Origin of the sequence: Xanthomonas vasicola, from assembly GCF_000772705.2 — a bacterium.
Taxonomy (GTDB): domain Bacteria; phylum Pseudomonadota; class Gammaproteobacteria; order Xanthomonadales; family Xanthomonadaceae; genus Xanthomonas; species Xanthomonas vasicola.
Map to the genome: position 1 here is coordinate 1 of NZ_JSBW02000032.1, position 57,671 is coordinate 57,671.

Genomic DNA, 57,671 nt, shown 5'->3' on the forward strand with positions numbered 1-57,671 from the left:
ACACCTCACGCCGCGTCCGCTTGCGCTTGCCGTTGTACTCCGCATCGCCGAAGGTCAGTTGCATCGTCGTTGTCCGTTGCGTCTGTGTGATTGTCGCAGGATCAAGGGGAGTTGTTCAGAGTTTCCCAAGCTCGACAAGGAAGATATCAACAAGTCTTGCCTCGCCCGCGGGGAAGACCAGATTGAGGTCAGCGTTGAGTTTGCCGAACTCCCGGCCGAGATCGTGATCGACTCCACAAACCGGACGACCTTGGCGAGCGAGTACCTAACTACCGCGCAAGGCACTTTGCATGTCATCAAGCGATTCGCTCCATCAGGAAAAGAGCGTGTCTTTATCCGCGCCAGTCATCCCACTACTGACGGCTGCTGCGATCTACACCAGAAGAAGATCACCGAACTGCGCAAGGCTGTGGATGAGAAGGGCTTCTCTTGCTCAGACAAGACCCGGAGCGCAGAGCTTCGAAAGGCGATCTGGGCTGGTCACTCCGACCTCGCACTTAGCGAACGCGAAATTGAAATCGCCAAGGAGGATACGAAGACCATCTGGGATCAGCTGAAAGCGAATATGCCACTGTTTACGTTGTTCCAGTCCGACCGAAAGAATGCTGAGTCGGACGATGAAGTGCAGGATCCAATGCGCGTAGCAGTTCGCGAAATACTCGGCGATCCGGCAATTCGCGAGAGCCTCCGGGAAGTTGCAGATAAGGTTCGTGCGCGGTTAGAGGATGTTGCGGGTCGAACTCTAGAGAAGCTACGTGAATTGAACCCCCACCTAGCTGCTTCACTGGAACCGCAAATACCGGACTCGGACGCGCTCAAGTGGCCGGACGTCTTCAAAAGCGTTGGAATATCAGGGGATCAAGGCATACCCATCAACAAGCGGGGCAGCGGGGTCAAGCGACTTGTACTGATCAGTTTCTTCCGCGCTGAAGCTGAGCGACGACTGGCTGAATCAGGAAACCGGCACGTAGTTTACGCGATCGAAGAGCCGGAAACCTCGCAGCATCCCGAACATCAGCGCGGCCTAACGGCCGCTCTCAAGGCGCTCTCGACTGCACAAGCTACCCAGGTTCTCATGACAACGCACAGCCCAGAGATCGTCAAACACCTGAGCTTCGAGTGTCTCAGGCTTGTTTCCAGCGGGACGCAGGAGCGCGTATCCCGCGTTCTGCCCAACGAATTGCCATACCCGAGTCTCAATGAGGTCAGCTTCTCGGCATTCGGCGAACCGACCTCCGAGTACCACGACGAGCTTTACGCACATATTGAATCATCTGGCGACCTCGACGCATTCCGGGCTACTAGACCTCACGTCAACTATGTTCGCCTGTTGAAAAGTGGTTCAACACGAACGGAGCAAATCAGTAACACCGATTTCATTCGTCACCAAATTCATCACCCCGAGAATCCGCACAACCAGCGTTTCTCCCCCGCCGACCTCTATGACTCCATTGCAGCCATGCGCGCCTTCATCAAGGCGCAGCGGAGTGAGGTCATCACCTAACAATTCGTCTAAAGCCGACACCGCTTCGCAGCGTGGCTTAACTCAAGTGTTAGACCGCGCCGCGAAGCGGCGTCGGCTTGGACGAGTTGTTAGCCTCACGTCTTGGCCCGCCAATAGATGCCTTTTAAATCGGACACTTCAAGGCAACCCCACATCGCATGCTTTTCGATCGTTCCTTCGGCGAGCCATTGGTCAATGCGTAGCCGTTGTCCGTCATGCGAGCGCTCAAATCGCGAAAAATTTCTGGGACAGCCGGCTTTATGAGGCTGGACATCACACTCAGGCAGCCTATTCGCCGCGCTTGCCGACGCGATACAGCAGCCAGCCGACCAGGGCCAGAATCGCCAGGCCGAACCACTGGTTGAGCTGCAGCGCGGCCGGCAACGCCAGTACATCAGCGCGGCTGGACAGCACGATCGGCACCGCAATGGCGATGCCCATTAATGCCTCGCCGGTGATCAGGCCAGCGGCAAACAGCACGCCGGGACGATGCACGCGGTCGCGGCCGTCTTCGTCGTCGGCACGGATGTTGTGGAAGCGCTCCACCAGATGCGCGATCAGGCCACCAATGAAGATCGGCACCATCAGTTCCAGCGGCAGATAGATGCCGATGGCCGCGGCCAGCACCGGCACGCGGAAGCGCTTGCCGGTGGCCTTCAACCATTCGTCCAGTGCGATGATCGCCGCGCCCACGCCGGCACCGATCGCGATCATGCTCCACGGCAGCTGCCCGCCGAACAGACCCTTGGCCACCGAAGCCATCAACGTCGCCTGCGGCGCACCCAGCGCGTTGGGATGCTGTGGCGTTGCCGGGCCAATGCCGTAGGCCTGGGCCAGCAGATTCAGCACCGGCGCCATGATCAAGGCGCACGAGAACGCACCAATGCCCAGCATCAGCTGCTGCTTCCACGGTGTGGCACCGACCAGATAACCGGCCTTGAGATCCTGCAGATTGTCGCCACCCACCGCCGCCGCGCAGCACACCACCGCGCCGATCATGATGGCTGCCACTGCGCCCAACGGCGCCGCACCGATGCCCACCGGCACCAGGCCGCTCTTGCCGAGCAGCAACACCAGCACCGCCGAGGCGAACAGGATGGTGGAGATGGTGATGCCTGAGACAGGATTGTTGGACGAACCGATCAAGCCGGCCAGATAGCCCGACACCGACACGAACAGAAAGCCGGCCACGATCATGATGATGGTCATCGGGATCGACACGTGCCACTGTTGCACGATGGCTTGATACAGGCCCAGCAGCGGGAGCGTGCACAGCACCAGCGCCACCAGCATCCACTTCATCGGCAGATCGCGCTCGGTCTCGGCGACCACGCCGCCGCCACTCTTGCGCGCGGCGGCAAAGCCGCTCTTGACGCCGGAAAACAGCGATTTCCGCAGCGAGAACAAGGTCCACACGCCCCCGATCAACATCGCACCGACACCGAGGTAGCGAATTTTCGCGCCCCAGATGCCGAACGCCGCGTCGGCAGCCGGCGCGCCGACCAGGCTCTGCGCCAGGGCCGGGTCACTGCCCATGAAGAACTGCTGGTACAGCGGGATGGCGATGTGCCAGGACAGGATCGAACCGGACAGCACCACGATGCCCACGTTCAAACCGACGATGTAGCCCACGCCCAGCAGCGCCGGCGACAGGTTGGTGCCGATGTAACCCACCAGACGGCTGCTGCCCACGTAGGTGGCCTGCGCCCAGGTGTCCGGAATCACGCGCAAACCGCTGGCCGCAGCCAGCTTGACCAGTGCACCGATAGCGCCGGAGGCGGCCAGGATCTTCAGACCCGGGCCGGGATTTTCGCCGGCCTTGAGCACTTCGGCCGCCGCCTTGCCTTCGGGGAACGGCAGCGGGTCTTCAACGATCATCGAGCGCCGCAACGGCACCGAAAACAGCACGCCCAACAGGCCGCCCATGCCGGCGATGCCGAGCACCCACCAGTACCTGAAGTCCGGCCAGTAGCCCATGATCACCAGCGCGGGGATGGTAAAGATCACCCCGGCCGCGATCGACGAGCCGGCCGAAGCACCGGTCTGGACGATGTTGTTTTCCAGAATGGTGCCGCCGCCGAGCAGGCGCAGCACGCCCATCGACACCACCGCCGCCGGAATGGCGGTGGCAATGGTCAGGCCCGCGAACAGGCCGAGGTAGGCGTTGGCGGCTGAAAGCACCACCGCCAGCACGATGGCCAGCACAACGGCGCGAAAAGTGAGCTGGCGCGGCTGCGCGTCGTGGCGCATTGGGCATTCCCCTGTAGGCAAAAAATCCCTACAACGCTAGCGCCTGTGCCGATACGAGTCCAGCTGCGGCGCGGCGTAACAGTGTGCTGGGTCTGGCGTGTGGCACCAAGGACGTCGGCAGCCATGTCCACCGCGACGCGGTGCAGACACTGGCAGGCGGTGTCAGCTGCGGATCGATACGCCCGTGGCGCTACCGATTCGCATTGGGCACCGGCCAGACCGCAGCGGTCATCATTCTGCAGGGCAGCACATTGATGAGCCCCCCTGCCCTGCCACGGCAGATGCGGACTGCGCTGATCGACGAGCGTCCGCATCGCCTTCCATAACGCACTACGGCCGCGTGCAAAGAGATTCGATACATGATTCGTCCGCTGACAACCTTATTGCTGGCCGGCATGCTGCTGTCGCAACCCGCAGCCGGTGCACCCGGCAGAGAGCCCGCTGAAGACACCGCACAATGCCCTGCGCTGGAAGCGGTGCACTACGAAGACGGGCGTTATCGCGCACATGTCCGGCTCGACATGGCCTCCGGAAGCGGCGTGTGGTCCAGCACGCTGCAACCTGACGCTGGCGATCCACGGCATCTGTCATCGGTGCTCTACTACGGCACCCTTGCCGCGACGGCGCCCGCCCGGGGGGTGCTGGTCAATTGCAGCTACACACTGCGTCGCGGGCGGGAAGTGGATCTGGCCTATTTCGATCATGAAACGCCCGGGACGCAACGCAACTTGATCGTCATCCCGAAGGACCCATCCCGCTGGCAACCCGATCAACCGCCAATCCCGGGACAGGATCAGTTCTATGCCTGTACCCGCAGCGAGAACGCACGAAGCGTTGACGACTGCGCGTTCAAACCGCTACGCCTGGAGTGACGCAGCGGCAGTGACTGCCTAGTGCAGCAGCTCGGCAAACGCGCGGTCGGCCTCGATCACTTCCGGTAGCGCGGCGAACAAAGCGTCCAGATCCACGCTATCCATCAGCGGGGCGCGTACCGCTTCCAACGCCGCCGGGTGGCGCCGCCATGCGCATGCAGCGCATCGGAGACTTCTACCGCCTGGGCGACCAGCAACGGCATGCGCGCACCGTCCGGGGCCGCTGCGGGCCGGACCTGATAGGCGATGGCTTCGTGGATGACCGCCGGCAACTGCCAGCGACGCACCAGGGTACCCACCCACCAGCGAAATCATCAACGGCACAGCGAAGCAAGGGCGCGGCCGCAATGTCGCTCCCTGCAGAGGCAGGCAAGCTGCCCATGAGCTTGTTCGTACCGACCAAGCGGTGAAGATTCACCATTCTCATTCGGCCCGGATGAAACGGCATGCTCATGCAGCCACCTGCCGCTCCCGACCAAAGGACCTGCCATGTATCGCCGCACCGCCTTCTGCCTTGCCTTGCTCTCTGCCCTTTCCATCCCTGCGCTCGCCGCGCCACCCGCTGAGATGGATGCAGCGCCGGTAACCGCCGCACCGCAACCGGCGCAACTCGGTGCTGCGAGCCTGCAGTCAGCAGATCTGCGTGGTGGCCTCATGTCCACACAGGTGGCACACCTGGCTGCACCCACCGACAAGGAATTGAACCTGCTGCATGAGCGCCGCATTGCACAGCTCAAACATGGGCAACCTTTGCAGATCGGCTTTTCGCGTGCGGTCCCGCAGCCGCGGGTGAACCTGGCCGCGCTGGACTGGCAGCACGCAGGCAATGGCACACGTGTGGCCACCTTGACGCTCAGCTCTGCAAAGGCAGCCTCGCTGCGTGCGGCATTGGTGTTGCGTGGCGCCGGTGCAACACCCGGCACGCCCTCCCAGGTGGTGTTGCGCTTTGCCGGCAACGACGGGCATGTCTTCGAGCGCTCCGGCGCCGATTTCGTCACCGCCGCCAATGCCATCGGTTGGTCGCCGGTTGTCGAAGGAGAAGACCTGCTGATCGAGATCACGCTGCCGGCAGGCCAGTATCCGGAGAACTTCAGCCTCAGCATCCCGCAGTTATCGCATCTGGATATCAGCCCCGCTGCCAACACGCAGGACTTCATGGCCAGCGCCAGCGACAACACCAGCTCCTGCGAAAGCGATATCGTCTGCCGCGCCCACCCCACCCGCGCCTTTCTCCATGCATCGAGCGCAGTCGCGCGCATGGTGATCACCGACAGCAATGGGTCGTTCTCGTGCACCGGCACCTTGCTCAATAACGCCAACTCGCCCAAACGTCACCTGTTCTGGACTGCCTCGCATTGCGTCAGCACACAGAGCGTTGCCAACACCCTGCAGACCTATTGGTTCTATGACGCAGCACGTTGCAACAGCACCACCGTCAGCACACAGGCAACCACGCTCAGCGGCGGCGCGGTGTTGCGCTATACCAACTCGACCCGCGACATCTCGCTGCTGGAGCTGAGGAGCCCGCCACCACCGGGGGCGTTCTATGCAGGCTGGAGTAGCGCCACCATTAGAGCTACCGGCACCCCGATCATCGGCATCCACCATCCGAACAATGCGCTCAAAAAATACTCGCTTGGCACCGTGACCGCGCTCAAGACCTCCTACGAGGACAAGAGCCCGCTGTATCAGGTGCACTGGCACGAAGGCGTTACCGAAGACGGCTCCTCCGGTTCGGGATTGTTCACCGTGGCAAGGAACGGCGGATACCAGCTGCGTGGCGGTTTGTTCGATGGCACCTCGTCCTGCTCGGCGCGGCGCGATCCCGATTACTACTCGCGCTTCTCAGACGTGTATCCCAGAATTTCCAGATACTTCGGCAAGTAGCTCGTCGATTGGCGTCGCAGGCGACGCATCGCCTGCCACGTGGTGCCGGCAGCCGCTCGCGTGACTGCGCGCGAGCAACAGACTTTCAGCCACCGGCCAGGTGCCGAACAGGCCTAGTGCAGCAACTCGGCAAACGCGCGGTCAGCCTCGATCACCTCCGGTAGCGCAGCGAACAAAGCGTCCAGATCCACGCCATCCATCAGCGGGCAGCGTACCGCTTCCAACGCCTCCGGGGTGGCGCCGCCATGCGCATGCAGCGCATCGGAAACCTCTACCGCCTGGGCGACCAGCAACGGCATGCGCGCACCGTCCGGGGCCGCTGCGGGCCGGACCTGATAGGCGATGGCTTCGTGGATGACCGCCGGCAACTGCCAGCGACGCACCAGCTCTGCACCGACTTCCGGGTAGCCGAAGCCCAGTTGCAGGGTTTCTTCGGCCGCATGAGCGGCGGACGAGGTGTCGTGATTGATGCGGCTGGCGTATTCGGGCGCGCCGGACTGGATCAAGAGCTCACCGATGTTGTGCATCATCCCGCAGGTAAAGGCGGTCTCCGGGTCCAGCCCGTGCTGGCGCGCCAACAGGCGGCAGATGCCGGCGACCTCGAAACTGTGCCGCCAGAACGCCTTGAGGTCGAAGCCCGGGCCAGCACGAAACGCGCCGGTCATCGCCGAGGCCAGCACCAGCGTGCGCAGGGTATTGAAGCCCAACCGCATGGCCGCGTCTTCCACGCTGGTGGAATCGCGCAGGCCATGGAAGCGCGCCGAATTGGCCAGCCGCAGCACTTTGGCGGCAATCACCGGATCGCGCTCGATGCTGTGGGCCAGCGTATCGATATCGGTCTGCGGATCGTCGAATTGACGGATCAGGTCCTGCGCCACCTTGGGCACGGTGGGCAAGGTGTGCAACTGGTCGAACAACGCCTCCAACTTCATGATCGCCTCGTGGGGTGAAAGACAAGCCAGCGCGGCCGCGCGGACCTGCATGGTGTAGCACAGAGCGGTTTGCTGCCAGTGACTGGTAGCTGGATGTATTCACTCACGCTTGTGGCTGCGTTGCACAGGAAGTTGCTTCGCCAATCGGCCTGAAATGATCGGCGCGGCAAGCGAGCTCGACAATTTACGGGCACACGACCGCATCGATTGCGTCAGTCGGCCTTGGCACCACGCAGCGATTTGGACAGATTGGCGGCCCCCGCCTATTGGCGATCGGGATCGAACGTCCTGAGCCCGGGTGCCAGATCGCGGCAGTCGTCAACGCGGCTGTGAGCGACGCGCTACTGGAAGTCGAACGTCTGGCATCGATCAGCCTAGCCGTACTCGTCCAAACATTGGAGGAACGGCGCGACCCCGTCAGCGTCTGACCAAATCGGCATCCTTCCCAATGGCAATGGTGAAGCGGGAAAACTTCCGCAGGCCCATTAATGGGCTTGCGGCTGCATAAGCTCTATCGTGATATGGTCGGGGCCTGAAACGTAGGCCACCAGCGTTCCCTTCCTTGGCCCACCCGCGATCGGCAGTGGACTCCCTTTCGCCTTCCATCCTGCTGCCTCGACGCGGGCAATAGCGGCATGAATATCGTTTACGGTCAGAGCTAGGTGGGCCGCACCAATCGCCCCCGCGCTGTTCGGCACCGCCCCGTTCTGGCGCCCTTTTGAATATTGTAATAGTTCGATCACATAACCGTCTGGTGCCCTGACGATTGCCGTTTTTACAGTGGGATCATCGACACCAGTCACCTGATACAGGAAATCGCCCCCCATCTCCGACTGCCGCTCAAGCGTAAAGCCGAGTGCTCCTGTCCAGAACCGAACAGCTTCGTCCAATGACGATACCGCGAAGCCTGTGTGGTCCACGGCGATTATTCTTGCGTCGTTGTTCATTGCTTGACTCTCACTAGACCCTGCTTGAGGTGTCGGAGCTTGCGCCCTAGCTGCAACCGACGCCAGCAACATGACGAATATGATCTTCATGGTGACGCTCTACCGCGAAGGCCTCTTCCCGAAAAAACGGTTGTCAGGAAGGTCGGAGCGTTTCCAAAAAGCCAGCAGTTGGGTATAGAACGCAGATAGAACCTGCCGCAATCGAAGGCCCGAAAAGCATCAATGGAAATCGCGCGAAGGCAGCTGCATTTCGCCGAGCAGGTCGCTGAGGTCGTGCAGGTCGCCGGCGATGAGGTGCTCCACGCCGTCCACGCGTTCCCAGCGGCCGCGCACGGCGAGCAGGCGCGATTCCAGCAGTGCGCGGCGGCGGCGTAGCGCAAGATGCGACCAGACGATGACGTTGATCATGCCATGCTCGTCTTCCAGGGTGACGAAGATGGTGCCCTTGGCGGTGGCTGGGCGTTGGCGCTGGGTGACCAGGCCGGCGACATGCACACCACTGCCGTGGCTGCGGCCCTGCAATTCGCGCAGACCCAGGATGCGCCGCTGGCGCATCTGCGGACGCAGCAGCGCCATGGGATGTTGGCGCAAGCTCAGACCGACCGAGCGGTAATCGGCAAGGATTTCTTCGCCAGCGCGCGGCGCTTCAAACGCCACCGGGCGTTCTTCCGGGCTGCCGGGCAACAACGGGCGACGTGCCTCCACGCCGGCCATTGCCCAGCGCGCGGCGTTGCGGTTACCCACCATGCCTTGCAAGGCACCGGCTTCGGCCAGTGCCAGGCGCGCTCTTTCGTCGAGTGCGGCGCGCAGGCAGAGATCGCCGATATCGGCGAAGGCGCGTTGCCGGCGTGCAGCGACGATGCGCTGCGCCACCACTTCCGACAATCCGGCAACCTGCCGTATTCCCAACCGGATCGCCGGTTGTTCGCCGGGGTCGTCGTCGCTGCGCCACGGCCGGCCGCCGACCAGGGTGTTGTCCCAGTCGCTGTGCAACACATCGACCGGCAGCACTTCCACACGTTCGCGCTCGGGGCTGCCGCGGCGTGCGTCCTGCACAATCTGGCTGGCCGAATAAAAACCCATCGGCTGCGCGTTGAGCAGCCCACAGGCGAATGCGGCGGGCTCGTGGCGTTTGAGCCAGCAACTGGCATAAACGAGTTTGGCGAACGAGGCGGCGTGGCTTTGCGGAAACCCGTAGGAGCCGAAACCCTTGATCTGCTCGAAGATCTGGTCGATGAAGGTGGAGGCGTAGCCTTTGCCCTGCATGCGTTCGCGCACGCGTGCACGGTGCTGCTCCATGTCGCCGCCGCGCCGCCAGGCAGCCATCGAGCGACGCAAATTGTCAGCCTCGCTTTCGGTGTAATCGGCGGCATGCATCAGCAGCTCCATCACCTGCTCCTGAAACAACGGCACACCCAACGTTGGTTTGAGGATGTCTTCCACTTCCGGCGACGGGTAGTTCACGTCTTCGCGACCCTGCCGCCTGCGCAGATACGGGTGCACCATGTCGCCCTGGATGGGGCCTGGCCGCACGATCGCCACTTCGATGACCAAGTCGTAGAACTCTGCAGGTTTGAGCCGCGGCAGCATCGCCATCTGCGCACGCGATTCGATCTGGAAGACACCGACGGTGTCTGCGCGCTGGATCATCTTGTAGGTTGGGAGATCGTCACCCGGCAACGTGGCGATGCTGTAGTCGCGCCCGCGGTGGCCGCGCACCAGGTCCAGTGTTTTGCGGATGCAGGTGAGCATGCCCAGCGCCAGGCAATCGACCTTGAGCAGCTTCATGGTTTCCAGATCGTCCTTGTCCCACTGGATGATGGTGCGGTCCGCCATCGCGGCGTTTTCCACCGGCACCAGCAGCGACAACGGCTCGTCGGAGATGACAAAGCCGCCGACATGCTGCGACAGATGCCGCGGGTGATCGCGCAAATGCTCTGTCACGGCCAAAATCTTGTTGATCAACGGGTTGGCCAGATCGAACCCGGCTTCTTCGATACGCTGTTCCATCGGCGTTTCGCCATTGCCCCAGCCGTAGCAATTGGCCAGCAACGCAATCTGGTCCGGCGGCAAACCGAAGGCCTTGGCCACGTCGCGCACCGCACTCTTGCCGCGATAGCAGATCACCGTCGCCGCCAGCGCCGCACGTTCGCGCCCGTACTTGTTGTAGACGTATTGCAGCACTTCCTCGCGGCGTTCGTGCTCGAAATCTACGTCGATGTCCGGCGGCTCGTCGCGTTTTTCGGACAAAAACCGCGCCATCAATAGACGCGTCTCGTCGGGATTGACTGCGGTGATATCCAGCGCATAACACACCGCAGAATTGGCCGATGAGCCACGGCCCTGGCAGAGGATGTTCTGCTCGCGCGCGAAGCGCACCACATCCTGGACTGTAAGAAAAAACGCCTCGTACTTCTTGAGCGCGATCAGCGCCAGCTCTTTTTCGATATCCTCGCGGACCTTTGCCGAGATGCCGCAAGGCCAGCGCTTGCGAATGCCGGCTTCGGTGAGCTGACGTAGATAACTGGTTGGTGTATGTCCTTCCGGCACCAGCTCTTTGGGATAGGTGTAGCTGATCTTGAAAAGATCGAAGGTGCAGCGCTGTGCCAACTCCACCGCGGCCTGCAACAACGCATCCGGATAGATATTGCCCAATGCACGCCGGGTACGCAGATGGCGCTCACCATTGCGAAACAGATGCGCGCCGCAGTCGGCCAGCGGCAGGGTGTGGCGGATAGCAGTCAAGGTGTCTTGCACGATGCGTTCGCGGCGCTGTGCCATATGCACATCGCCGCTGGCCAATGCGGTCATGCCCAGTTGCTGCGCCAGCACTTGCAGCACCTGCAGGCGCGCGGCATCGTCCTGTTCGCGATGCAGTTCCACTGCCAGAAACGCGCGCTCGCCCAATACCTGGTGCAACCAGGCGCCCTGCTCTGCCTGCGGCTGCGCGCCGGGCAACCACAGCGCAAATACGCCCGGCGCCACATCGCGAAACTGCGCTTCCACTTCGGCACGCCCTAACCGGTAGGCGCCCTTGCTTGCCGCGCGACGTGCGGTGGTGATCAGCGCGCACAACTGCGGGTAACCGTGCGCGTTTTCCACCAACAGCACGAAGCGGGTGCCATCGACCAGGGTGAACTCGCTGCCGACAATCAAGCGCACGCCGGTGACACGCGATGCTTCCAGGCCACGCACAATGCCGGCGAGCGAGCATTCGTCGGTAATGGCCAAGGCGCTGTAACCGCAATGCTGCGCGCGCGCGAACAACTGCTCGGCACTGGAGGCGCCACGCAGGAACGAGAAATCCGACAGGCAATGCAGCTCGGCATATGCAGGCATCCCATCGGCAACTTGCGCGTGGGTGATGTCGTCGTTGGCCGCGAGCAAACGCGCAGCCACATTCCAGGCGCGCGGCATGCGCCCGCCAGGGGTGTCGCGGTCTACGCCATCGATGGCGTCATCCCAACTCATGGATGGCTACCTTCAACAGCGCGCTGCGCCATATGGTTTTTACAGTGCGCAGCAGATCGCATCGTTGCCGATGATGCTGCGTTTTGCCTGGAGCCCTGACATTGGCCACGCACGCTCCAGTGGCAACCACCACCCACACAGCACTTGCTTCGATACCGCGCGAACATGCGGCGATCACGCAAACCACCCATGCAGCATCCAGCCATCTACCCGGCCAGGTGCGGCGAAGGCCCAGCCGCGCCGGCCGCGCGCAGTCTCCACCACGTAGTAATCGCGACGCGCTTCGTCGTCGTCCCACCAACCACTTTCCAGCCGTTCCGGGCCCGACACAATGCGCAGGTGTGGATCGTGTAGAGGTACCGGCTGCGGCAGCAGCCAGGTAGGGCGCGGCGGACGTGGCGGCGCAGCGGCTTCGCGCACGGCATCGCCGATGGCGCGACGCCACGCGCGCTCCGGGCGCGGGTCGTCGGCCGGCAGGACGCGATACACCGCATCGTCGCCAAGCCGCGCGCGCAGGCGCTCGCGCAGTTGTGGCCATTCCACCGATTGTTGCGCGCGTTGATCGAACAGGTCGCACATGGCCGGCACGAACGGTGGCAGTTGCCGTGCCAGCAGGCGCATCGCTACCACCGGCCGCGGGATCTCCACCCGCTCCAGCCGGTTGCGGGCCAGCTCGAAGAGCAACGTGGGCGCGCGTTCCGGCGTCAGCAGGCCGATCTCCACATCGGTAGCCCCTTCTTCATGCTCCAGACGCAGTAAAAACCGCTGCACCCCGCCATCGCGAATGGACAGATACGTGCACAGGTCACCGATCAGGCGACGCAACGGAAACAGCAGCGCTGGATGCGTTTCCACTTCGTACCCCAGCTCCACGCGGTGGTCGAAATGGTCTGGCGGCGCGTAGCACTCCAGCGGGTCGTCGACCTGGCCGTAGAGGCGATCCAGATGATCGAGCAGGCCCGCACCGAAGCGCCGGCGTATCCCATCGCGCGGCAAGGCGCGCACCGCCGCCAGCGTGCGCACGCCCATGTGCTGCAGACGCTCGCCGGCATCGTCGGGCAATGCGGCGCGGCGTACCGGCACTTTGTCGAGCGTGCTGTGCAGGGCCGGTAACTGCGTCACCACCATGCCGTCGCGCAGGCCGGCCAGCACGCGCGCCGCACGCGGCGTGGGCGCCAGCGCAAGCCGGTGCTGGAAACCCAAGGCCTGCAGCTCATCGCGCAGGCGGCGCTCGAAGCGTGGCCATGGGCCGAACAGGCGAAAGCTGGCGCCAGCTTCCAGCACGATGGCGTGCGACCACTGCTGGCTCACCAGCGAACTATGCCGATACGCCCAAGCCGCAAGAAACCGCTGCGTGCGCGCTTCGTTGTGCGCGTCGTAATCGATGGTGCGCACTTGGGTCATCAAGGCATGCGCTGCCGACAGCCGCATGCCGGCCTTCAGCCCGGCCGCACCAGCCGCGGCATTGACCGAATGCAGGCTGCGCAACTGCGCCGGGCCTTCCACCAGCACCAGCGGCGCCTGCGGCTCTTCCAGACGCCGAAGGACAGCGTCCAGTGCCAGCTGCGGCAGCACTATGCAAGCCCACAACATGCGCGCGCCTCAATGCGCCAGCCGCAACGGCTGCGGCGGCACCTGCCCGCCGCGGCATTTGCGCACTTGCCAGGCATCGCGCTCAGGCAAAAATTCCAGCCGCAAGGCAGCCGGCGATGCATTCACCGCATGGCGGCGATCGCGCAGTGCGAAGGCGCAGCAGTTGCCGCTATCGGCGGCCACCTGCAACCGGCGCAGCGCACGCGCATCGCCGGTCTGCGGCCAGCCCAGCACCGCTGCGCAGGCGCCGCTGCGCAGGCATTGTTCGAACGCCCATAACGCTTCGCGCGGCTCGGCCTGCACCACTTCCAGATGCTCCAGCACCACCCCGCCCGCCTGCCACGCCGGCGCGTAAGGAATCAACGGCGGCGCCACCAGTACCACCCGGCTGCTGCTGGCGGTCATGCGTGCCAGCATCGGCAGCAACAAGGCGATCTCACCGATGCCATGCGCAGGTAACAGCAACTCGGTCAACGCACGTCGCGGCCAGCCGCCGTCGGGCAGCAATGCATCCAATGCGGCATGCCCGGTGGATTCGCCGCCATTGGCGGTGGCCGTGCCCTGGCCCGCACGCCAGACCGTGCGCGCAGCCAGCAGGGCGTCCAACGGCAGTGCCACCGCCGCATTGCCGTCCTGTCTGATGCGCGCCGGCTCCTGGCTCATCTCAGCCCTGCCGGATCAGGCCGCAGTACAGCCCTTCGATCGCGAAGTCGGCATCAGCTGCCACCACGATTGGCGCATGCGCGCGATTGCGCGGCAGCAGGCGGATACGCTCGGCGCCGCGTTCCAGGCGCTTGATGGTGATTTCGCCGTCCACCCGCGCCACCACGATCTGCCCATCGCGCGCCTCATTGCTGCGATGCACGCCCACCAGGTCGCCATCCAGAATGCCATCGTCGATCATCGAATCGCCCTGCACCTGCAGCAGATAATCCGGGCGCAGCGAAAACAGCGCGCGGTCCAGCCAGAGTTGACGCTCCAGGCCGATATCCGCACCGATCGGCAGGCCTGCTGCCACTCGCCCCAGCACCGGCAAATTCAACAGCGCATCGCGCCCAGCGCGACCGGGCATGCGGATACCGCGTTTCTGATTAGGCAGCAGCTCGATCAACCCGGCATCGGCCAGCGCCTGCACGTGCTTTTGCGCGGCATTGCGCGAGGCAAACCCGAAGGCCTGCGCGATCTCGGCCAGGCTGGGCGACACCCCTGCCTGGGCCTGCTCCTGCAGGAACACCAGTACGGCGGCACGTTGGGGGGACAGTGGTGGCATCGGGGCGCGGCAGCCGGTGGGGACAAGGTGTACATTTGTACACCCATCAGTCGCAGCAGGCGAGATTGGCTAGCTGAGCCGCTTCAGCACAGTGCTTGCGACTGGCCGAGGACAGAGTTATAACTTACGTACTAACGCAAGGTGCCGTCATGAAACTCAAGATCACTGCCATCGGCAACTCCGCCGGCGTCATCCTGCCCAAGGAACTGCTGGCCCGCCTGCGGCTTGGAAAAGGCGACGAACTCTATGCACTGGAAACGCCCGACGGCATCAAGCTGACCGCCTTCGACCCGACATTGGCGGCGCAGATGGATGTGGCTGAGCAGGTGATGCGCGACCGCCGCACCTTGCTCAACAAGCTGGCGCAGTAACCCACACGCATGATCATCTGGATCGAGCGGCCGCTTGCGTTAGCCATTCATGACCGCCAGCTGGCCGAGCATGGCGGTGGAAGCGGTGTGCGTGACGATACACTACTCGATTCGGCGCTTGCCAGACCCAAACAATTGTTGGCGTATGGCGAGCCACCGCCGGACCTGGCGGCCCTTGCAGCCAGCCTGGCGTATGGCCTGGCCCGCAATCATCCATTTGTCGATGGCAACAAGCGCACCGCAGCGGTCGCCTGCGAAACTTTCATCGTGCTCAATGGAGCCACCTTGCAGGCAGGTGACCTGGAACTCTACGGTTTTTATATCGGTCTGGCGGATGGCTCGCTCGATGAAGCCGCTTGTGCAGCTTGGCTACGCCCACGCTTGCAATCCCGGCACCAGCAACGCGTACATGAGTCAGCACCGAACTACGGCTGAGGTGAAAGACATGTCGCATCAGACGCGCTACACATGCCTGATGCACGGACGCCTTTTTGCTGGATTCTAGAAGCGGCTACAAAAACGGCTGCGCAGCGAACAGGCGTGCGAGGTCGGTACCCCAGACGGCGGGTACCACTCATCCTCCAACGACTCCGCTCCGTCCACGCGCACCTGAAAACTGCTCGCCACGTTTAGGTCGCCGCGCTAAGCGCCCTTGGCTTCGGCACGCTTCCGCGTCGCAGCCGCTTTCTTCGCTGCAGCCTTACGCAATGCCGGCCCCTTGGTCTCAGCCGCCTTCTTCGCCGCTGTTGAACGATCACTGGCCGTGCGCTTTTTTGCGGCGCTCGTGGTCTGCGTGGACAACGCCTGTTTACCCACTGTCTTCTTGGCGGTGGTGCCCTTGCTGGCAGTCTTCAAGGCTTTCTTGGCGCCGGCCGAGCGCGTGGGCGAGACCGGCTTTCTGGAAGTTGCAGCTGCGGTGTCTTGTGCGGCTTTCTTCTTGGTGGCCTTGGACGCGGAGCTGGACGGCGCAACATCCACACCATCGCGGCGCGCCTTGGACAAGCCGATCGCAATGGCCTGCTTGGTGCTTTTCACCCCATGCGCGCCTTCGCGTACCTGGTCGATTTCTTCTTTGACATATTCGCCGGCCTGGGTACTGGCCGACTTTCCTTCGCGCTTGTCCTCGGCGGCAGCGCGGCGCGTCTTGGTCTGTGGCATGGCACTTCTCAGGCTGTGGATGGCTCGATGTAACAAGCGTTGCGTCAATGCACAGTGGGCGCGATGCTCACCTGGCGTTGAAGCGTATGTGGCATCTCGCCAACACACGCTTGCACAGCGACTGATCGCATCAACTACATGCACAACCGCCCAGCGATCACTACGCCTCGCCGGCCGGTAACGGTTCGCCTTGCGCATCGTAAGCGGGCGGGTGATAGAAATTGACCGTCTTCAACGGTGCCTGGCCGGTATTACGTATCTCGTGCGTTTCGCCGCGCTCGATCACGATCAGGCTGCCGGCCTGTAGCGCATGCGTCTGCCCCTCGACGACCGCCACGCCAGTGCCGTCGACCACGTACAACCATTGATCGGCACCACGGTGGCGATTGTCGGGCCCGCCTTCGCCCTCGCCCGGCGCAATCACCATCTCGGCGGCCTGCACCTGGCGCACCGAAAAAAGCACCTTGAACGCGTCGGTCAATGGCAGTTGTGCAATCTGCATATGGCACTCCTCAGGGATGAGGCGATGTTGAGCCGACGCACGTCAACGCGCTGGCAACACTGCTTAGCCGTTACGGTAATACCAAGCCCAGATGTGCTCGGGCAGATGCGCCTGCACGGGAAAATCCAATGCGCAGTAGCCATCGAGTACATCGCGCAGCGCACGTTGTGCCGGCGTGGGGCCGATCAGGCCATCGCGTTCGTCCGCGCTCAACTGCACTGCGGCCCAGTCGTACAGTCGATCGATGCGCTGCGCCATGGCTGCCTGCAGCCAATCGCGTAGTACGAACACGCGATAACCGCCCTGCTGCAATCCAGCTATGGCACCTTCCAATGCATCGCCCGCGCCCCGAAACCATTCGGTATGCCCACCGGCTACTGCACGGATTGCCATCGGTGCCGGTGCGTTGTGCGCAAGCAGCGGGCGCCGCAGTTGCAGCTCTAGATCGCGTGCATCGCGCTCGCGCTCGGTCTCCACCAACAATCCGCGTTCCAGATCGAAAAAATCGAACCAGCGCGGATGCAGGCTACCGATACGCCCCAACGGATCGCGCGAAAAACCGATCTTGCAATGGTCTTCCCACTGGCAAGGGAACACATAGGTGAAGCAGCGCCCGTCGATGGCCACTGGTGTACTGCTGCGTCCGCGAACGCTCATCGGCGACCTGCACGCGCGCGTGTCACCTGCGCAACATGCGCATCCTCTGGTGCAGATTCCCAACCGAACACGCTGCGCCCGCCATAGCGATGCGAATCGCGACGTTCCTGCGCGATGTAGTCTTCTACGGTCGGCCCGTGTGCAGTGGCTTCAAGGCGACGCGCCTGTGCGTCCAGCCGTGCGATCGCCTGCAAGCGTTCGTCGTTGCCCAGCTTAGCCTGCTGCATCGCCTGCTTGAGCACGCCGATGGTGTGATCGAGCACGCGTGTCGGCACCGGGAACGGTTGCCGGTCCTTGCCACCATGCGCAAGCGAAAAACGCGCCGGGTCGCTGAAACGGCATGGCGTGCCATGCACCACTTCGGCCACCATAGCCAGCGAGCGCAAGGTGCGCGCACCCACGCCTGGGACTTGCAGCAACGCGGTGAAATCGCGAGGGCCCGCTTCGGCGGCGGCGGCCAGGCTGGCGTGCAGCCTGCGTGTGATCACGTTCTCGCTGCGCACATCATGATGGTCGGGCATGGACAGATGCGGTTGCTGCGCCGGGTCCCAGGCGTGCCCGGCGAACAGATCGCCAGTGACCGGGCCTTGCACAGCAGTCGCTGCCGCAGGCGCTTCTACACCCGCAATGCGTTGCCAGTGGCGTGCCAGCTGATCCGGCGCCGTGCTATGCAGCAGCTCAACCTGCGCATCGCGCGAGGCAGCTGCGCGATGGTCGGCAAGATTGACGATGTTGCCCTGATGCGCGCCATCGATGGCGGCATGCGGCGCATCTACAAAACTGCTAAGGCCTTCGGAGAGCCAGTGATATCGGCGCGCCTGCTTGCGCTGCCCATGCATTCCTTGCTGCACCACCACCCAGCGGCCGTCGTCGCTGACGATAAAACCGTGCAGATACAGATCGAACCCGTCCTGTACTGCGGCACTGTCCACCTTGGCGACCAGTCGGCTGGCCTGCGCCAACGCGGCGCCATCCAGCCCCACCGCATCGCCCACTGCCAGCAATTCCGCAGGCGTGGCGCGCGAATGCCGGCCACGCCCGCCACACACATGAATACCCAGCTCGCCGGACAACGGCGTCAACCCACGCTTGAGTGCGCCGATCACGCTGGTGGTAATGCCCGACGAATGCCAGTCCATGCCCATCACCGCACCGAACGATTGGAACCAGAACGGGTGCGCAAGCCGCCGCAACAATTCATCGCGCCCATAGGTATGCACGATCGCCTCGCACATCACCGCGCCAAGCCGCGTCATCCGCTCACCCAACCAATGCGGAACGCGTCCACCATGCAGGGGAAGATCTGCACTGCCACCGCGCCGGCTCATTGCTGCCACCTTGTTTTCATCCCGCAAGGATAACGGCGCTGCGTCGCAGCAGCTGGGACGCAGACGCGTCAGTGCACATGTAAAGCTGACGAATTCAGCGCAGCAGTGACTGCATGCAAGCGACATGTACCGCGCGCATACCGATAATGCATGCAGGCGCGAGCGTGCAGCGATCGCAACACCGCTGCTGGATGCAGTAGCGCAGCGGTGTTGCGACAAAAATCACACGCGTGGTCACTTTGCGTTGACCACAACGCCTTCAAGGTGGTGGCCCTCCTCAGCCATCGCCACGGGGTTCGCATGACTGCCACACCCACCACTACCCAAAGCACGGCGCCGGCAACTGCCGCCACCAGTGCGCCGACCTATCCGGTCAACCTGCGCATCAACGCTCAACCTTATCAACTGCAACTCGAAGCCTGGGTGAGCCTGCTCGATTTGCTGCGCGACCGCCTCGACCTCACCGGCACCAAAAAAGGCTGCGACCATGGCCAATGCGGCGCCTGCACGGTGCTCGTCGATGGCCGCCGCATCAACAGTTGCCTGACCCTGGCCGTCATGCAGGACGGCGCCGACATCACCACCGTCGAAGGTCTGGCCGATGGCGATGAATTGCATCCGCTGCAACGCGCCTTCATTGCTAATGACGCATTCCAGTGCGGTTATTGCACGCCAGGGCAGCTGTGCTCAGCAGTGGGCTTGATCAACGAAGGCAAGGCACACGACCGCGATCAGGTGCGTGAGCTGATGAGCGGCAACATCTGCCGTTGCGGTGCATATCCGCAAATCACCGATGCGGTGATGGAAGTGATAGGCAAACCCAGCGATAGCAGCGAGAGCGCGGCCACACCGTGGACGCCAGGGACGGTGCCGGCATGATTCCGCTCACCTATACACGCCCGGATACCATCGATGCGGCACTCGGCGCCATTGCAGTGCGCAGCAGCGACACGCAACCGGTGCCATCCGAAGCGCCGGTGCGGCTGATCGCCGGCGGCACCAACCTCACCGACCTGATGAAACTGCAGCTGATGCGACCCAGCCGCCTGGTCGACATCAACCGGCTGCCACTGGACAGCATCAGCACCAACCCCGATGGCGGCCTGCGCCTGGGCGCGCTGGCGCGCAATGCCGACACCGCGTATCACCCGGAAGTGAAAGCACATTATCCGCTGTTGAGCGCAGCGATTCTGGCCGGCGCCTCGCCACAGATTCGCAACATGGCCAGCAATGGCGGCAATCTATTGCAGCGTACGCGTTGCATGTACTTCTACGACCACGCCACCCCATGCAATAAACGCGATCCTGGCACCGGCTGTTCGGCCATCGGCGGGCTAACCAAATACAACGCCATTCTCGGTACCAGCGCGCACTGCATTGCCACGCATCCATCGGATATGTGTGTGGCGTTGGCCGTGCTGGATGCGGTGGTGCATGTGCAAGGCGCCAATGGCGAGCGCGACATTCCGTTCGCGCAGTTCCATCGCCTACCCGGCGAGCACCCGGAACTGGACAGCACCTTGGCGCCGGAGGAGTTGATCGTGCATATCGATCTCCCCGACGCGCAGCGCTTCGTCGCACACAGCGCATATCTCAAGATCCGCGAGCGCCTTTCATACGCGTTTGCGCTGGTATCGGTGGCGGCCGCGTTGGATCTGGCTGAAGACGGCAGCATTCACGAAGTACGTGTTGCACTGGGCGGCGTGGCACACAAACCGTGGCGCAATGCGGATGCAGAAGCACACGTAGTCGGCCAGCCGGCCACCGCAGAAACCTTCGCCCGCCTGGCCGATGCGCTGCTGCAAGGCGCGCAGCCGCAGGGCGAAAACGCCTTCAAGCTGCCGCTGGCACGCCGCGCCATCGTGCGTGCATTGAGCGTTGCGCGCGAGGGCACCATCGACAATCGCGGGCGCACCAATGCGCTGGAGGAATCGCCATGAGCGCACCCAACACCGACCTGTTCGAGCATGATCTGAGCCCACCGGTTGCCGACAACGGCACCGGCTATCGCCCCACCGGCACCGGCGTCACCCGCATTGATGGACGCGCAAAAGTCACAGGACAAGCGCGCTATGCCGCAGAGTGGCCGGTATCGGATCTGGCCTATGGCGTGGTGGTCAACAGCAGCATTGCCAAGGGTGAGATCGTCGCATTTCATCTGGAGGCCGCACGCGCAGTGCCCGGCGTGCTGGAGATCGTCACCCACCAAAACCGCCCGCATATGCGTGGCATGGATCTGTTCTACAAGGACATGACGGCGCCGGCCGGGTCGCCCTTCCGTCCTTTGTACGACAACAAGATCTTGTACAGTGGCCAGCCCATTGCGCTGGTGGTTGCCGAGACTTTCGAAGCGGCGCGTCACGCCGCGCATCTGGTGGAAGTGGAGTTGCTGCAGGACCCACACGACACCAACCTGATGACCAATCTAGACCGTGCGCACACGCCCAAACCCTTGAAAGCCGGCTTTTCCCCACCGCCAAAAGACAAGGGCAAGCCGGACGCCGCATTCGATAATGCCGAGTGCCAGATACAGGCCGACTATTACAGCGGCGTGGAGCACCACAACCCGATGGAGTTGTTCGCTTCCACCGTCATCCGCGATGCCGACGGTCACTTCACCATTTACGACAAAACCCAGGGGTCGCAGAACAGCCGCTGGTACGTCTCGCACGTGTTCGGGCTGAGCAAGCGCAAGGTCACCGTGCGCAACCCGTATGTGGGCGGCGCATTCGGCTCCGGGCTGCGCCCGCAGTATCAGCTGCCGCTGGCAGTGATGGCGTCGATCCTGCTGGATCGCTCGGTCCGTGTGGTGCTGACACGGCAACAGATGTTCACCTTCGGCCACCGCCCGGAAACGCTGCAGCAGCTCAAGCTTGGCGCAGACCGCGATGGCACCTTGCGCTCCGTCTGGCATGAAGCCATTGCCGAAACTTCACGTATCGAAGACTACGTGGAAGTGGTGGTCAACTGGAGCGGCCAGTTGTACGCCTGCGACAACGTGCACCTGGGCTACACGTTGGTGAGCCTGGACCAATACAGCCCGATCGACATGCGTGCGCCAGGTGCTGCGCATGGTGTACACGCGCTGGAAGTGGCGATGGACGAGCTGTCCTATGAGGTCGGCATCGATCCGCTGGCGCTGCGCTTGAAGAACTATGCCGAGGTCAATCCAGCCGACGACAAGCCTTACTCCACCAAGGCGCTGCGCCAGTGTTATGAGCAAGGAGCCGAGCGCTTCGGCTGGGCGCAGCGCCCGCTGCAACCGCGCGCACGCAAAGAAGGTAGCGAGTGGGTGGGCTGGGGTATGGCCACCGGGCAGTGGGATGCGATGCAGATGTTCGCGCGCGCACATGCGGTACTGCATGCCGATGGGCGCCTGGTGGTCAGCAGCGCGGCCAGCGATATCGGCACCGGCACCTACACGGTGATGGCGATGATCGCTGCCGAAGCGCTAGGCCTGCCGTTGGAGCAAGTGACCTTTCAACTTGGCGATTCGACCTTGCCGGTTGCGCCAATCGAAGGTGGCTCCTCGCACGTCACCACGGTGGGCTCGGCAGTGGATGGCGCCTGCGGCAAGCTGCGTGGGCGGTTGTTGCGGCTGGCCCAAGCCCTGCCCGACTCGCGCTTTGCAAAAGCCAAAAACGACGATGTGGTGTTTGCCAACGGCAAACTTGCGTTACATGCCGATGCCGGCAGCGCCATTGCCTTGACCGAGCTGCTGCGCACTGCAGGGCTTGAGCAGATCGAAGACAAGTTCCTGCTGCTGCCCAACGTGCTCAATCAACGCAAGTACACCCGTGCCACGCACGGCGCCGTGTTTGTGGAGGTGCGGGTGGACGAAGAACTGGGCACGGTACGGGTCACGCGTGTGGTTAGTGCGATTGCGGCAGGGCGCATCCTCAACCCGATCACCGCGCGCAGCCAGATCGTCGGTGGCGTGGTCTGGGGCATTGGTCAGGCGCTGCACGAGCACACCCAATCCGATCACCGCTTCGGCCGCTTCATGAATCATGATCTGGCGCTGTATCACGTCTCCGCCAATGCCGACATCCACGACATCGATGTGATCTTTGCCGACGAAGACGATCGCATTGTCAGTCGCCTAGGCGCAAAGGGTGTGGGCGAAATTGGTCTGGTCGGCGTTTCTGCGGCCATCTGCAACGCCATCTTCCACGCCACCGGCAAGCGCATCCGCAGCACGCCAATGACCCCGGACAAGGTAATGGCAGAGTGACCTGTATTGCACGTTGCGTTTGCAGCGGATGTTCGGCGCTACCGCAGTCAAGTGATCCAGATAGTCGGGCCCAATGTTCGCTGCATTGGGCCCAATTTCATGTCTCAGCCAAACGAGTGCCCGTGAGCCGCACGTGCCATTTGTAACCAGTCACCTGATTAGCCGTGACCTTCAGCTGCTGCACCTGTGCGCTTTTCGTCAAGCCAGCCCGATGCAAGGCCGCGATGGCGTCTTGGCCGAAATAACGTTGACCGGCGCCCCGCGGCGGCGGCGCAGAGAGTTGAGATATTGGAAAACATCGGGAGAACGACGATTTTTGCAGGACTGCAAAACTGCATCATTTTCTTGCGGACTCTTCCAGAGAGTTGTTAGTGACTCTTAATAGTTCCGCCCCAGGTTCGGGTTGGACTGGACGAGCTGCCTGAGGGATTCCACCAGTTTTTCGACGTTATCTTTGTTTTCCTTGGCTTTAATGACAACCATCATATGCACTCTCTCGTTTTGCCAAATCGCCCTGAGAAAATTTCCAACTCTGGTGTTGATCACATTTTGCTCATTCTCCATCGATCTAGATGTTTGGGAATGCACTTTCACCATTTTCAAGGCGGCTTGCATAACGTCATCGCTGATCCCTGCATCCGATCCAGGACGCGTCACTGTGGGAGTCTTCAGGAAGAATACCGGGAACAATGGGCCGACTGAGTGCGATGGCAGATCAACATCAACTGGGGTGCCGGCCGTGGGCAGCCGAGGCGGCAATGTCGGACGGGTGATCCCCGGGTTACGTCGAAAGTAGTCTTCAACATGATCTTCGAGCCCTTTAATGGCCTGCTCCAGTTCGTCGCCACCTCCGATCGGCTCGCCATCAAGCATGAGTTTCCCTTGAGCGCGTTCCTGCAGCTGGTCCTGCAATACCCGGGCTTCTGTATACATGATGCTGTCCTCACCTTCGTGCGCCCTGAAAGTGTCGACAAGATCGTTGATTCTTGGCAGCAATTGCTTACTCACTCTTTCACGCAGCCTGCGCTCTACGAGGCTAAATGCATAGTCTGGCTCGACGCGCAAGCGAGGTCGTCCTGGCCTGGCAGTGAGCGCGGCGAGACGCGGGTCTTCATGTGCAGCCGAGCGCTGGTTGTTATCGCCAGGTCGTTCCGCATCGTTGTGAGCCGGAGGAGAAGTGGGAGATGTTAAAGCGCAGGAACATGTCACCAGTCGTTTCAACTTCTGCATTGCGACACCTCATTGCGTGAGCCATGGCAGGCCAATAAACCGCCAGATTCGACTTTTTTGCTCGAAAAACCGAAAACTCAATGCAGAAGACGGGATCCCAAAAGATGGGCAATGAAGAGCGGCTCAGGAAGGTCTGAACAATTCTGCACCTACTCATAAGTCAGAATTGTAGGCAACACGTTGATGCCTGAAGAACGAGTGCACCAATTCCCGTCGAGCTGCAATGTCGGACAACTGATAATGCACCGATCGGCCAGCTTTTCGCTAATGCGCAGCGTGCTGCGCATTCCCTGATCTACTGACTTATGAGTGAGCGTAGCCGGCCAGCGCATGCAGACTCATTGCTCATCGGCCAAGGTGATGTCATCGCCAGCAACGGCCGGTGGCGCGGCATCGTCAGCGGAGCGTGCGCTCAACATCGCCATCACGGCAGCCCGCGCCTCATCACCCATGACGCGTGCACGCGTCATGGCCTGGCGCGCAGCATGCGTCTGTGCATCAATGTCGCGTAAGGCGTCGGCTTCTTCAGCCAGCCTAGCGCGCAAGCCTTGCGCCAACGACGCCAGCGCACCGATCCGATCGCGTGTCTCTGCCGATTGCTGCTGGACCCTGCTCAGCTGCGTTTGCGCCTCTTCGAGTGCCCGCACCGCCTTATCTTTGCCCGCGGTGTCGTTCGCCGAGGCATCGGCGCTTGAGTCCTGCATTTGCAGTACCTGTAGCGTTTGGCGTCGGATGTCGACATCGCGCTCTACCTGTTCGAGCGACTGACGCTCCAGCTCAGACACGCGCTGCAGATCCTCCAGGCGCGGCAGCAGGTCGTCCAACCTGTCGTCCACGTCCTGCAGTTGCACCTCTTGCGCGTCATACGCCTCCATGGCACGACGCAGAAGGTAGTCAATCGCTGCAATCAGGGAGGACTCGCTTTGTGCAGCTTGCTGCAGGAATTCGAACGCATGCTGAGCTACCGCGATCTCCTCCATCGCGCTGGGTCCGGTCATCTGGCGACGTAGGTGACCGTACAACTGGTCGAGCGCGTGCTCGGTCTGTGTCACCGTCTCGCTACAGGCTTGCAGCGACGCAAGCGCTTGGCGCAAGCTCCAAGGCGCGACCGCCGCATCGGTGATGACCTCGCCGCCTGTTGGCGCAAGTCTGGCCAGCAGCCGGTCGATGCGTTCGTCCGCCTTGGCCTGCGCCATGCCCACTGTCTCCATCAACGCAGCGCAGTTGCGGCGCTGCGCGTCAACGCCAAGCGTTTGTTCTTCCAGGCGTGCCAATTCTCGCTTCAGCGCGCGTAGATGAGGAACGTCCGGCAGCGCGCCCGCCTGCAGATAACGTTCAAATGCCAAGTCGCGCGCCTCCTGCAACCCTGGGCGCTCGCCACGCGGAGAGACCGGGTCCGGTGGCGGCACCTGCGCCCGCTGGGGTTGCCCAAGCGCCTGCACGCCGGCCTGCTGCAGGCGGTCCAGTGGACGGCGCAGCGCACGCACACCGGCTTCGAGGACTTCCGCCCCTTCAATGCGGTCGTACAGCCCGTAACGGAACTGAATCTCCGCCTCGAACACCTGGTGCGAGGCGACCGCAGTCGAGGTCACATTGAGCAGCGGCAAGCCGATACGGGTAGTGACCGGATTTTCGTCAGTATTGTGCACGGCGATGGCCGCAAGCCGGTACAGATCCGGCGATTGCTGCGCAGCGATGAGAACGTCCTGCCACGACATCCCGTCGTTGGACGCCGGTAACCCCAGTGCCGCTGCTGCCTGTGCATGCTGCCTGGCGGCCAACGCGTCGTTGATCGCCACCATGGCCTGCGGCCGCATTTCAAACACAAAGCGGACCTGATTGACATGCGGGATATCCTTGAACCTACGCAATACATCACCCAGCCCGGGAATCTTGCGTCGTATCTCGGCAACGTCGCGCATTTTCTCGCCCAGCGCGTAGTGGCCGATGGCATGACTGACCACCGCGTCGAGCGATTCGCGTCCGAACATGTTGATTTCTACGCGGGCACCGGGAATGACACGTGCGCGCTGCTGGACAGCCGCAGCATCCTCCTGCCGCAGCTGATGCAGCATGTCGACCACTGCCGCGCGCTCGGCCGCCGTGCCGCCTTTCCATAGCGATGCCGCCGCGGCACTGGTCGCCTGCGCGGCGAGCGTCCTCTGTCGTGACAAGGCTGCCCCGCCGAGCGCCGCGCCAGCTTCGATGGCCAGTGCGCCAGGACCCTGGATACGTTCGAGCGCCTTGCGCAGCAGGACACTGCGCTCTTCCGGCGTGGCCGGATACTCCATCGCGCCCAATTCGTCGCTGCTTTGCGGAAAGACAGCCTTGAGCCGCGTACGCAACGTGTCCCATGCCTGCCGCGTCACCGGCTGCGCTGCACGCGTATCCAGGGTGCGTTTGTAGCTGGCAGTGCCCAATAACGGACCGGTACGCGTATCGTCCAGTATCGCGTTGGTTGGCAACTGCACGTCGCTAGACGCCACCCGCACGCCGGCCAGCTGCAGCGTGCCGGCGCCGGTGAGGGCATTGACCAGCCGTGTGAAATTGCGCCCTAAGACCGAGTTCAATGTGCCGCTTAAAGTGATACCTGCATTGACCTCGGCATTGATGCCGACGCGGCCCTGGAATTCCAGGCCGATGATGTCTTGCCAGGCATGGTCCAGGTGCAATTCCATCTGGCTCCATTGCACACCAAGTTGCCCCGTTATGCTGAACGGCAACGGCCCCGCAATCGCGCTGCGCGCGTTGCCGGTGGCTGCGCCCGGTGCGGTGGGCTGTCTCGGACCGAAAGAATGCCTGAGCGCCAGTGGCTGCGCAGTCAGGTTGATGTTGAGCGAGGCGTTGAGATTGGTTTCGAACAGATCCAGGCCGATCGCACCGTCATCCACGCCTGCGCGTAACAGGCTGGTGGTATCGCCGGCGTGCCGGTCGAACAACAGTCTGGCAAACTCGGGGATGGTGTCCGGCGACAGGATGACTGCCGCGCCCACGCCATGTTGATAGGTGCCGCCTACCCCGAGATTAGCCGCACCGCCCCAGGTTGCAGACACCGCTGGTTTCGCGTCGACATACACATACGCGCCGGTTCCTGGTCCGGGACGAAGATCGATGCCCAGGCCTGCGGTTGCCGACGCGGTGGCTTTTGCGTGGCGCACGAAGAAGGCAACCAGGCCCGCGTCGCCGTCCTTCGAATCGCCGATGCGCTCGACACCCAGCGCGTGGATGGCCTCCCCGCCCATACCAGCATTGATCGGATTGACGTGCGTCCATTGCACCGACCCAAGCGAGCCACGCAGTTCGGCCGAACGCACCCGATTTGAGAAAAAGGTGCTGCGATTGAACAGGTCCTGCAGCACATCGATCATGCGCGACGCCATTTCGTCCGGGGCGCTCCCCGGCGGCAGGCCAAGACTCTTGAGCAGTTGCAGCTGACGGGCGCTGCCGGGCGTAGTGACCTCAGCCCGAAAGGTCGACACCACATCATCGAATGCCTCCAGTTCGTGCCAGGACGACAACCCCAACTTGGCCAGCGCCTGCAGCCCAGACTTCCGCCTGGCGTCGGCTGCCTCCAGCGCCTGCGCGTCGGCGACGCTCAGCAGCGCATCGTACTCAACCAAGCCTGCAAGCAGGCAGGCGCTGCGCAGCGCATTCGGCACATCGGCTGCGTTGCCGGCTTGATCCTGTTGGGCCGGCAAGGCGACCTGGGCGGTCTTGAGTCGATGGACGACCTCGCGCAACTCGGCAAGCAGCGCATGCTCACTGTCGCTCAATGCCTGCGGATTTAGCGCTGCGCCACCGGCCAGCGCAGCGATGCAACGATCAAATGCGGGCAGCAGATCCTGGGCTTGCCGGGGCCTCACGCGCCTAGCCGCAGAATGTACTCGCCGCCAAAGTTCGGCGGCGCGATAGCTGGGATTCGAACTTGTCCGCTGGATGGAGGCACCGTCCGCCATCGAAAAATCGGCGGCCAGCGCGCCATCGCGGAATCCGATCTTGCGCAGATCGCGCAACAGCCCGGACAAGGCCGTTTCGCGCAACGCGACCAGTTGCGCATGCTGGTCGGGCGAAAGCCGATCAATCGGTTGGCGCGCAGACGCCGCGCCGGCAATGCGCACCTCCGCCAACACCGGCAACGTGTCGAACAGTTCCAGCGCAAGCGACTGGGCCTGCATCGCCTCCTGGCGGAAGCGGGCAAGCCGCTGCTGCTGCGGGGTGGATTGCTGGGCCACGCCGGTCCATCCGGCCAGCGTGCGCACAGCACCGCCGACCATGTCTGTCGCCACCTGCACGAGCGCGGTGGCCTGTGCGCGACCGCTCTCGACCAGAACCTGCGCATTCGAACTCCAGCGCAACGGATCGGTGGACGTGGTGCCCAGCAAGGTCGTGCTGATCGCTGCATCGTGGTCGGGCGTACTGATCCGACTTGCCTGCTGCTGGTTTATCTGGGCATTGGTGCCGGATTGGGTACCGGCAGCAGCGACTTCCTCGGGTGACGCAGACGCCGCAATGCGTGCCGGCAGGAGGGTGCCATCCTCAGCCGTCATCGCTGGCAACACGGTGTGCCAGCGCGCACCGAACTGCATCTGGAGTTGCCCGGTGCGCGTACTGCGCAGCCCGAGCGGTGGCGACAGCGTCTGTGGCAAGGTGATCTGCACCGCATCCCACTGACCGTGCTCGTCAAGCCGGTAGAGCTGTGCAGGCGCTTGGCGGGGGTGGTCCAACGCATACAGCACATCGTCCAACCCGACCGCAATGGCCAGCGGGCGTTGCAGCGGCGGTATGTTGCCACGGTTGCCTTCCGCATCCACTTTGAGCAACGTTCCCGAAGCCGTCATCACGACCGCGCTGCGATCTGCATGCACTGCCGCCTGGACGAGCTCTTCGTCGAAACGGGCGATTGGCTTATAGCGCACCCCCACCACATCCGGCACCACGACAAGTGGCCCACCGGAAGGCGTGGAGGGCACCGCACCGGCCGCCAGCCAGGTCGTCCGCCCGGGAAGCGTGATGTCGACCAGTTGCGGCGGCGCAGTCAGCAGCGCAAACACGGGGCGACGATCGAGGAACCCGCGCGGTCCGGTATGCAACGAGACAACACCGGTGAGTGGGGAGCCATCAGCAAGCGTCAACCGCTCCCACGGCTGGTCCGGCGCGGGCGAGTAGTGCAGCACCCCGTCCAGATGCCCCAGCCGGGCATGCCCATCCAGCACCACCGGCGACTGTATCGCCTCATCGGCGGGCGGCTGCAGCCCTTCGCTGCACATCAGCAGAAGCGGGTGATCAAGCATGAACGCCGGCTGGAATCTCGCCTGCCCTGCCGGCCGTTGCAGGGCGATGCGGTGCCCGGTGCTGTCTTCCAGCACAAGATGCGCACTGTTGTCGGTGGCCAGCCCCATGGACGTGACCGCCCATCCCTGTGCGCGCTCCATCTGATCCGGCAGGGTCAGGCGCCGTGCAGCGATCGGCCCGGTGCCGTGCAGATCTGCCTCATACACGCGCCCCTTGTCATCGAGCATCAGCGCGATGCCTACATCAGGATGCGCCAGCGGCAGCACATCGACCGGCACCGCAGGCGTTGATTCGAAGGCTGGGCCGCCGGCCACCGGACGCAACAACTCCACCACCCGGCCGGGCGTGTGCTCATCGCAATACCGGAGCACGCCATCATGCAGCATGCATGGTCTGCCACCGGCATCGAAACGAAGCACGGCGCCGTCCGGAAGATCGCCCACGCTGACGGTTATCTGGTCACTGCCGGCTCGCCAGCAGTGCGCACCTGCCTGCAGATACACAGCGCCATCGGCCTGCAGGCCGAGCATGCGAATATCGGCAGCCGCATCGCACGCGGCAGGCAGCGGAACCGGTACCCAGCGCCCGCTCGCATCGGCTCGATGCAGCTGGTTGGCACGGTGAGTGAAACACTGACCATCGCTCGCTTGCCAGATACCGGTCAGTAGGCCAATGGGCGGCTCGGCAAGCTCGGCGGCGATCTTGTCGGCGGTCGGGGCCGTGCCGGTGCGGCGCTCGACATCCGGATGCACGGTCAACCCTGCGATCAGTAAACCTGGCGTGTTGGTGAAGAACGCCTCGTTGCGTGGCATCCGCGGATCCTTGGGATCGGCCGCATAGCGCAGCAGACGTCCGCCGCCGCCTAGCGGCGATTCGCTATGGACCGCAGGCCGACGCGCCAGACAAGCGTCGATCATGCGTGCGACATCGCTATCCGACGCAGATGCGCCGTCGAGCTGCACGCCGGCACGTGGGCCATGCTGCGACGCGAAACTGCGCAGGCGGACCGCGGTGGCCGAGGTACTGGACGCGCCTCGCCTTGCCGGCAAGCCGCCCAGCGCATGCGCCGCAGGCTCAGGGGAAGGAGCGCGCGGTGAGATTGTGGTGGGCACCGACGCGTCGGCCGAATCTGTTGCCGGCAGCGATCGAGACGCACTTGAAGAAGCGATGGAGTGTGATGTGGTCATCGAACGATCCAGAAGGTCGGGATGCTGGGCGCGACATCTTCAGGGTGGCGCCTTGCATCGGATGAGGCAGCAGGACGTGTGGCTCCAATCGGCCAGACCCATGAATGCCTGACATGGAGCGCCGCGTTGGAATGACAATCCATTGGGCGCTATCGGCAGCACTCAACGGGGCACAGGAACGCCAAGGCACGCAATCGGCGCACTGACGGATGAGCAGCTCAGGCTAAACGTCAGGTCTGACGGACGCGCGCGCTCACACGTGCGTCGACAGACCTATGGCGCGCATGAAAATCCATGGAGTGCGGGGATTGAATACAATCGCCGCCGCCCTGAGCGTGACGCTGTTGCAATGCCGTCATTAAGCGCATTTCTTAGTTCCTCCGAGCAGAGATGGCAGGTTGGCGCGCGTCGGCCCTTCAACGCGCCGCAACTCCATGAACAACGTTAAGTGGAACTGCGCTGCGTGCAGAACTTCGGATGCGAAACGCTGCGCGAGATGGCGAAACATGGCATCGTTTGAGTTCGACCTTGTCCGTAAGCTGTGATCAGCATCGCCTAAACGATCAGCGCTGCAAGAAATGCGGCGGTCCGGCTCTTGCCATGTTGCGCCACCTGCGCTGGCGCGCCTGAAACAACCACACGACCGCCGGCGCCACCTGCGCCCGGCCCCATATCCAGCACCCAATCGCTGCTGGCGGCCACACGCATATCGTGTTCGACCACGATCACGGTATTGCCTGCGTCGACCAGCCCTTGCAGCTGGGTCATCAAGGTGTCCACATCGGCCGGATGCAGGCCGGTGGTCGGTTCGTCCAGCACGTAGACGGTGTCACGCCGCTGTGCGCGTTGCAGCTCGGTGGCAAGCTTGATGCGTTGCGCTTCACCACCGGACAGTTCGGTGGCCGGCTGCCCAAGGCGCAGATAGCCCAGCCCCACTTCGCGTAACACCTGCAGCGGACGCAGCACGCTGGCCTCGTCGGCGAAGAACGCGGCCGCTTGCTCTACCGTCATTTCCAGCACCTGCGCGATGTTTTTGCCGCGTAATTCGATCTCCAGCGTCTTGGCGTTATAGCGCGCGCTGTGGCAGGTGGGGCACGGCGCGTAGACGCTGGGCATGAACAGCAATTCCACATACACCGAGCCTTCGCCTTCGCAGGTGGCGCAGCGGCCCTTGGCCACGTTGAAGGAGAATTGCCCCGGGTCGTAGCGACGCCGGCGGGCGGCGGGCGTGGCGGCAAACAACTTGCGCACCGGGTCGAACAAGCCGGTGTACGTAGCCAGATTGGAGCGCGGCGTGCGGCCAATGGGTTTTTGATCCACACGCACCAGCCGGCGCACCTGATCCAACCCGGCAACAATCGCGCCACCCAACGGCACCGGCGTGCCGCGCTCAAGCGGATCCAGTGCTTCGTCTTCTTCTGCCTGCGCTTGCCCCAGATGGGCAGCTAGCAGTTCCACCAGTGCCTGGCTCACCAACGACGATTTGCCGGAACCGGACACACCAGTGACGGTAGTGAACACGCCCAGCGGCAGATCCACATCCAGCGCGCGCACGTTGTTGCGGGTGATGGCGCGCAGCTGCAGCCAACCGCTCGCTGGGCGCGCATGGCTGTGCACCCGCGGCGGCGTGCCGAACAGATAGCGTCGCGTGGAAGAAGCCTGCACCTGCTCCAGCCCCGCAGGCGGGCCGCTATACAGCACCTGCCCGCCATGCACGCCGGCCGCTGGGCCCACATCCACAATCCAGTCTGCGTGGCGGATGACGTCCACCTCGTGTTCGACCACGAAGACCGAATTGCCGGCTGCCTTGAGTTGATCCAATGCGCCCAGCAGCGCCTGTGCATCGGCGGGATGCAACCCTGCCGATGGTTCGTCCATCACGTACACCACGCCAAACAATTGCGAGCGGATCTGCGTGGCAAGCCGCAACCGTTGCAACTCGCCCGGCGACAAGGTGGGCGTGCTGCGCTCCAGGCTGAGATAGCCCAGGCCCAGCGCCTGCACCACGGCGATACGCGCGCGCAGGTCCGCAGCGATGCGTTGCGCGGCAATCACTTGTTCCGGGTGTTCGGTCGCGCTCTTGCGCGTCCCTTTGGATGGTTTGGCGTCGGCCGCGGGGCGCAGCAACTCGGCCACTTCATCCAAGGGCCGCCGCGAGAGCTCGCCGATATCCAACCCGGCAAACGTCACCGACAAGGCCTCGCGACGCAGGCGCTTGCCATCGCATTGTGGGCATTGCGTGCTGAGCAGGTACTGTGCCACGCGCTTTTTCATCTGCGCGCTTTGGGTGGTGGCAAAGGTGTGGAGCACATAGCGCCGCGCACTGGTGAAGGTGCCCATGTAGCTGGGCTCTTCCTTGCGTTTGAGGGCGCGCTTGACCTCGGCCAGGCTGTAACCGGCGTACACCGGCACCACCGGTTGTTCGTCGGTGAACAAAATCCAGTCGCGGGTTTTCTTCGGCAACGTGTGCCATGGCACGTCCACATCGTGACCCAGCGTGGTGAGGATGTCGCGCTGGTTCTGCCCGTGCCAGGCACCCGGCCAAGCGGCAACTGCACGGTCGCGAATGCTCAGGCTGCTATCGAGCACCATGGTGGCTTCGGTGGCCTCGTAGATGCGCCCCAAACCGTGGCAGGTGGGGCATGCACCTGTGGGCGTGTTTGGCGAAAAACCATCGGCATAGATGATGTCCTGCCCCGGCGGATACTGGCCCGCACGCGAATACAGCATGCGCAACGAGTTGGAAATGGTGGTAACGCTGCCCACCGACGAGCGCGCACTTGGCGCGCCGTGCGCCTGCTGCAAGGCCACCGCCGGCGGCAGTCCATCGATGGAGTCCACTTCCGGCACGCCCACCTGGTCGATCAGGCGCCGCGCATACGGCGAGATCGAGTCCAGATACCGACGCTGTGCCTCGGCAAAGATGGTGCCGAACGCCAATGACGATTTGCCCGAGCCGGAAACGCCGGTGAACACCACCAACGCATCACGCGGGATATCCACGTCCACATTCTTAAGGTTGTGCTCGCGCGCGCCGCGCACACGTACCAGGCCAGTGGAAGAGGACGTTGCCTTTGACATGATTATCGAAACCAGAGATCGACAAGGCATCAGCCTAGCGCGCGTGGCATGCAGCCGGTGTCAGCGCATGTGATCGACCGCAGACAACGCCCTGGGGCGCCATGCGCTACAGATGGCTTGGCGTGGCCAACCAGACATGGCGAGTAGTCTCTGGATGGGCATGAACGGCACGGGGGAACCGCCGTGCACGCGTTTACATACCGATGCCCTCGCCTGCATGGAGGCGAGCGCAATCGTGTTGCTGACTGCTCTAGCCCAGCGCACGTGCAGGTGCCACTTGCGTGCCGGCATCCGCCAGTGCCTGCATGCGTGTCACCACGCTACTGAACAGCCGCGCGGTGGCGGCATCGCGCGTGCGAAAAATCTCTTCCAGCGCGGCGTAATACCACAGCGTCCCCGCGCGCCCGGCGGTGAACACGTTGAAGATGTCCTGACCGACGGCAGGGTTTTCCAGGTCCTGCACGATGCTGCGCGCGTTATAGAGCTTGTCGCAGCCGGACACCAGCAAGGCGCGCTCGGGCGTCTTGCGCAGATGCTCAAGATAGGCCCGCTTGCGCTCACGCCAGTCGCGTTTGCGTGCGCGGGCGCTGTTGTCCACGTCGGCCTTGTCTTCGGCGGTGGCATCGGTGCATGCCATCACGATGTCGGCCACCGCATCGCCAAATTGCGCACGGATCGACACTTCATGCCCGCCGCCGCAGTCTTCCACCACGTCGTGCAGCAGGCCGGCGATCGCCTGTTCTTCATCGCCGCCGCATTCCAGCACCAGCGTCGAGACTCCCAACACATGGCTCAGATACGGCACCTGCGTGCCTTTACGCAGCTGCCCGGCGTGGGCGATGCGCGCGTAGTCCACGGCCAGGGCGTAACGTTCGGTGAGTGCGGTCATGGGGCGTCCGATGCGGGCAATGCACGTAGTATCGCCTCACCCGACTGCCGGCGGGTGAGGACTTGCGATGAGCAGGTCAGGCTCAATCGCACGCAATCGCGGCCGATTGGTCTAGGCTGGACCCACGCCGCTCGAGTGCCCATGCCATGGCCATGCTTCCTGTTTGCAATGCCTGCCGCGACGGCCAGGATTTCCCTACCGCGATCACCATGGCCTTCCAGCCGATCGTGGACGTCTCTACCCGCAGCATTTACGCGGGCGAGGCGCTGGTGCGTGGCATCAACGGCGAGTCGGCCGGCAGCATTCTGGCCGCGGTGGATGACCGCAACCGCTACGCCTTCGACCAGGCCTGCCGCATCAAGGCGATCGAATGCGCTGCGCAGATCGCGCTACCGGCGCTACTGTCGATCAACTTCATGCCCAACGCGGTATATAACCCCGAGCACTGCCTGCGCGCCACCCTGTCGACTACCGAGCAATACGGCTGGCCGCTCAACGCGATCGTCTTCGAGGTCAGCGAGCAGGAACACCTCACCGACCCCGCCCATCTGCTCAGCATCCTGCGCACCTACCAGGCGCGCGGCATGAAAACCGCCATCGACGATTTCGGCGCCGGCTACGCCGGACTCGGCCTGCTGGCCGATTTCCAACCGGATCTGCTCAAGCTGGACCTCGCACTGATCCGTGGCATCGATACCGACCGAAGCCGCCAAGCCATCGTTCGCCACGTCACCCGCATGTGCGAAGAACTCGGCATCGCCGTCATTGCCGAAGGCATCGAATACCCAGACGAATACCGCACCCTGCGCGACATGGGTATCCATCTGCAGCAAGGTTATCTATTCGCCAGACCGCAGATCGGCGAGCTGCCGAAGGTGCATTGGCCGGAGTGAGCGCGCGCATGTGCGTGTGCATATGAACTACGCAAATTAGCGCACCAATCAGCAGGAGCAATAGCAGTCACGGACACACAACGTCCGAACACAGCGACGATTGAACGCGCGGAAACCGCTCTCACGATTCCCCAATCCCGATTCCCGATTCCCGATTCCCAGCGGCGCATCGGCGCCGCTCACGCATACCGCGGAATCGGCCCCAGCTGCGGCGTCTGATCCGGCAGTTCCGCTTCCACTTCGTCCACATAGCACCAGCCCCAGCCTTCCGGCGGGTCGTAGCCTTCGATGATGGGATGGCCGGTGGCATGGTGATGCGCGGTGGCGTGACGATTGGGCGAATCGTCGCAACAACCGACATGGCCACAACTGCGGCACAGGCGCAGATGTACCCATTCGCTATCGATGGCCAGGCATTCTTCGCAGCCGCGCGCACTGGGCGTGACCGCGTTGATTTGATCGGTATGGCTGCAGTGTTGGCTCATGCGCTGGTCGACTCCTGAGTGGCGCTGGCAAGTTCGGACACCGGCACCGGGTTGGCTTGATGTGCGAGGTATTGATGGATCTGCGCGACCACGGCGGCGCCCTCGCCCACCGCGGCCGCTACGCGCTTGACCGAGCCCGCACGCACATCGCCGATGGCGAACACGCCCGGGCGATTGGTTTCCAGCGGCAGACACGCCGGCACGCCGTCGCCGCGCGCAGTGCCGGTAATGACAAAGCCGCGCTTGTCGGTGTCCACGCACTGCTGCAGCCAGCCTGTATTGGGGTCTGCGCCGACGAACAGGAACAGGTGCCGCAACTCCACACGCTCGGTTGCACCGTCCTTGCGTGTGCGCAACACGGCCGCCTGCAGCCCGCGCTCGGGGTCGCCTTCGAGTGCGGACACTTCGGTGCCGGGGTGCAATTGCACATTGGGCAACGCGGCGATACGCTCGATCAGGTATTGCGACATCGACGCTTCCAGCCCGTCGCCGCGAATGATCAGGTGCAGTTGCTTGACCCGCGGCGCCAGGAACGCCACTGCCTGTCCTGCGGAATTGCCGCCCCCCACCAATGCCACCACGCCGCCTTCGCACAAGCGCGCCTCCACTGGGGAGGCCCAGTACGAGACGCCGTGGCCTTCGAAGCGTTCCAATCCTTCGATCTCCGGACGCCGGTAGCGCGCGCCGGAAGCGATCACCACGGTGCTGGCCAGCAATTGTTTGCCATCGGCAAGATCCAGCTTCAGCGCACCATCGTCGCGGCTGCATTCCAGCGTGCCCGCTTCGATCGGAATCGCCAATTCCGCGCCGAATTTCAGCGCCTGGTTGTATGCGCGCCCGGCCAGTGCCTGCCCGGAAATACCGGTGGGAAACCCAAGATAATTTTCGATCCGCGCCGACGCACCTGCCTGCCCGCCAATAGCGCGTTGATCCAGCACCAGCACCGACAAGCCTTCGGACGCGGCATACACCGCTGTCGCCAGACCCGCGGGGCCTGCGCCTACAATCGCCACGTCGTAGCGCTTGTCCGGGTCGATATCCGGGGTCATGCCCAGACAATGCGCGGCCTCGGCATCGCTGGGCTGGCGCAGCACGCGACCGCTTGGGCACACCATCACTGGCAGATCATGCTCCTGGATGCCCAGGCGCTCGACCAGCGCGCGGCCCTCGTCATCGGAGACGTCCATCACCGTGTTGGGGTAGCCGTTACGCGTCAAAAAGCCTTGCAAACGCGTCAGATGCGGGTCGTCCGTTTCGCCGATCAAGACCGAGCCCGATGCATCGCCTTCGATCAATCCGACGCGACGCAGGATCAATGCGCGCATCACCACTTCGCCCACTTCGGCCGAACTGATCATCAGCGCGCGCAGATGTGCGGTATCGAACGGCAGCGCCAAGCACCCCTCTGGACCGGCACGTCCTGCCGCCAGCGATGCGCGACCGGCCAGCTGACTCACCTCGCCGGTGAACTGGCCAGGCGTGTGCAAGGTGATCGGTTTTTCATTGCCCAGCCCGTCGCGGCGCACCACTTCGATGGCGCCTTCCAGCACCACCCACACCGGTGCGTGCGCATCGCCGACGTCGAACACGGTCTCGCCCGCACCGAACCGTTGCGCCGGCCCGCTGGCAAAGCGCCGCGTGATCGCCAACTGGCCCGCGTCCAGCTCGGGAAACATCTGATGGTGGCGGGTTTGGTCCAGGGACATGGATGGGCGACGCAGTGGGGGATCACATGCAAGCATGGGCAGTGGTGATGGCAATGGCAATCACCCGAAATGTGCAATGCCTGTCACGACACAGCACAGACGCATGGCAAGCGTACGCGAGCGGCGGCGGCCACCAGTGAGACGCCTGCACACGCTAACGCTCAGGATGACGGCACCTGATCAATCGAACCCAAGCATGTGCATTACGTCTGCGCCGGCGTCCAATGCGGGCCATGCTGACCAGCGGCCATGCGCTCGGCCGGGCGCACACGAAACACCACGCTGATGCGCTCGCCCACTGCGCGCGTGGTTTTGGCAATGCCATGCGTGTGGGTGCGCTGCGAGGCATGGCTCATTGCCAGCAAGCTCCCCGGTGCAAGCTCCAGCGCAATCGTCCGCGTGCTCGCGTCATTGGCGCGCAGCTGCATCCGGCGCGGTGCACCCAGCGACAGCAGCGCAATTGGATATGGCGCCACCAAGGTGTGCAAGGCGTCGTGATGCATCGCCACGCTGTCGCGTCCATCGCGATACAGATTCAAGCCCACCGCGTTGTACGGCGCAGGGAGCACCGCCTGCACCGCGTCGAGCAAGCGCTGCAGCGGCAGACCCGCAGGCAACGCACCATCCAGGCGATACGACGCCAGCAGGCGCGGCACATCCACCACCCGGTCGTACATCTCGCGACGCTGGCTGCGCCAATCGGCGCCATCGCGCAGTGCCTCGAATGCGTCCTGCGCCAGCGCAGCCGGCAGCAGCTGCGGCCAATAGCGCACGCCACCTTCCATATCGTTTAGCACCTGCAGCGGTGCGATGGGAGCGTCGAACAAGTCCATCAACGCACTATGCGGGCGCAGGCAGGCGATTTCAGCACCACGCGTCCGTCACGCGCGGCGCCTGGCCGACCAGTTCAGCTTCACGCTGCGGTACGTAAAACGCCGCACCGTGTTCACGCACTGCAATCAAGCATGCCTGATCGTTTTTGTGGAGACATCGCATGCATCGCACCCCTCCCGCCCACGTGGTGATATCCGGCGCGTCCAGCGGCATTGGCCAAGCCACCGCTGAAGCGTTCGCCGCACAAGGCGCGCGCCTGGTGCTGGCTGCACGTGGCGAAGAGTCCCTCAACGCCGTTGCCGAACGCTGCCGTGCGCATGGCGCAGAGGTCTTAGTGGTGCCCACCGACGTCAAACATGCCGAACGGGTAAAAGCATTGGCCGCCAGCGCGCAGCGTTTTCTGGGGCGTATCGATCTATGGTTCGGCAATGTCGGCGTCGGTGCGGTGGGCAAATTCCACGAGGTGCCGATAGAAGCAAGCGCGGCAGTGATCCACGCCAACTTGCTCGGTCGCATGCACGACGCCCATGCCGTCATCCCCATCTTCATCGAACAAGGTCATGGCATCTTCGTCAACATGATCTCTTCGGGTGGCTTCGCCTCCACGCCGTTTGCGGCGGCATACGGAGCCAGCAAATTCGGCCAGCGCGGATTTTCCGAAGCGCTGCGCGCCGAATTGAGCGATTACCCGCGTATCCACGTGTGCGACGTCTACCCGTACTTCGTCGACACGCCCGGCCTGACCCATGGCGCCAACTATGTGGGCCGCCGCATCAGCGGGCCGCCACTGATGCTGGACACGCGCACCGTCGCCACTGCCGTCGTGCGCCTGCTGGACCGCCCACGCAACACCGTGGTGCTGGGCGCGGCGGTGCATGTGATGCGCGCAGGCCATGCACTGGCGCCACATACACTGGCACGCGCCATGTACTACTTCTTCGCGCATTACTTTGCGCAGGCGCCCCGGGTGGCGCGTTCCAGCGGCAATGTCTTTGCAGCGCCGAGTATTGCCGGCGGTATCGACGGTGGCTACCGGCGGCGGCCGGCGTTACGCGCACGCTCTACACGCAACAAGGTGTTGATCGGTGCAGCCGCTGCGGCGGTGACGGGCTTGGCGGTGTTGGCCTTGCGACGCCGGTGAGTGCTGGGATCCGTGGCTGCGGTGGGCAGTGATGAAGCGGTGTTGTGAGCGATTACGAGATAGCGCAGCTGGGTAAAGAAAGCGGAGAGGCGTCAATGCGACATGCCTGAAGCCGAGTGTGTGTGCAACGGTGCATGCTGCCAGCGGACCCAAGCATGGCGGCGACATTATTCGCACGCTCATGTGTAGTGCAACCGTATAGCTGTGCTACGGTCCGGCGCTGCATCCGCTGGAGCATTCCGCATGTCGTCTCGGTTGATCGCCGCACCTCGGGTTCGTTGGCTGGCTGTGCTTGCCGCAGTCGTCGCATTTGCCGGCAACGCTGCGCCCGTTACGCCTGCGGCCACGGCTGCCTTCGACGCAGTCGACCCGTTCATCGGTACCGGTGGCGAAGGCCATACCTATCCCGGTGCCACGGTACCGTTCGGCATGGTGCAACTGAGCCCGGACACGCAGATCAAACCCCGCAAAGAAGCCTATGGCTGGGCGGCCGGTTATCGGCATAGCGACACCACCATCGTCGGATTTTCGCACACCCATTTTTCCGGCTCCGGGCATTCTGATCTGGGTGACATCTTGCTGATGCCGCAAGCCGGGCAGGTCAAGCTGGAACGAGGCGATGCCAGCAAACCCGGCAGCGGCTATACCGCGCAGTTCGATCATGCCAGCGAACAGGCCCAGCCCGGCTACTACGCGGTGACCTTGAAAGACCGCAATATCCGCGCCGAACTTACCGCCAGCGCGCGCGTGGGCGTGCATCGCTATCAGTTCCCGAAAGGCAAACCGGCGCATGTGCTGGTCGACCTGCGCACCAGCCTGTACGACTACCCCGGCAAAGTGCAGTGGTCGCGGCTGCGTGTGCGCAGCGATGGCACCGTCACCGGCTTTCGCGAAACACGTGGCTGGGCACCCGGCCGGCAGCTGTATTTCGCCATGCGCTTCTCACGCCCGCTCACTGCCACGCAACTCCACGACACCGAGCAAGACATTCCATACAAGGGCTTTCCACCGCCCGGCGAGAAGAATCCTGCACAGCGTGCGCAGATCGAAGGCCGGCAACTGGTCGGCGTGTTCGATGTCGCCAACGACGGCACGCCGCTGGTGGTGAAGGTGGCGCTCTCACCGGTCAGCGAAGAGGGTGCCATCGCCAATCTCGATGCCGAAGTGCCCGGCTTCAATTTTAATCGTGTACGGGCCGATGCACGCGCGCAATGGACGCAGGCGCTGTCGGCGATCGACGCACAAGGCACGCCGCAACAACGCACCCAGCTCTACACCGCGCTGTATCACACCTTGCTTGGGCCAACACTGTTCATGGACAGCGACGGCCGCTACCGCGGGCCGGACAACGCCGTGCATCAAACAGACGGCTGGACCAACTACTCCACCTTCTCGCTGTGGGATACCTACCGCGCATTGCATCCGCTGCTCACCCTGGTGCAGCCGCCGCAACGCAGCAGCGATGTAGTCAATTCACTGCTCGCGTCGCGTCGCGAAAGCGCCTACGGCATCTTGCCGGTGTGGGCATTCCACGGCCTGGAAACCTGGTGCATGATCGGTTATCACGCGGTCCCGGTAATTGCCGACGCTTACATGAAAGGCATCGGCGGCTTCAATGCGGATGAAGCCTTGCAGGCCATGGTCGCCAGCGCCAACTACGGCCCATACGACGGTATCGCGCAATACCGCGAGCTGGGCTATGTACCCATCGACGAAGAAGGCGAAGCCGCATCCAAGACGCTGGAATACGCCTTCGACGACTGGACCATCGCGCGCATGGCCGACAAGCTCGGCAAGCCCGACATCGCCACCGAATTCACCAAGCGTGCCGGCAACTGGAAGCATGCCTTCGACCCGGCCACGGGCTATATGCGCGCACGCACCCGCGCCGGCAATTTCCGGGAGCCGTTCGACCCGTCTGCCAGTGGCTACGGCAGCGACTACACCGAAGGCAACGCTTGGCAGTACTCCTGGTACGTGCCCCAGGACGTGGCCGGGCTGGCCGCAGCACATGGCGGGGACGACAAACTGCTTGCCCGGCTGGATGCAGTGTTCGATGCCAAGGTGGACCCAAAGGTCTTCGAGCATATGGAAGACATCACCGGCCTGATCGGCTGGTACGCGCACGGCAACGAACCCAGCCACCACGTCGCCTATCTGTACGCATATGCCGGCCAACCGTGGCGCACACAGGCACGCCTGACGCAGATCATGCGCAGCCAGTATCACGCTGGGCCGGAAGGCCTGGCCGGCAACGACGACCTCGGCCAGATGTCGGCCTGGTATGTGTTCGCCACACTGGGCTTCTACCCGGTGGCGCCCGGCAGCAATCAATACATCATCGGCCGCCCGTTCCTGCCACGCGCCACGCTCAACCTGCCCAATGGCAAGCGTTTTGCGGTGATTGCCGAGGGCGTGAGCGATGCACGCAGCTACATCGGCAGCGCTACGCTCAATGGCAAACCACTCACCCGCGCTTACGTCACACACGAAGAAATACAGGCCGGTGGTGAACTACGATTCCGTATGCAGGCGACAACGAATCAGCAGTGGGCCACCGACCCGGCGCAGCGGCCGTATTCGATGTCGGCGCAGGTGCGCTGATCAAAAGCAGTTAGCAAAAGGTAGCGGGCCAGTGGTTTGTGGACATTCAACGCCCGAAGGAGCCGGAGCGTACGCGCGGCACTAGACATGCCCGCCACGGCTTAGAGCGGATAAAAATCGTCCTCAAGGCCTGTCAATTGTAGAGCGGCTGATCGGGGGCTTGGCTGCAGCGCCCTTGCCCGCCCACCATCGCAGGACACGCTGCAAGTACGTCCTTTTAAGCTCCGTGGCGGCATCCATGCCACCACGGGTCCCGGGACGAGGGGCAGGCAAGGACCAGTCGCGTTGGTCGGCGTGTAGAGCTTTCAATACATCAACCAGCAATCAGCGCGAAGCGATGTACTCGCTCTTCAACAAACCACCAGCCAACTGTCTGGTGCGGTGCCATCACCGGGTGCGGGACCGTTGGCGGCATGGATGCCGCCATCAAGGCCCATGAATGGGTTTACGGCGTGTCCCGCGAGCGGTGAGGCCACCACGCCTCGACCACAAGGCTTCTATTTGCGTCCAAGAAGATGCGGCGAATAAAAAACCACTGCGCTCATAGGTCAGACGCTCGCCAGGTGCTGTTAGCCGCTTTAGCAGTAGGTATTCAACCGCCTCAATAATAGATGCCCGTGCGTAAGCCGCAGGCGTCGCGTTCCATTACCGCTGGCAAGCTGTCGGCAATGCCCGCAGCGACACGCTGCGCGCTCCAACACGCGACCAGCGCATCGAGCACATCATCTGGCTTGGCTTGTGCGCGTGGCACACGTTCGAGCAGCGACTGCACCTGGGCAATACCGTCATGCCTACGCAGCAAGCTCAATCGCTGTCGGAGACTTGAGGGTGTACTTCGAATACATGCTCGGCCCAGGCAAAGTCTGCTCGCAAAGCACGGTCCCATTCGCGAATCTTCGCTAGCAACGCAAACGAGCGCGCTCCAAAGCCACGCTGCTTGTCGTGATCCAGCACCCGATGCATCGCAGAAGCTTGCGCCTGCGTGCTCGCATGCAACATGCCACGCAGCGGCGCGGCAAAGACACTGCAGGCGCGTCGCCCCCAACGAACTGGCGAGCCTGCCGATCCGCAGCCCGATGTGCGTGCTCACTCAAGCCAATCGGGATATCAACGCCCACGACAGCCGCTGCATGCAACGCGACAGCCAGCTCGGTCACGCTGGCGTAATACGCAGACGCCAGCACGCCCTCCTCCTCCCAAAACGCCAGCCAGCCGCTGCCAGCGCCATCGATTCCTGCACAACGCATCGCTTTCTTCCCGCTCAAATTCTGACCTGTAGTCAATGACGACGTGATTGCATCGCATGCACCGCCGTCACGTATTCACATGATGCACAACATTCGTTCACCCGTGCGCATCGTGTCGGTTTCCACACTAGCCGCCATTGGTACGCGTTATTGCGTGCCGCCAGCCCCCAATGCAGGAGAGCGTGCATGTCCAGCACCAAGAATCAGTACGAAATGCAAAACCCACTAACCCAATTTCCGCAGCCGCAATTCCCGGAACAGACCCAAGAAGCACCGGGCACTGTCCATGAGCTGCACCCCAAAGCCGACCATGGCGAACAGAGCTACAAAGGCTTCGGTCGCCTGCAGGGCCGCAAGGCACTGATCACTGGCGCAGATTCCGGCATCGGCCGCGCGACCGCCATCGCGTTCGCGCGCGAAGGTGCGGACATCGTGCTCAATTACCTGCCGGAAGAAGAGCAGGACGCAGCAGAAGTTGTGCAACTGATCCAGGCAGAAGGCCGCAAGGCCATCAGTTTTCCGGGCGACCTCAAGAACGAATCTTTCTGCACCGATCTAGTCGAACGCGCGGTGCAGGAACTGGGCGGCCTGGACGTGCTGGTCAACATTGCCGGCAAGCAAACTGCCGTCAAAGACATTGCCGACATCACCACGGAACAGTTCGACGCCACGTACAAGACCAACGTCTACGCGATGTTCTGGCTGTGCAAGGCGGCTATCCCGCATCTGCCGCCGGGTGCATCCATCATCAACACCGGCTCGATCCAGTCGTATCAGCCCTCCGCCACTCTGCTCGACTACGCGTCGACCAAGGCAGCTATCGTCAACTTTACCAAGGGGCTGGCGCAGCAGATTGCCGAGAAAGGGATCCGCGTCAATGCGGTCGCGCCCGGCCCGGTATGGACGCCGTTGCAGCCCAGCGGTGGTCAGCCGCCGGAAAAGATTCCGGATTTCGGCTCGGAGACGCCGCTCAAGCGCGCGGGGCAGCCGGTGGAAATGGCGCCGTTGTACGTGATTTTGGCCTCGCAGGAATCCAGCTACGTCACCGGCGAAGTGTTCGGTGCCACCGGCGGCCTGCTGCTGTCTTGAGCAACCCTGGCGCTGAGTTTCAACGCGATGCCACTGGCACCTTGCCGATCGCCGCCTATGCGGCGGTCGGCGATGGGCGTTCGGTGGCCTTGTGCGGCGCAGACGGCAGCATCGATTGGTGGTGCGTGCCGAAGATGGATTCGCCACCATTGTTCGATCGCCTGCTCGACGCAGGCCAAGGCGGCTATTTCGCCCTCACTCCGCAACAGCTGCATCAGGTACAGCGGCGCTACCGGGACGGCAGCAATATTCTCGAGACGACCTTCATCACCGCAACCGGCAGCGCACGTCTGACCGAATCGCTCAACAGCGGCGAAGCTGGCCGTTTGCCGTGGTCAGAGCTGGCGCGGCGCATCGAAGGCATCGACGGCAGTGTGGTCTTCGATCTGATCTACCGCCCCGGCACACGCGCCGGCCAAGCAACGCCTTGGCAAAGCGAAACTCCGAACGGCCGCGTACACCACGTGGGTCCACTCATGACCATGCTGCGCTATGACGTGGACGCAGCGCAGGTCTTGCAGTGCGATGACCGCGGCGTGCATGCCACGCTGGCAATCCATGCGGGCGACACACAGGTGGTTGCATTGCTGGCCGCCGTAGACGACGCGCTACCGGTACCCGCACTGGAAGATATCGGTGAACGCATCGAACGTAGCGACCAGGAGTGGCGCGAGTGGAGCGGCAACCTGCGCCATGACAACAGTTACCGCGACGCCGTCGTTCGCTCTGCGCTAGCGCTGAAATTCCTGTGGTTTTCACCCACTGGCGCTATCACGGCGGCGGTCACCGCCTCGTTGCCGGAGCAGATCGGTGCCAATGGCAATTGGGACTATCGCTACGCATGGGTGCGCGATGCCGCGTACACCACAAAGGCCTTCCTGCGCGTGGGCGCATTGGCCGATGCCAAGGCCGCGTTTAGCTGGTTGATGCGCACCATCCGCCGCCATCGCCCCGGCGTGCGCCCCTGCTACACCCTGGATGGTGCGTTGGTGCCCGACGAACGCGAGATCGACATCCCCGGCTATCGCGACACGCGCCCGGTGCGCGTCGGCAACACGGCCAACAATCAATTGCAGCTGTGCCTGTACGGCGACATCTTCGAAATGGCCTCGCGCTTTCTCGATGCCGGCCACATCCTGGACCAGGAAACCGCACGCCAGTTGTTCGAGCTCGGCAACGAGTGCGCAGACACCTGGATGCGCAAGGATGCTGGTTTCTGGGAACTGGAAACCAACGAGCACTACACCATGTCCAAGGTGGAGTGCTGGCTGGCGCTGCGCCGCGCCAGCGAGCTGGCCAAGGCCGGCCATCTCTCTACCGCGATGCTGCCGCGTTGGGAACGCGAACAGGCACGGATTCTTGAGTGGATCGACCTGCACTGCTGGTCCGACGCAAAGCATGCTTACACCTTCTACGCCGGCACCGACGACCTGGACGCCAGCCTGCTGTTGGCCTCGCGCTTCGGCCTGGGTGAACCACGCCGCGAGCGCATGATCGCCACCCGCGATGCCATCCGCACAGAACTCGGCAGCGACGTGTTGCTGCACCGCTACAGCGGCATGCAACAGCGTGAAGGTGCGTTTATCGCGTGCTCGTTCTGGCTGGTGGAGGCTTATGGCCTGCTCGGCGAGCGTGGCGAAGCCAAGCGCTTGTTCGAACAATTGCTGGAACAACTCGGCAACGATGTTGCACTGATGCCCGAGATGATGGACGTGGCCACCGGCGATGCCTTGGGCAACTTACCGCAAGGCTTGAGCCATCTCGCGCTGATTCATGCGGCGCTTGCCGTGGATGGCGAGTAATCGCAAAGTACACTCGCAACCCGCGCCAGATCGTCATCGCAGCCCAGGTTTCCTTCTCCCACCGGGAGAAGGCACCCGCAGAGTGGAGCAGCGCAGGCCAGCCGGCAAGTCCACCAACTCAGCTAGATCATCTACCGCGCCAGCACCATCGTCTGGATGGCATGCGCAGGAATCTCCAACGCACTCGATGCCTCGCCCACATACAGGTTGTAACGAATGGCGACGTCGCTGGCATTCATCACCACCATCGCCAGGCTGCCATCGGTACTGAGAAATGCAGTGGTCGCCAGATTGCTACGGCTACTGGCCGCGCTCACCCGTCGCGCGCCCGGCCGGATGAATTTGGAAAAGTGACCGATATACCAATAGCTCGGCGTATAGATCACCTCGCCCGTGCGTGTATCGGCATGCACCGGCGCAAAGCAGTAATTACCCACGTGGTTCGGCCCACCGTTCTGGTCGAGCAGGATGTTCCAGTCGGTCCAGCCCACTGCGCCATGATTGAGGTCGTTGATGATGGCTGTGCCGTAGCGTTCGCCATTGGGCCAATACTGCAACTTGGCCGGGTCAAACTTTTCCACCGCCGCTTCGGTCAACAACAGATGCTTGTCCGGGTACGCCTGCGCCACCGCAGCCACGTTCTCCACCATAGGCGCAAAGCCGGCCCAGGTTTCGTACCAGTGAAAGCCCATGCCCCACGCATACTTGGCCGCCTCCGGGTCGTCGAAAATCACGTGCGCGCGGTGCACCATCATGTCGCGGTTGTGGTCCCATACGATGATTTTGCGGTCGCCATAGCCAGCGCTGGCCATCGTGGGTCCGAGATGATTCTTCAGGAAATCGCGCTCCTCTTCAGCCGAAAACAGCATCGACTCCCAGGTCTGCACCGCCATGGGTTCGTTCTGCAGGCTGATACCCCAGATGGGGATGCCGGCTTTCTCGTATGCCGCAATAAACCGCGTGTAGTAGCTGGCCCAGGCTTGCGCATACTCGGGTAACAACTTGCCACCCTTGAGCATGTTGTTGCTGTCTTTCATGAAGGCCGGCGCGCTCCACGGGCTGGCAAACGTGGTCAACTTGCCGCCGGCCGCCGCAATGGCTTGGCGCAACATCGGGATGCGGTACTTCGCATCGTGCTTGACCGAAAAACTCTTCAGCGCCGCATCGCCTTCCTTGATGTAGGTGTAGCTGCCGCTGCTGAAGTCCGAGCTATGGATGGTGGTACGCGCCAGCGTGTAGCCGATCCCCTTCTGCGGATCGTAATAGGCCGTGAGCAGCGCACGTTGCGCACGCTTGGGCAGCTTGGCGAAGGTCTCCGCGCTGGAATCGGTAATCGCGCCGCCGATGCCCAGCAGTTCCTGAAATTGCCGGTGCGGATTGACGAAGATGGAGTTTTCTTTCTCGGTCAGCGCATGCCCGGCGGCAGGAGCAGCAGCTGTGCTGACGCGCATCTGCTGCGTGGCGCCTTGAGAACTGGTGTAGATGCGCAGTGCACCAGTGCTGCTCACCGCTGGCGAGGTCTCATCTACCGCTGTTGGCGTCGCGGCGGATGCAACAGCCGTCGCTGCTGCACTCGCGCTGCTCAGCATGCCCAGCCCAATCCCCGACACCCCCACCACCGACCACGTCATCGCTCGCTTCACTGCACACCCTCCCAGGTAGATCGCCCAAGCCTAACCGACCAACGCGCCGCAACATCGCGGGACAAACGGGCGCAAGCGCAAGAAGATGTAACATCAGACTGCCTTCTCCCGCCGGGACATTGTCCCCTTCATGGGGGAGAAGGTGGCGCGCAGCACCGGATGAGGGTACGTGTGCACGTGGCGGTGCCGGTAGTGCGTGATGCATCAAAAAGAGCGACACATGCAAATCTGCAATCTGCACTAATGCAAGCAACCGTACCCTCACCCCAACCGCTCTCACGGCGGGAGAGGGGCTCAATCATTTGCGCGACAAACGATCCAAGATCCCAGGCACTTCCGCGGGAATCTCGCGCGCGAGAAATCCCACAGTGCCAATCCGCTTCGACAGCTGCTTACCCGCAGCCGCGTGCACAAACACGCCCCATAGCGCAGCAGTCAACGCATCGCTACCCCGCGCAGCAAACCCTGCGATCAAGCCGGCCAAGGTATCGCCAGACCCGGATGTGCCCAACCCCGGCACACCACCGCGATGCACCCACAACACACCATCCGGCCCAGCGATAAAACTGTCCGCGCCCTTGACGATCACCACGCTGCGCATCTTCTGTGCGAAAGCCAGCGCGTACTCGCCCGGCGCTGCTTCCACCGCAGCCTTGTCGTCGCCAGCGAGGGTCGCCATCTCCCCCGCATGCGGCGTTAGCACAAATGGCCGCCCAGGCGGCGCACGCAAACTGCGCAACAATGCCCCCGCATCCAGCACCAAGGTGCAGACCGCCTTTGCAGCGGCCAGCTTGACCAGTGCCGCTGTTGTCGTGGAAGACGCCATACCCGGCCCGATCACGGCCGCGTCGCATGCTGCAAGCGCTGCATCCAAGGCACGATGCCCGCGCGTGATCTCGCCCTGCCCGTTCTGCCCCAGGCCCAGCACCAATGCCTCCGGCACCGCCAGCGCCATTGCGGGCGCCACACTCGCAGCAGTGGCGATCTGCAACTTGCCCGCGCCTGCGCGCAACGCGGCTTCGCCCGCCAGCAATGCAGCGCCAGGCACGCGCATCGAGCCGCCCACCACCAGCACGCGGCCACGCTGCTCCTTGTCGCCGCCGGGCGATGGCAACGGCATCGCACGCAGTGCAGCGGCGGTGAGTGTGCGGATACGCGCGGCAGCCATCAGCGTGCTCCGGCCGGGCGATCGGATTCGGTCGTCACCGGCTCATCGGCCAATTCGGGCGGCACGAATTTTGTCCGCACCAATTCCAGCGATTGCCCATCGACGGCGGCCGCATATTCGGTGACACCACAGTTCGGCACATCGCCTTCGCGATCGATGGCCAGGATGGTGGCCTCGTCCATCCGCTCGATCAGGTAGCGGAAGCAATTGACGATCACCTGATGCCCCACGATCAGCACGCGCGCGCCCACATGGTTGCGCTGCAGGTCGCCCACGATGCTGCGCAAGCGAAAGATCACATCGCACCAGCTCTCGCCACCGGGCGGGCGAAAATAGAATTTGCCGACCAGCGTGCGTTGCTCGGCCAACTCTGGAAACGTCGCCAGAATGCCGGCCGTGGTGTAACGGTCGAGCACGCCGAATTCCTTCTCGCGCAGCCGCTCGTCCACGCTCACCGCATCGGCCGGCTGCCCAAGCGCACGCGCAACCGCAGCAGCGGTCTGCCGCGCACGCACGTAGGTGGAACTCAAGATCAAGGTCGGCCGCTCGTGCGCGGGCAAGCCAGCCATCCAGGCGCCCAAGGCCTCCGCCTGCCGCTCGCCCAAGCCCGATAACGGCACATCCGCATCGCGGTGTTCCAGGTCGATCAACGCTGCCCCATTGGACTCGGCCAGATCGCGCGCCACGTTGCCCGCACTCTGCCCATGTCGCACCACCCACAACCGCGCCGGCCACTGCGCCGACACACCCGCAACCGCGCTGGTCTCACTCACACCCATCTCCTGCATGACGTCGCCACCACGTGTCGCACAGCTGCCGTGAACAGCTGGTCGACCACGCCGATGGCCACGTCATCGCCGCGGCACCGGTGTCATGCATGAGCCCGCAGACGGCCTCGCTGCAGCGGACATGGCACGACGCACACGCCAGCGCATTCCAATGGATGCGTAACCCTGCATCGGTATACTGCAGCCCCCTGCAGATCGCTCGCTCATGTCCAACGTCCTTCAGCTGCGCACCGCAAAACAACGCGAAGAGCTCCTGCTAGACGACGTACTGGACGCCGCCGAGCGCTGCATCGACGAGATCGGCCTCTCCGCCACCAGCTTCGAACTGATCGCCGAACGCGCGCGCCTGGCATGCGGCAACCTGCTGCAGCGTTTCGCAGACAAAGATGCCCTAGTGCGCGCACTGCTGGAACGCAACTACATGCGCGCCATCCGCCAGATGTGGCTGGTGGAACGACCGGCCAACGTGCACGTGGTGGACTTCATTGCCGGCCTGCTCGAAGACTGGCTGCTGCAGGAAATCAACATCAAGCGCACCCGCATCGACCTGGAGCTGCACCTGGCCACCTTGCGCGACCCGGTGCTGGCCGCCTTCATGCGCCGGCAGAGCGCCTCGCTGATCGAACACCTCAGTGCCTTGCTCAAACGCCTGCTCCGCGGCCACACCGACACCGCCAGCAGCGAACAGGAATTCCAGGCCCGCGTCTTCGCCGTCGCCGCCATGTGCGGCGGCCTGCACAGCGTGATGATCAGCGGCATGGAACTTAACCGCATGCATCTGCAGCTGATCCTGCGCGAAAGCCTGTCAGGCATCCTCAAGTCGGCGCCGGTGTAGCCCTTAAGCGGCACCGGCTCGTCGATTGCGGACCGCATGCTCCCGCCATCTGCCAGCGCCTACTCAATCTGCCGACGACGTTGACGCTTCCTCCACTGCACGGGCCCTGGCTGCCTGCAAAAGCTGGGTGACCAACCTGTGCGCATCGCCGCCAACACCGCTGGCCGCGTTCCACAGATCCAGGGGCAAGCGAGAACGCTCCACCGTTATGAGGTGCAGCAGATCCCTGGCTAACGCAATCTGCTCGCCTACGTTCATGTCAGGACCGGGATTGTTGGCATCCGGCGTGCTCACCATTTCGAGCGCCGCATCCAGACACGCTTCGGTGGTCCCCAATTCCCGCGCCCGCTGGGCCTTTTGCCCACGCGTTTGCGCCCGTATGTACCCGTCAGCGAGATACTCAATGGCCTTGAAGCCACCGTATGCCACCGTCGCGCCAAGCATCGTCTTGGCACCTCCCAAGGCCAACCTATCATCGTAGCTAGGGTCAGCAGTAGAACCGCCTTGTATCGAGTGGTTGTAAAAAGTTTTTGCGCCATAAGCAAACACCAGTCCAGCGCCCAACACAGCTGCGCTATCTGCTAGTTCACGCACCACATTGGCCACGCGCACGCCAGCGGCTTGTTCCTGCGGCTGCGCGCCTTGAGCGGCCGCCTCCCCGGCCGGCCTGAGAGGCGCCTCACGTACAACCCGCCGTGGCAGACTCTGGACCAGCTGCGTATTGGCATGCGGGTCATGGAAACGTGCAGAGGGGCCGGCATCTGACGCGGCAACCCTATCTTCCTGACTCTGCTTCGCCCCCCGGCGCACTGCCGTCGTCATCGCCACAGGATGCATACATCACCTCTCATAGATAGATGGAACCCCATTGTTCGGCTGCCCAATCACGCACGCGCGGCATTGCCCGAATAAGCGTGACCGATGGCGAAACGCGCACCACATTCCCGACACATTGGATGGCAAGCATGGTCGATCCAGGCAAAGCGCCCTGCTGGGCGATCGACTGCTGGCCATGTGCTGGCGATCTGCTACCACGCGTCGAACCGGGTGAAATCGCGCATCATGGGCCGACCGCTACGCATGCAGCACACATCCGAGAGCTACATGGCCAACGTCTCTTTGCCACCGCTAGCGCAGTGCTCTCACGCAACCTGTCTTCTGGCTGCCGAAGCAGCGGGCTCGCATCGCCACAGCGCGCGGTCGCTCAGGCGTCGCAATGCAAAACCGTTGCTCTTGCCCCAGGGCCACGCGGTAAGGACTGTGGACCGCCAAGACGGTGAACAGAGCCTGCTGACGCCGCTGCGGGCAAAGGTCTGCATTGCCAGCGACTCAACGCCTGTCGTGGTGTTTGATGGCCTGCTGTGCAGACCTGTTTGAAGATCGCTACTGCAGAAGTTGCTGTCGAGCGCCCTACAGCCGGTGCTACGCAGCAGCTCGTCGCGTATCTTGAAGTTGGCGGCGGTGACGCGTTAGCGCAGCGCTGGACGCCGATTGACGCCCGTGCCCTCAGGACATCGACGACGTGGACGCAGCCTTCGCTGCGCGGGCCGTTGCCGCTGCCAGAAGCCGTTCGACCAATACATGCGGGTCGCGCACGCCGCTGGCCGCGCTCCACAGTTCAGGCGGCAAGCGGGAACGCTCTGCGGTGATGAGATTCAGCAGATCCTTGGCCAGGGCCGCCTGCTCGCCAAAGGTCAAGTGGGAGTAAGGACCATCTTCCTCCGGCATAGTCACCATTTCGACCGCCGCATCAAGACAGGCGACCGTTGTTTCCAACTCGCTAGCCCTGTCTGCCTTCTTCAAGGCCGGCCGTTGCGCATCCGCCCGCGCTTGCGCCTCGAGGTAGCGGGCAGCCAAATAATCCGCCAAGGTCACCCCACCGAACGCCACTGCAGAACCCACAGCTCCCAGAGTCGAGAGCATTGCATAGGTCTTATAGTATTCATCGTCTGTTGCATACCCATAAGCGCCAACGCCTGCCGCACAGACGGCATTAAAGCCGAAGACTGACACCAGAGGAACACCGCAAATGTTCGCCGCTAGCCGCCCGAACCGCGCGATGCGGACGCCAGGAGGCGTGCGCGCCGCCCTGAGCGGCGCTTCACGCATGGGCAAGCGTCGCAACTCCTGAACCAGTTGCGTATTGGCATGCGGGTCACTGGCCGGTGCAGACGGGCCAGCATCTGCCACGGTCGCGCCCTCTTGCTGCTCGCGCCTGGCGCCTCGGCGCGTGACGGATGTCAATGCTAAAGGTTGCATGGTCACCTCTCCGCTATCGATGCGCACCATTGTTCACCAGCGTGATCGTGCATGATGCATCCGGCCGAAAAACCATTGCCGAACACGAAACAAGCGGCGCTGCGCTTGCCAAAGCGCGCAAACTGTCCAAGCCAGCACCAGCGCATCGCTGCAGACGAACGAGCAGGGTGGCTGGCGATCATGTTGAAAGCGCGCGTTGGCCACCACATCCGGCGCCTAGCCACCGCGCCAGATGCAAGCACATGTAGCACTGGCGCAACTTCGCCCACGCTTGCACAGCTTCGTTCATTGCTCCCTACGCATGCACCACCGCCTCAATGATGATGCCGGTGACGCTGCTGAGTGGCTGCTGGTTCCAGCGGGCTCACACCAGCTGCCGCATGCCGCGTTGCAAGCGAACCGCCAGAGCCACCTCGGATGATCGTTGACCAGACTGGCCTGGACCATGAAACAGATCTCCGGCAACTTCACTCTCCCTTCCACAGCGCTGCGCGCAGACGCAGAGCGCGATGCACCCGAAACTGCCCAGGCGACCGAGCAGCACACCCCGCCCCATCCCGTCGCAGACCATCCGCTCAACCTGCTGGAAAAAAGAAGAAGCACCACCGGCGTGCTCGCGGATGAAAGGACGCACCTGGAGGTCGTGGTGCCCCGCCTGCAGGCAGCGTTAGCACCGCACACCTGGTCCTCATCCAGTAGCGACTCGCCAACGACGTCTGCCACCGGCCGCAGCCCTCGTCTGAGCCCGCAGCCCGGCTCACCGACCTGGGCCTGCCTGCTGGAGACGCCGGCGCACACATCGGCCCTTGCGGGCGCCGACAGCAGTGACGCATTCCAGAACTTGCGCAACGCACGGCAGCTGGTCAGCGATATGCGTCGTGCCAGGCAGCACGTCGTGCTGAGCCCGCGTCTGGTGAAATCGCTGACCAGCCGATCCGAACGCCCGGACTTGATCCAGAAGCTCTCGGCGTTGAAGCCCGGCGCCTCGGATGTAGATGGTGGGTTTCTCCACGTGACGCTGGAAACCGGACACGCAGGCACTGCAGGAACGCTGGACGCCATGCCAACCGTCGGCACCGGCGCATCCGCCTCGACCTACGCGGTGCGGCTGGCCGAAGATCTTTGGCAGGGCGGGCAAAATTGCGGACGTGACTTCATCTTCAAGGCCTTGTTGCGCACCGACCCGCAACCACCGACCCCACCGATACCGGGCGACCCCACTTCGGTTGCAGACGCACAGGCGCTGCAGCAACACATCGCTGCGCGCAAAGCCATGATCTTCCAGGAGTATCAAATGATCAGGTCGGTGGATGCGGTGCCGTATATCGTCCGCGCCCACGGCGTGGTGCAGATCGAACACACCTTCGGAATTTTGCTGGAGAAAATCGACGGCATCAGCGTGCGCAGCATGATTGCCCGCGCACGCACAGCGCTGCAGCAAGGCGCCATCAGCGCCATGGAGTATCTCGCCCTGGCCCGGCAGCTGATGGCCGATGTACTGTTGGGCATTGCCTGCTGCGAAGACGCCGGCATCGTGCATCAGGACATCTCGCACAACAACGTCATGTACGACCAACCCATGAAGATCTTTCGGCTGATCGACATGGGGCTCGGCTCAGAAGAAGGCGACCCTAACCGCGGCGGCACACCGGGCTTTTACGACTTGAGCAGCCCTGCCAGGCATGCGCGCGACGTTTACAGCGTGGCGCAACTGCTGGTGCATGTTCTCAAGCGCCCCGGCTACAACATGGGCATGATCGGGATCAATCGCGCCAAGACCGCAGACAGCTTCCCCTTCATGGATGCGTTGCAGGCTCTCCCCGACGACCACAAGTGCACGGTGGTCCGCTTCTTCAACAGCATGCTGGACGATGGAACCGGCCAGCGCACCAAGGCGGAGACCTTGCTGCGCAACCCCTTTTTCACCCAACAGCCGCTCCCGCCCCGTGATCGGATGCATCGCACCTACGAAAAACTAAGGCGCTTGCCTTCTTTTTAGCGGCAATTATTTTTTAGAAGCACTCACGGTTGCAGGTAAGCGCGGACGATGGACACATGTAGTGTGTGGTGGCTGGGCCTAGAAGCGCGGGATTGAAAAACAAGTGAGGCAAGCATGCACGCACGCGCGCAGTCTGAGCACTGATTCGGGCATTCAATCGGCACCGCTGCTTGCTGCCATATCCGTGCCGATCATGCGTTCATTCGGCGGTGGTCCATACGGTAAAATATCCACTCGACACAACACGTCATGGCAACGGATGCGCCCCTTCGATGACAGCGCACTCCACATCATCCAGCACCCGGCCCACCTGCTCGGCCAGTAGCTCCAGACAAAACGCCAACTCGTCCATGCAGATGGCCGGCTGCCGCGCCTGCTCTTCGGCCTGCGTGCGTGACTGCGCCAAGCGCGCCAGAAACCGCATATGGTCGCGCAGTTGCTGCAAACGGTATTGCGCGCCTTCTGGCAGGTAGTAACCCGGCTGTGACTGCACATCGCGTACAACGTCCGACATGGCCTGCTCCTCATTCCATGGAATCGCCCCCGCCCGCCGCAAGGCGACGGACGGGAAGTCGGGAGGCTCGAAACCGCGAACAGCCGGCGGGCGTATTCCCCTTGCGGGCGTTGTATTAGCCGCCCTCCCGACGCAGAGCATCGCGTCGGTTGCACCAGCAAAGTTGCAGGCACAAAAAACCCACCGGTTTGTCGGAGGTGGGCACCGCTGTTTGCGGAGTTTCGAGGCTCCGCGAGGTGATCGTGCGACTACAGAATGCCGCCGTTAAGGATTACCGCCGCCAAGCCCTTCGGTACCTGGAATTTCATCTAAGCAGCAGGGCCATTCCGAACGAATCATCAGGCAGAGGCATCGATGCTGCCGCCAAATTTCATTGCGGCAACGACTTAGTTGCCGACAAAAGACTGGGAACTCATAGAAAAAACTTGCGCAGCTGCCAGCAAAGTCGCTGCGGAGCCCAAGCCATCGCATATCGGTCCATCGCATCCGGCGTTAGAGTGACGACGGCAGCATCGGTGACCTATGATGGCTACCGCGAGATGCCATCCCGCCCGGCGCCAAGTACGGATACGCGTGTGACTGTCGACAGCAACTTTTCCTTCCTGCAGGAACACGATCCGGTCTTCTTCAAACTGGCCTCGATGGCCGAGCAGGTCTTTGCCAGCGATCCCAACACCACGCTGATCAAGCTCCGGCAGTTCGCCGAAGCACTTGCCCAGGATCTGGCTGGGCGCGCCGGCATCATCCACGACCAACGGACAACTCAGGCGGATCTGATCTACCAGCTCGCACGCGAGCTGCGCCTGGACCGGCGGATCCAGGAGCTGTTCCACGTACTGCGGGTCGAGGGCAACAAGGCGACCCACGGCTTCACCACGCAACACCGCGAAGCGATGGATGGCCTGAAGGTCGCCCGCGACCTGGCGGTCTGGTACCACCGCGCCTTTGGCAAGAACGCCGCCGAGTTCAAGGCGGGTGCTTTCCTGCCCCCGAAGGATCCAGCCGCGCCGTTGCGTGAAGTGCAGGCCGAGGTCCATCGCCTCAAAGCGGAGCTGGATACCGCCCGCCAACAACACGACCAGAGCCAGGCGCTCGTCGAACTCAAGGACAGCGAAGCCAAGCTCAACGCTGAGCTCGCCGAAGCGATGGACAGTGAAGCGCGTGCGCAGGCGGCGCTGGCGGTCCAACGCGAACAGGAACTGCAACGGCTACGCCAGGACTTCGCACAACGCATCGCCAGCCTGCAGCAGCCGGACACCGCCCGCCAGGCCGCCACTCAACAGGTCGCCGGCGCTACCCAGCAGGCCAGCAACAACTTCGACCTCAGCGAAGACCTCACCCGCATCCTCATCGACCAGCAGCTGCGCGAGGCCGGCTGGGAAGCCGACTCGCTCGACCTCACCCATGCCAACGGCATCCGCCCGGAAAAAGGCCGCAACCTCGCCATCGCTGAATGGCCCACCAAGGCGCCACGTGCCAACGCCGACTATGTGTTGTTCGCCGGCCTCACGCCAGTCGCCATCGTCGAGGCCAAGCGCAAGCGGATCAACATCACCGACCGGATTCCCCAGGCCGAGCGCTACGCGCGCGACTTTGTGATGCGTGGCGAGCTAGCCCCCGCCTACCCGGCTACCACAGCGATCGCAGGCTGGGCCGACGGCCAGGGTGGCCATTTCCAGGTGCCGCTGGCATTCGCCTGCAATGGCCGTCCTTATGTGAAACAGCTGGCCGAGCAATCGGGCATCTGGTTCCGCGACCTGCGCTCACCGGCCAATCTGCGGCGCCCGCTGCAGAAGTTCCACACGCCCGAGGACATCGCCGATCTGCTCACCCGCGATCGCGACCAGGCCGAGCGCGACCTGGCCCAGGAAGGCATGGCCTACCTCAACCTGCGCGACTACCAGCAGCGCGCGATCCAGGCTGTGGAAGGCGCGCTGGCATCGGGCTCACGCAAATGCCTGCTGGCGATGGCGACCGGCACCGGCAAGACGCGCACAATGATTGGCCTG

41 protein-coding genes and 3 pseudogenes (1 of these 44 running past the window's edge) are annotated in these 57,671 nt (G+C 63.1%); 16 read left to right on the plus strand and 28 right to left on the minus strand.

Features of this window, described 5'->3' with window-relative positions; genetic code table 11:
- Positions 1 to 76: 76 nt before the first annotated feature.
- Complete coding sequence (locus NX05_RS07460; protein WP_253956516.1) at positions 77 to 1,504, plus strand: ATP-binding protein; 1,428 nt, start codon at positions 77 to 79, stop codon at positions 1,502 to 1,504.
- Between the two features lie 288 nt (positions 1,505 to 1,792).
- On the opposite strand, the gene NX05_RS07465 is transcribed toward NX05_RS07460, so the two are convergent.
- Positions 1,793 to 3,754 carry an OPT family oligopeptide transporter gene (locus NX05_RS07465; RefSeq protein ID WP_039430804.1) on the minus strand — a complete coding sequence of 654 codons (1,962 nt, stop codon included), beginning with the start codon at positions 3,752 to 3,754 and terminating at the stop codon, positions 1,793 to 1,795.
- A 395-nt stretch (positions 3,755 to 4,149) separates the two neighbouring features.
- On the opposite strand from NX05_RS07465, the gene NX05_RS07475 reads away from it, so the two are divergent.
- Positions 4,150 to 4,626 carry a DUF3757 domain-containing protein gene (locus NX05_RS07475; protein ID WP_249027773.1) on the plus strand — a complete coding sequence of 159 codons (477 nt, stop codon included), beginning with the start codon at positions 4,150 to 4,152 and terminating at the stop codon, positions 4,624 to 4,626.
- An 18-nt stretch (positions 4,627 to 4,644) separates the two neighbouring features.
- Here NX05_RS07475 and NX05_RS07480 read toward each other — a convergent pair.
- Positions 4,645 to 4,916: pseudogene (locus tag NX05_RS07480) on the minus strand (HDOD domain-containing protein); the annotation flags it as partial.
- Positions 4,917 to 5,115: 199 nt separating this feature from the next.
- Between NX05_RS07480 and NX05_RS07485 the strand changes: the two are divergent.
- Positions 5,116 to 6,513, plus strand: a complete 1,398-nt coding sequence (locus NX05_RS07485) for a trypsin-like serine peptidase (RefSeq protein WP_039435020.1) — start codon at positions 5,116 to 5,118, stop codon at positions 6,511 to 6,513.
- Between the two features lie 113 nt (positions 6,514 to 6,626).
- Here NX05_RS07485 and NX05_RS07490 read toward each other — a convergent pair whose 3' ends face one another.
- From NX05_RS07490 to lexA, 6 genes are all read right to left on the minus strand, one after another.
- The gene (locus tag NX05_RS07490) at positions 6,627 to 7,445 is read right to left on the minus strand and encodes an HDOD domain-containing protein (protein WP_053012843.1); all 819 of its coding nucleotides are present in this window, start codon (positions 7,443 to 7,445) and stop codon (positions 6,627 to 6,629) included.
- Between the two features lie 485 nt (positions 7,446 to 7,930).
- A complete protein-coding gene (locus tag NX05_RS07495; protein ID WP_230597788.1) occupies positions 7,931 to 8,392 on the minus strand; it encodes a VOC family protein in 462 nt (153 codons plus the stop codon).
- A 219-nt stretch (positions 8,393 to 8,611) separates the two neighbouring features.
- Positions 8,612 to 11,863: an error-prone DNA polymerase gene (locus NX05_RS07500; protein WP_039430809.1), complete on the minus strand. Its 3,252-nt coding sequence runs from the start codon at positions 11,861 to 11,863 to the stop codon at positions 8,612 to 8,614.
- 174 nt (positions 11,864 to 12,037) lie between these two features.
- On the minus strand, positions 12,038 to 13,456 hold the full coding sequence (locus tag NX05_RS07505; protein WP_039430811.1) for a Y-family DNA polymerase: 1,419 nt from the start codon (positions 13,454 to 13,456) through the stop codon (positions 12,038 to 12,040).
- A gap of 9 nt (positions 13,457 to 13,465) precedes the next feature.
- A complete protein-coding gene (gene imuA, locus NX05_RS07510) occupies positions 13,466 to 14,119 on the minus strand; it encodes a translesion DNA synthesis-associated protein ImuA (protein WP_039430813.1) in 654 nt (217 codons plus the stop codon).
- Between the two features lies 1 nt (position 14,120).
- Positions 14,121 to 14,726 carry a transcriptional repressor LexA gene (gene lexA / locus NX05_RS07515; RefSeq protein ID WP_039430815.1) on the minus strand — a complete coding sequence of 202 codons (606 nt, stop codon included), beginning with the start codon at positions 14,724 to 14,726 and terminating at the stop codon, positions 14,121 to 14,123.
- 149 nt (positions 14,727 to 14,875) lie between these two features.
- Between lexA and NX05_RS07520 the strand changes: the two genes are divergently transcribed.
- Complete coding sequence (locus NX05_RS07520) at positions 14,876 to 15,097, plus strand: AbrB/MazE/SpoVT family DNA-binding domain-containing protein (RefSeq protein WP_010363114.1); 222 nt, start codon at positions 14,876 to 14,878, stop codon at positions 15,095 to 15,097.
- Positions 15,098 to 15,106: 9 nt separating this feature from the next.
- Complete coding sequence (locus tag NX05_RS07525) at positions 15,107 to 15,532, plus strand: type II toxin-antitoxin system death-on-curing family toxin (protein WP_039430818.1); 426 nt, start codon at positions 15,107 to 15,109, stop codon at positions 15,530 to 15,532.
- Between the two features lie 207 nt (positions 15,533 to 15,739).
- Here the strand turns inward: NX05_RS07525 and NX05_RS07530 are convergent, their stop codons facing one another.
- The 4 genes from NX05_RS07530 to NX05_RS07545 all read right to left on the minus strand — a co-directional run bounded on the left by NX05_RS07530 (position 15,740) and on the right by NX05_RS07545 (position 18,742).
- Positions 15,740 to 16,255, minus strand: a complete 516-nt coding sequence (locus NX05_RS07530; protein ID WP_039430819.1) for a DUF6496 domain-containing protein — start codon at positions 16,253 to 16,255, stop codon at positions 15,740 to 15,742.
- Between the two features lie 160 nt (positions 16,256 to 16,415).
- Positions 16,416 to 16,757, minus strand: a complete 342-nt coding sequence (locus NX05_RS07535; RefSeq protein WP_010375755.1) for a cupin domain-containing protein — start codon at positions 16,755 to 16,757, stop codon at positions 16,416 to 16,418.
- 63 nt (positions 16,758 to 16,820) lie between these two features.
- Positions 16,821 to 17,414: a GIY-YIG nuclease family protein gene (locus tag NX05_RS07540; RefSeq protein WP_039430822.1), complete on the minus strand. Its 594-nt coding sequence runs from the start codon at positions 17,412 to 17,414 to the stop codon at positions 16,821 to 16,823.
- Positions 17,411 to 18,742, minus strand: a complete 1,332-nt coding sequence (locus NX05_RS07545) for a DUF763 domain-containing protein (RefSeq protein ID WP_039430824.1) — start codon at positions 18,740 to 18,742, stop codon at positions 17,411 to 17,413. The genes NX05_RS07540 and NX05_RS07545 overlap by 4 nt, the downstream gene beginning before the upstream one ends.
- Before the next feature lie 300 nt (positions 18,743 to 19,042).
- Here NX05_RS07545 and NX05_RS07550 point away from each other — a divergent pair, with 300 nt between their 5' ends.
- From NX05_RS07550 to NX05_RS07560, 3 genes are read left to right on the plus strand one after another with little or no spacing between them, the layout of a single operon-like run.
- Positions 19,043 to 19,621 carry a (2Fe-2S)-binding protein gene (locus NX05_RS07550; RefSeq protein WP_039430826.1) on the plus strand — a complete coding sequence of 193 codons (579 nt, stop codon included), beginning with the start codon at positions 19,043 to 19,045 and terminating at the stop codon, positions 19,619 to 19,621.
- Positions 19,594 to 20,682: an FAD binding domain-containing protein gene (locus tag NX05_RS07555; protein ID WP_039430828.1), complete on the plus strand. Its 1,089-nt coding sequence runs from the start codon at positions 19,594 to 19,596 to the stop codon at positions 20,680 to 20,682. The genes NX05_RS07550 and NX05_RS07555 overlap by 28 nt, the downstream gene beginning before the upstream one ends.
- Positions 20,679 to 22,976, plus strand: coding sequence for a xanthine dehydrogenase family protein molybdopterin-binding subunit (locus NX05_RS07560; protein ID WP_039430830.1), 2,298 nt, complete (start codon positions 20,679 to 20,681; stop codon positions 22,974 to 22,976). The genes NX05_RS07555 and NX05_RS07560 overlap by 4 nt, the downstream gene beginning before the upstream one ends.
- 378 nt (positions 22,977 to 23,354) lie before the next feature.
- Here NX05_RS07560 and NX05_RS24835 read toward each other — a convergent pair whose 3' ends face one another.
- From NX05_RS24835 to NX05_RS07585, 4 genes are all read right to left on the minus strand, one after another.
- Positions 23,355 to 24,206 carry a hypothetical protein gene (locus NX05_RS24835; RefSeq protein WP_230597790.1) on the minus strand — a complete coding sequence of 284 codons (852 nt, stop codon included), beginning with the start codon at positions 24,204 to 24,206 and terminating at the stop codon, positions 23,355 to 23,357.
- A 338-nt stretch (positions 24,207 to 24,544) separates the two neighbouring features.
- The gene (locus NX05_RS07575; protein WP_039430835.1) at positions 24,545 to 30,547 is read right to left on the minus strand and encodes a coiled-coil domain-containing protein; all 6,003 of its coding nucleotides are present in this window, start codon (positions 30,545 to 30,547) and stop codon (positions 24,545 to 24,547) included.
- A gap of 693 nt (positions 30,548 to 31,240) precedes the next feature.
- Positions 31,241 to 33,766, minus strand: a complete 2,526-nt coding sequence (locus NX05_RS07580; protein WP_039430837.1) for an excinuclease ABC subunit UvrA — start codon at positions 33,764 to 33,766, stop codon at positions 31,241 to 31,243.
- A 250-nt stretch (positions 33,767 to 34,016) separates the two neighbouring features.
- Positions 34,017 to 34,655 carry an HD domain-containing protein gene (locus NX05_RS07585; protein WP_039430839.1) on the minus strand — a complete coding sequence of 213 codons (639 nt, stop codon included), beginning with the start codon at positions 34,653 to 34,655 and terminating at the stop codon, positions 34,017 to 34,019.
- Between the two features lie 146 nt (positions 34,656 to 34,801).
- Here NX05_RS07585 and NX05_RS07590 point away from each other — a divergent pair, with 146 nt between their 5' ends.
- Positions 34,802 to 35,548, plus strand: a complete 747-nt coding sequence (locus NX05_RS07590) for an EAL domain-containing protein (RefSeq protein WP_039430841.1) — start codon at positions 34,802 to 34,804, stop codon at positions 35,546 to 35,548.
- A gap of 179 nt (positions 35,549 to 35,727) precedes the next feature.
- Here the strand turns inward: NX05_RS07590 and NX05_RS07595 are convergent, their stop codons facing one another.
- The 4 genes from NX05_RS07595 to NX05_RS24390 form a co-directional block, all read right to left on the minus strand.
- The gene (locus NX05_RS07595) at positions 35,728 to 36,033 is read right to left on the minus strand and encodes a UBP-type zinc finger domain-containing protein (RefSeq protein ID WP_039430843.1); all 306 of its coding nucleotides are present in this window, start codon (positions 36,031 to 36,033) and stop codon (positions 35,728 to 35,730) included.
- Positions 36,030 to 37,739: an FAD-dependent oxidoreductase gene (locus NX05_RS07600; protein ID WP_039430846.1), complete on the minus strand. Its 1,710-nt coding sequence runs from the start codon at positions 37,737 to 37,739 to the stop codon at positions 36,030 to 36,032. Before NX05_RS07600 ends, NX05_RS07595 begins: the two co-directional genes overlap by 4 nt.
- A gap of 203 nt (positions 37,740 to 37,942) precedes the next feature.
- The gene (locus NX05_RS07605; RefSeq protein ID WP_039430847.1) at positions 37,943 to 38,572 is read right to left on the minus strand and encodes an alpha-ketoglutarate-dependent dioxygenase AlkB; all 630 of its coding nucleotides are present in this window, start codon (positions 38,570 to 38,572) and stop codon (positions 37,943 to 37,945) included.
- A 31-nt stretch (positions 38,573 to 38,603) separates the two neighbouring features.
- Positions 38,604 to 38,786: a hypothetical protein gene (locus NX05_RS24390; protein WP_039430880.1), complete on the minus strand. Its 183-nt coding sequence runs from the start codon at positions 38,784 to 38,786 to the stop codon at positions 38,604 to 38,606.
- Here NX05_RS24390 and NX05_RS07615 point away from each other — a divergent pair.
- Positions 38,734 to 39,714 carry an SDR family oxidoreductase gene (locus tag NX05_RS07615; protein WP_039430849.1) on the plus strand — a complete coding sequence of 327 codons (981 nt, stop codon included), beginning with the start codon at positions 38,734 to 38,736 and terminating at the stop codon, positions 39,712 to 39,714. The two genes, NX05_RS24390 and NX05_RS07615, sit on opposite strands and share 53 nt — an antisense overlap.
- A 243-nt stretch (positions 39,715 to 39,957) precedes the next feature.
- Positions 39,958 to 42,318, plus strand: a complete 2,361-nt coding sequence (locus NX05_RS07620) for a GH92 family glycosyl hydrolase (protein ID WP_039430850.1) — start codon at positions 39,958 to 39,960, stop codon at positions 42,316 to 42,318.
- 601 nt (positions 42,319 to 42,919) lie between these two features.
- Here the strand turns inward: NX05_RS07620 and NX05_RS24840 are convergent.
- Positions 42,920 to 43,317 (minus strand): annotated as a pseudogene (locus NX05_RS24840) (DUF429 domain-containing protein).
- A complete protein-coding gene (locus NX05_RS07630; RefSeq protein ID WP_230597795.1) occupies positions 43,218 to 43,565 on the minus strand; it encodes a DUF429 domain-containing protein in 348 nt (115 codons plus the stop codon). Before NX05_RS07630 ends, NX05_RS24840 begins: the two are co-directional and overlap by 100 nt.
- A 186-nt stretch (positions 43,566 to 43,751) precedes the next feature.
- Here NX05_RS07630 and NX05_RS07635 point away from each other — a divergent pair, with 186 nt between their 5' ends.
- Both NX05_RS07635 and NX05_RS07640 read left to right on the plus strand, forming a co-directional pair.
- Complete coding sequence (locus NX05_RS07635) at positions 43,752 to 44,654, plus strand: SDR family oxidoreductase (protein ID WP_039430853.1); 903 nt, start codon at positions 43,752 to 43,754, stop codon at positions 44,652 to 44,654.
- Positions 44,651 to 46,456 carry a glycoside hydrolase family 15 protein gene (locus NX05_RS07640; protein ID WP_039430855.1) on the plus strand — a complete coding sequence of 602 codons (1,806 nt, stop codon included), beginning with the start codon at positions 44,651 to 44,653 and terminating at the stop codon, positions 46,454 to 46,456. The genes NX05_RS07635 and NX05_RS07640 overlap by 4 nt, the downstream gene beginning before the upstream one ends.
- Positions 46,457 to 46,587: 131 nt before the next feature.
- Here NX05_RS07640 and NX05_RS07645 read toward each other — a convergent pair whose 3' ends face one another.
- The 3 genes from NX05_RS07645 to NX05_RS07655 all read right to left on the minus strand — a co-directional run bounded on the left by NX05_RS07645 (position 46,588) and on the right by NX05_RS07655 (position 50,046).
- Positions 46,588 to 48,066, minus strand: coding sequence for a glycoside hydrolase family 30 protein (locus tag NX05_RS07645; RefSeq protein WP_039430881.1), 1,479 nt, complete (start codon positions 48,064 to 48,066; stop codon positions 46,588 to 46,590).
- A 331-nt stretch (positions 48,067 to 48,397) separates the two neighbouring features.
- Entirely contained in the window at positions 48,398 to 49,267 is an 870-nt protein-coding gene (locus tag NX05_RS07650) for an NAD(P)H-hydrate dehydratase (RefSeq protein WP_039430857.1), read from the minus strand.
- Positions 49,267 to 50,046 carry a histidine phosphatase family protein gene (locus tag NX05_RS07655; protein ID WP_010368469.1) on the minus strand — a complete coding sequence of 260 codons (780 nt, stop codon included), beginning with the start codon at positions 50,044 to 50,046 and terminating at the stop codon, positions 49,267 to 49,269. The genes NX05_RS07650 and NX05_RS07655 overlap by 1 nt, the downstream gene beginning before the upstream one ends.
- Before the next feature lie 214 nt (positions 50,047 to 50,260).
- Between NX05_RS07655 and NX05_RS07660 the strand changes: the two genes are divergently transcribed.
- Entirely contained in the window at positions 50,261 to 50,890 is a 630-nt protein-coding gene (locus NX05_RS07660) for a TetR/AcrR family transcriptional regulator (protein ID WP_039430859.1), read from the plus strand.
- 63 nt (positions 50,891 to 50,953) lie between these two features.
- Here NX05_RS07660 and xopAV (NX05_RS07665) read toward each other — a convergent pair whose 3' ends face one another.
- Entirely contained in the window at positions 50,954 to 51,712 is a 759-nt protein-coding gene (xopAV, locus tag NX05_RS07665) for a type III secretion system effector XopAV (protein WP_039430861.1), read from the minus strand.
- Between the two features lie 684 nt (positions 51,713 to 52,396).
- Positions 52,397 to 53,179 (minus strand): type III secretion system effector XopAV, encoded by a 783-nt coding sequence (gene xopAV / locus NX05_RS07670; protein WP_039430868.1) that lies wholly within the window; start codon positions 53,177 to 53,179, stop codon positions 52,397 to 52,399.
- A 394-nt stretch (positions 53,180 to 53,573) separates the two neighbouring features.
- Here xopAV (NX05_RS07670) and xopAU point away from each other — a divergent pair, with 394 nt between their 5' ends.
- Positions 53,574 to 55,148, plus strand: a complete 1,575-nt coding sequence (xopAU, locus tag NX05_RS07675) for a serine/threonine protein kinase (RefSeq protein ID WP_039430870.1) — start codon at positions 53,574 to 53,576, stop codon at positions 55,146 to 55,148.
- Positions 55,149 to 55,395: 247 nt separating this feature from the next.
- Here the strand turns inward: xopAU and NX05_RS07680 are convergent, their stop codons facing one another.
- Positions 55,396 to 55,662 (minus strand): XAC0095 family protein, encoded by a 267-nt coding sequence (locus NX05_RS07680; protein ID WP_039430875.1) that lies wholly within the window; start codon positions 55,660 to 55,662, stop codon positions 55,396 to 55,398.
- A 575-nt stretch (positions 55,663 to 56,237) separates the two neighbouring features.
- On the opposite strand from NX05_RS07680, the pseudogene hsdR reads away from it, so the two are divergent.
- Positions 56,238 to 57,671 (plus strand): annotated as a pseudogene (hsdR, locus tag NX05_RS07685) (type I restriction-modification system endonuclease); it runs 2,041 nt beyond the window's last position.

Excerpts from the sequence above, each read along its gene's own strand:
- NX05_RS07680 (WP_039430875.1), bottom strand. The coding sequence starts at position 55,662 with ATGTCGGACGTTGTACGCGATGTGCAGTCACAGCCGGGTTACTACCTG.
- imuA (WP_039430813.1), bottom strand. The coding sequence starts at position 14,119 with ATGAGCCAGGAGCCGGCGCGCATCAGACAGGACGGCAATGCGGCGGTG.
- NX05_RS07585 (WP_039430839.1), bottom strand. The coding sequence starts at position 34,655 with ATGACCGCACTCACCGAACGTTACGCCCTGGCCGTGGACTACGCGCGC.
- NX05_RS07605 (WP_039430847.1), bottom strand. The coding sequence starts at position 38,572 with ATGGACTTGTTCGACGCTCCCATCGCACCGCTGCAGGTGCTAAACGAT.
- NX05_RS07490 (WP_053012843.1), bottom strand. The coding sequence starts at position 7,445 with ATGAAGTTGGAGGCGTTGTTCGACCAGTTGCACACCTTGCCCACCGTG.
- NX05_RS07485 (WP_039435020.1), top strand. The coding sequence starts at position 5,116 with ATGTATCGCCGCACCGCCTTCTGCCTTGCCTTGCTCTCTGCCCTTTCC.
- NX05_RS07495 (WP_230597788.1), bottom strand. The coding sequence starts at position 8,392 with ATGAACAACGACGCAAGAATAATCGCCGTGGACCACACAGGCTTCGCG.
- NX05_RS07535 (WP_010375755.1), bottom strand. The coding sequence starts at position 16,757 with ATGCAGATTGCACAACTGCCATTGACCGACGCGTTCAAGGTGCTTTTT.
- NX05_RS07655 (WP_010368469.1), bottom strand. The coding sequence starts at position 50,046 with ATGGGTGTGAGTGAGACCAGCGCGGTTGCGGGTGTGTCGGCGCAGTGG.
- NX05_RS07635 (WP_039430853.1), top strand. The coding sequence starts at position 43,752 with ATGTCCAGCACCAAGAATCAGTACGAAATGCAAAACCCACTAACCCAA.
- NX05_RS07595 (WP_039430843.1), bottom strand. The coding sequence starts at position 36,033 with ATGAGCCAACACTGCAGCCATACCGATCAAATCAACGCGGTCACGCCC.
- NX05_RS07560 (WP_039430830.1), top strand. The coding sequence starts at position 20,679 with ATGAGCGCACCCAACACCGACCTGTTCGAGCATGATCTGAGCCCACCG.
- NX05_RS07505 (WP_039430811.1), bottom strand. The coding sequence starts at position 13,456 with ATGTTGTGGGCTTGCATAGTGCTGCCGCAGCTGGCACTGGACGCTGTC.
- NX05_RS07580 (WP_039430837.1), bottom strand. The coding sequence starts at position 33,766 with ATGTCAAAGGCAACGTCCTCTTCCACTGGCCTGGTACGTGTGCGCGGC.
- NX05_RS07600 (WP_039430846.1), bottom strand. The coding sequence starts at position 37,739 with ATGTCCCTGGACCAAACCCGCCACCATCAGATGTTTCCCGAGCTGGAC.
- NX05_RS24390 (WP_039430880.1), bottom strand. The coding sequence starts at position 38,786 with ATGCCGCTGGACGCGCCGGATATCACCACGTGGGCGGGAGGGGTGCGA.
- NX05_RS07660 (WP_039430859.1), top strand. The coding sequence starts at position 50,261 with ATGTCCAACGTCCTTCAGCTGCGCACCGCAAAACAACGCGAAGAGCTC.
- xopAV (WP_039430868.1), bottom strand. The coding sequence starts at position 53,179 with ATGGTGCGCATCGATAGCGGAGAGGTGACCATGCAACCTTTAGCATTG.
- NX05_RS07500 (WP_039430809.1), bottom strand. The coding sequence starts at position 11,863 with ATGAGTTGGGATGACGCCATCGATGGCGTAGACCGCGACACCCCTGGC.
- NX05_RS24835 (WP_230597790.1), bottom strand. The coding sequence starts at position 24,206 with ATGCAGAAGTTGAAACGACTGGTGACATGTTCCTGCGCTTTAACATCT.
- lexA (WP_039430815.1), bottom strand. The coding sequence starts at position 14,726 with ATGCCACCACTGTCCCCCCAACGTGCCGCCGTACTGGTGTTCCTGCAG.
- NX05_RS07545 (WP_039430824.1), bottom strand. The coding sequence starts at position 18,742 with ATGAGCCGGCGCGGTGGCAGTGCAGATCTTCCCCTGCATGGTGGACGC.
- NX05_RS07590 (WP_039430841.1), top strand. The coding sequence starts at position 34,802 with ATGGCCATGCTTCCTGTTTGCAATGCCTGCCGCGACGGCCAGGATTTC.
- NX05_RS07620 (WP_039430850.1), top strand. The coding sequence starts at position 39,958 with ATGTCGTCTCGGTTGATCGCCGCACCTCGGGTTCGTTGGCTGGCTGTG.
- NX05_RS07650 (WP_039430857.1), bottom strand. The coding sequence starts at position 49,267 with ATGGCTGCCGCGCGTATCCGCACACTCACCGCCGCTGCACTGCGTGCG.
- xopAV (WP_039430861.1), bottom strand. The coding sequence starts at position 51,712 with ATGACGACGGCAGTGCGCCGGGGGGCGAAGCAGAGTCAGGAAGATAGG.
- NX05_RS07615 (WP_039430849.1), top strand. The coding sequence starts at position 38,734 with ATGCATCGCACCCCTCCCGCCCACGTGGTGATATCCGGCGCGTCCAGC.
- NX05_RS07630 (WP_230597795.1), bottom strand. The coding sequence starts at position 43,565 with ATGCGTTGTGCAGGAATCGATGGCGCTGGCAGCGGCTGGCTGGCGTTT.
- NX05_RS07540 (WP_039430822.1), bottom strand. The coding sequence starts at position 17,414 with ATGAGCGTTCGCGGACGCAGCAGTACACCAGTGGCCATCGACGGGCGC.
- NX05_RS07530 (WP_039430819.1), bottom strand. The coding sequence starts at position 16,255 with ATGCCACAGACCAAGACGCGCCGCGCTGCCGCCGAGGACAAGCGCGAA.
- NX05_RS07520 (WP_010363114.1), top strand. The coding sequence starts at position 14,876 with ATGAAACTCAAGATCACTGCCATCGGCAACTCCGCCGGCGTCATCCTG.
- NX05_RS07525 (WP_039430818.1), top strand. The coding sequence starts at position 15,107 with ATGATCATCTGGATCGAGCGGCCGCTTGCGTTAGCCATTCATGACCGC.
- NX05_RS07475 (WP_249027773.1), top strand. The coding sequence starts at position 4,150 with ATGCTGCTGTCGCAACCCGCAGCCGGTGCACCCGGCAGAGAGCCCGCT.
- NX05_RS07550 (WP_039430826.1), top strand. The coding sequence starts at position 19,043 with ATGACTGCCACACCCACCACTACCCAAAGCACGGCGCCGGCAACTGCC.
- NX05_RS07465 (WP_039430804.1), bottom strand. The coding sequence starts at position 3,754 with ATGCGCCACGACGCGCAGCCGCGCCAGCTCACTTTTCGCGCCGTTGTG.